Annotated in this window: 43 protein-coding genes and 1 other RNA gene; 23 read left to right on the top strand and 21 right to left on the bottom strand. The window is 61.2% G+C overall.

The window, feature by feature from the left end; genetic code table 11:
- The 5 genes from ABIT12_RS04945 to ABIT12_RS04925 form a co-directional block, all read left to right on the top strand.
- On the top strand, positions 1 to 656 hold a 656-nt coding region (locus tag ABIT12_RS04945; RefSeq protein WP_348040733.1), incomplete at its 5' end, for a sugar phosphate nucleotidyltransferase.
- Positions 656 to 2,131, top strand: a complete 1,476-nt coding sequence (glgA, locus tag ABIT12_RS04940) for a glycogen synthase GlgA (RefSeq protein WP_348040737.1) — start codon at positions 656 to 658, stop codon at positions 2,129 to 2,131. The genes ABIT12_RS04945 and glgA, both read left to right, overlap by 1 nt.
- Positions 2,097 to 3,731 (top strand): alpha-D-glucose phosphate-specific phosphoglucomutase, encoded by a 1,635-nt coding sequence (locus ABIT12_RS04935; RefSeq protein WP_348040731.1) that lies wholly within the window; start codon positions 2,097 to 2,099, stop codon positions 3,729 to 3,731. Before glgA ends, ABIT12_RS04935 begins: the two co-directional genes overlap by 35 nt.
- 13 nt (positions 3,732 to 3,744) lie before the next feature.
- Positions 3,745 to 5,787, top strand: a complete 2,043-nt coding sequence (glgX, locus tag ABIT12_RS04930; RefSeq protein ID WP_348040729.1) for a glycogen debranching protein GlgX — start codon at positions 3,745 to 3,747, stop codon at positions 5,785 to 5,787.
- Between the two features lie 263 nt (positions 5,788 to 6,050).
- Positions 6,051 to 6,467 carry a hypothetical protein gene (locus ABIT12_RS04925; protein WP_348040727.1) on the top strand — a complete coding sequence of 139 codons (417 nt, stop codon included), beginning with the start codon at positions 6,051 to 6,053 and terminating at the stop codon, positions 6,465 to 6,467.
- 131 nt (positions 6,468 to 6,598) lie between these two features.
- Here ABIT12_RS04925 and ureG read toward each other — a convergent pair whose 3' ends face one another.
- The 7 genes from ureG to ABIT12_RS04890 form a co-directional block, all read right to left on the bottom strand.
- Positions 6,599 to 7,231: an urease accessory protein UreG gene (ureG, locus tag ABIT12_RS04920; protein WP_348040725.1), complete on the bottom strand. Its 633-nt coding sequence runs from the start codon at positions 7,229 to 7,231 to the stop codon at positions 6,599 to 6,601.
- A complete protein-coding gene (locus tag ABIT12_RS04915) occupies positions 7,228 to 7,659 on the bottom strand; it encodes a DUF3995 domain-containing protein (RefSeq protein WP_348040723.1) in 432 nt (143 codons plus the stop codon). The genes ureG and ABIT12_RS04915 overlap by 4 nt, the downstream gene beginning before the upstream one ends.
- Positions 7,656 to 8,318, bottom strand: a complete 663-nt coding sequence (locus ABIT12_RS04910) for an urease accessory protein UreF (RefSeq protein ID WP_348040721.1) — start codon at positions 8,316 to 8,318, stop codon at positions 7,656 to 7,658. The genes ABIT12_RS04915 and ABIT12_RS04910 overlap by 4 nt, the downstream gene beginning before the upstream one ends.
- The gene (locus ABIT12_RS04905; protein WP_348040719.1) at positions 8,315 to 8,776 is read right to left on the bottom strand and encodes an urease accessory protein UreE; all 462 of its coding nucleotides are present in this window, start codon (positions 8,774 to 8,776) and stop codon (positions 8,315 to 8,317) included. Before ABIT12_RS04905 ends, ABIT12_RS04910 begins: the two co-directional genes overlap by 4 nt.
- 119 nt (positions 8,777 to 8,895) lie before the next feature.
- On the bottom strand, positions 8,896 to 9,282 hold the full coding sequence (locus ABIT12_RS04900) for an MliC family protein (RefSeq protein WP_348040717.1): 387 nt from the start codon (positions 9,280 to 9,282) through the stop codon (positions 8,896 to 8,898).
- A gap of 61 nt (positions 9,283 to 9,343) precedes the next feature.
- Positions 9,344 to 9,796 carry a DUF4126 family protein gene (locus ABIT12_RS04895; RefSeq protein ID WP_348040715.1) on the bottom strand — a complete coding sequence of 151 codons (453 nt, stop codon included), beginning with the start codon at positions 9,794 to 9,796 and terminating at the stop codon, positions 9,344 to 9,346.
- 85 nt (positions 9,797 to 9,881) lie between these two features.
- Entirely contained in the window at positions 9,882 to 10,730 is an 849-nt protein-coding gene (locus ABIT12_RS04890; RefSeq protein ID WP_348040713.1) for an SDR family NAD(P)-dependent oxidoreductase, read from the bottom strand.
- A 137-nt stretch (positions 10,731 to 10,867) separates the two neighbouring features.
- Between ABIT12_RS04890 and ABIT12_RS04885 the strand changes: the two genes are divergently transcribed.
- The gene (locus tag ABIT12_RS04885) at positions 10,868 to 11,293 is read left to right on the top strand and encodes a cupin domain-containing protein (RefSeq protein ID WP_348040711.1); all 426 of its coding nucleotides are present in this window, start codon (positions 10,868 to 10,870) and stop codon (positions 11,291 to 11,293) included.
- 125 nt (positions 11,294 to 11,418) lie between these two features.
- Positions 11,419 to 12,000, top strand: coding sequence for a TetR/AcrR family transcriptional regulator (locus ABIT12_RS04880; protein WP_348040709.1), 582 nt, complete (start codon positions 11,419 to 11,421; stop codon positions 11,998 to 12,000).
- Here the strand turns inward: ABIT12_RS04880 and ureC are convergent.
- From ureC to ABIT12_RS04855, 5 genes are all read right to left on the bottom strand, one after another.
- Complete coding sequence (ureC, locus tag ABIT12_RS04875) at positions 11,997 to 13,706, bottom strand: urease subunit alpha (protein ID WP_348040707.1); 1,710 nt, start codon at positions 13,704 to 13,706, stop codon at positions 11,997 to 11,999. The two genes, ABIT12_RS04880 and ureC, sit on opposite strands and share 4 nt — an antisense overlap.
- 24 nt (positions 13,707 to 13,730) lie before the next feature.
- Complete coding sequence (locus tag ABIT12_RS04870) at positions 13,731 to 14,123, bottom strand: hypothetical protein (RefSeq protein ID WP_348040705.1); 393 nt, start codon at positions 14,121 to 14,123, stop codon at positions 13,731 to 13,733.
- A gap of 61 nt (positions 14,124 to 14,184) precedes the next feature.
- Positions 14,185 to 14,490 (bottom strand): urease subunit beta, encoded by a 306-nt coding sequence (locus tag ABIT12_RS04865; RefSeq protein WP_348040703.1) that lies wholly within the window; start codon positions 14,488 to 14,490, stop codon positions 14,185 to 14,187.
- A gap of 10 nt (positions 14,491 to 14,500) precedes the next feature.
- A complete protein-coding gene (locus ABIT12_RS04860; RefSeq protein WP_348040701.1) occupies positions 14,501 to 14,803 on the bottom strand; it encodes an urease subunit gamma in 303 nt (100 codons plus the stop codon).
- Positions 14,804 to 14,812: 9 nt separating this feature from the next.
- Complete coding sequence (locus ABIT12_RS04855; RefSeq protein WP_348040699.1) at positions 14,813 to 15,610, bottom strand: urease accessory protein UreD; 798 nt, start codon at positions 15,608 to 15,610, stop codon at positions 14,813 to 14,815.
- Positions 15,611 to 15,639: 29 nt separating this feature from the next.
- On the opposite strand from ABIT12_RS04855, the gene ABIT12_RS04850 reads away from it, so the two are divergent.
- From ABIT12_RS04850 to ABIT12_RS04840, 3 genes are all read left to right on the top strand, one after another.
- On the top strand, positions 15,640 to 16,092 hold the full coding sequence (locus ABIT12_RS04850) for a hypothetical protein (RefSeq protein WP_348040697.1): 453 nt from the start codon (positions 15,640 to 15,642) through the stop codon (positions 16,090 to 16,092).
- Positions 16,093 to 16,306: 214 nt separating this feature from the next.
- A complete protein-coding gene (locus ABIT12_RS04845; RefSeq protein WP_348040695.1) occupies positions 16,307 to 16,618 on the top strand; it encodes a hypothetical protein in 312 nt (103 codons plus the stop codon).
- 273 nt (positions 16,619 to 16,891) lie between these two features.
- A complete protein-coding gene (locus ABIT12_RS04840; protein WP_348040693.1) occupies positions 16,892 to 17,251 on the top strand; it encodes a hypothetical protein in 360 nt (119 codons plus the stop codon).
- 58 nt (positions 17,252 to 17,309) lie between these two features.
- On the opposite strand, the gene urtE is transcribed toward ABIT12_RS04840, so the two are convergent.
- The 5 genes from urtE to urtA form a co-directional block, all read right to left on the bottom strand.
- A complete protein-coding gene (gene urtE / locus ABIT12_RS04835; protein WP_348040691.1) occupies positions 17,310 to 18,011 on the bottom strand; it encodes an urea ABC transporter ATP-binding subunit UrtE in 702 nt (233 codons plus the stop codon).
- Between the two features lie 154 nt (positions 18,012 to 18,165).
- Positions 18,166 to 18,915, bottom strand: coding sequence for an urea ABC transporter ATP-binding protein UrtD (urtD, locus tag ABIT12_RS04830; RefSeq protein WP_348040689.1), 750 nt, complete (start codon positions 18,913 to 18,915; stop codon positions 18,166 to 18,168).
- Positions 18,916 to 18,918: 3 nt separating this feature from the next.
- Entirely contained in the window at positions 18,919 to 20,259 is a 1,341-nt protein-coding gene (gene urtC, locus ABIT12_RS04825; protein WP_407065589.1) for an urea ABC transporter permease subunit UrtC, read from the bottom strand.
- Positions 20,256 to 21,860, bottom strand: a complete 1,605-nt coding sequence (gene urtB, locus ABIT12_RS04820; RefSeq protein WP_348040687.1) for an urea ABC transporter permease subunit UrtB — start codon at positions 21,858 to 21,860, stop codon at positions 20,256 to 20,258. The genes urtC and urtB overlap by 4 nt, the downstream gene beginning before the upstream one ends.
- Before the next feature lie 78 nt (positions 21,861 to 21,938).
- On the bottom strand, positions 21,939 to 23,246 hold the full coding sequence (urtA, locus tag ABIT12_RS04815; RefSeq protein ID WP_407065588.1) for an urea ABC transporter substrate-binding protein: 1,308 nt from the start codon (positions 23,244 to 23,246) through the stop codon (positions 21,939 to 21,941).
- Positions 23,247 to 23,890: 644 nt separating this feature from the next.
- Here urtA and ABIT12_RS04810 point away from each other — a divergent pair.
- On the top strand, positions 23,891 to 26,071 hold the full coding sequence (locus ABIT12_RS04810) for an FdhF/YdeP family oxidoreductase (protein ID WP_348040685.1): 2,181 nt from the start codon (positions 23,891 to 23,893) through the stop codon (positions 26,069 to 26,071).
- Between the two features lie 174 nt (positions 26,072 to 26,245).
- Complete coding sequence (locus ABIT12_RS04805) at positions 26,246 to 27,343, top strand: methyl-accepting chemotaxis protein (protein WP_348040683.1); 1,098 nt, start codon at positions 26,246 to 26,248, stop codon at positions 27,341 to 27,343.
- Positions 27,344 to 27,349: 6 nt separating this feature from the next.
- Here ABIT12_RS04805 and ABIT12_RS04800 read toward each other — a convergent pair whose 3' ends face one another.
- From ABIT12_RS04800 to ABIT12_RS04790, 3 genes are all read right to left on the bottom strand, one after another.
- Positions 27,350 to 28,678: a pitrilysin family protein gene (locus tag ABIT12_RS04800; protein WP_348040680.1), complete on the bottom strand. Its 1,329-nt coding sequence runs from the start codon at positions 28,676 to 28,678 to the stop codon at positions 27,350 to 27,352.
- On the bottom strand, positions 28,675 to 30,051 hold the full coding sequence (locus ABIT12_RS04795) for a pitrilysin family protein (protein WP_348040676.1): 1,377 nt from the start codon (positions 30,049 to 30,051) through the stop codon (positions 28,675 to 28,677). The genes ABIT12_RS04800 and ABIT12_RS04795 overlap by 4 nt, the downstream gene beginning before the upstream one ends.
- An 82-nt stretch (positions 30,052 to 30,133) precedes the next feature.
- Positions 30,134 to 31,033 (bottom strand): biopolymer transporter Tol, encoded by a 900-nt coding sequence (locus ABIT12_RS04790; RefSeq protein WP_348040674.1) that lies wholly within the window; start codon positions 31,031 to 31,033, stop codon positions 30,134 to 30,136.
- Between the two features lie 197 nt (positions 31,034 to 31,230).
- Between ABIT12_RS04790 and ettA the strand changes: the two genes are divergently transcribed.
- From ettA to ABIT12_RS04770, 4 genes are all read left to right on the top strand, one after another.
- Positions 31,231 to 32,886 carry an energy-dependent translational throttle protein EttA gene (ettA, locus tag ABIT12_RS04785; RefSeq protein ID WP_348040672.1) on the top strand — a complete coding sequence of 552 codons (1,656 nt, stop codon included), beginning with the start codon at positions 31,231 to 31,233 and terminating at the stop codon, positions 32,884 to 32,886.
- 151 nt (positions 32,887 to 33,037) lie between these two features.
- On the top strand, positions 33,038 to 34,057 hold the full coding sequence (locus tag ABIT12_RS04780) for an LLM class flavin-dependent oxidoreductase (protein WP_348040670.1): 1,020 nt from the start codon (positions 33,038 to 33,040) through the stop codon (positions 34,055 to 34,057).
- A gap of 51 nt (positions 34,058 to 34,108) precedes the next feature.
- Complete coding sequence (locus ABIT12_RS04775; protein ID WP_348040668.1) at positions 34,109 to 34,432, top strand: hypothetical protein; 324 nt, start codon at positions 34,109 to 34,111, stop codon at positions 34,430 to 34,432.
- Positions 34,432 to 35,271 carry an alpha/beta hydrolase gene (locus ABIT12_RS04770; protein WP_348040666.1) on the top strand — a complete coding sequence of 280 codons (840 nt, stop codon included), beginning with the start codon at positions 34,432 to 34,434 and terminating at the stop codon, positions 35,269 to 35,271. Before ABIT12_RS04775 ends, ABIT12_RS04770 begins: the two co-directional genes overlap by 1 nt.
- A gap of 141 nt (positions 35,272 to 35,412) precedes the next feature.
- On the opposite strand, the gene ABIT12_RS04765 is transcribed toward ABIT12_RS04770, so the two are convergent.
- The gene (locus ABIT12_RS04765; protein WP_348040664.1) at positions 35,413 to 35,859 is read right to left on the bottom strand and encodes a host attachment protein; all 447 of its coding nucleotides are present in this window, start codon (positions 35,857 to 35,859) and stop codon (positions 35,413 to 35,415) included.
- Positions 35,860 to 36,006: 147 nt separating this feature from the next.
- Between ABIT12_RS04765 and rarD the strand changes: the two genes are divergently transcribed.
- The 7 genes from rarD to rnpB all read left to right on the top strand — a co-directional run bounded on the left by rarD (position 36,007) and on the right by rnpB (position 42,606).
- Positions 36,007 to 36,933: an EamA family transporter RarD gene (gene rarD / locus ABIT12_RS04760; protein ID WP_348040662.1), complete on the top strand. Its 927-nt coding sequence runs from the start codon at positions 36,007 to 36,009 to the stop codon at positions 36,931 to 36,933.
- A 173-nt stretch (positions 36,934 to 37,106) separates the two neighbouring features.
- Positions 37,107 to 38,231 (top strand): DUF2336 domain-containing protein, encoded by a 1,125-nt coding sequence (locus ABIT12_RS04755; RefSeq protein ID WP_348040660.1) that lies wholly within the window; start codon positions 37,107 to 37,109, stop codon positions 38,229 to 38,231.
- A gap of 255 nt (positions 38,232 to 38,486) precedes the next feature.
- Positions 38,487 to 39,458, top strand: a complete 972-nt coding sequence (locus ABIT12_RS04750) for a metalloregulator ArsR/SmtB family transcription factor (protein ID WP_348040658.1) — start codon at positions 38,487 to 38,489, stop codon at positions 39,456 to 39,458.
- A gap of 2 nt (positions 39,459 to 39,460) precedes the next feature.
- A complete protein-coding gene (metF, locus tag ABIT12_RS04745) occupies positions 39,461 to 40,357 on the top strand; it encodes a methylenetetrahydrofolate reductase [NAD(P)H] (protein WP_348040656.1) in 897 nt (298 codons plus the stop codon).
- 135 nt (positions 40,358 to 40,492) lie between these two features.
- The gene (locus ABIT12_RS04740; RefSeq protein WP_348040654.1) at positions 40,493 to 41,314 is read left to right on the top strand and encodes a hypothetical protein; all 822 of its coding nucleotides are present in this window, start codon (positions 40,493 to 40,495) and stop codon (positions 41,312 to 41,314) included.
- 111 nt (positions 41,315 to 41,425) lie between these two features.
- Positions 41,426 to 42,175 carry a DnaJ family molecular chaperone gene (locus ABIT12_RS04735; protein ID WP_348040652.1) on the top strand — a complete coding sequence of 250 codons (750 nt, stop codon included), beginning with the start codon at positions 41,426 to 41,428 and terminating at the stop codon, positions 42,173 to 42,175.
- A 38-nt stretch (positions 42,176 to 42,213) separates the two neighbouring features.
- An RNA gene (rnpB, locus tag ABIT12_RS04730) (RNase P RNA component class A) lies at positions 42,214 to 42,606 on the top strand.
- Positions 42,607 to 42,822 lie beyond the last annotated feature (216 nt).

Here is a 42,822-nt window from a genome sequence, read left to right as displayed (position 1 = left end):
GCATGGGCATCTATGTCTTCGAGACGAAATTCCTGCTCGACCAGCTCCGGCGCGATGCCGAGGACCTCACCTCGGAGCATGACTTCGGCAAGGACCTGATCCCCTGGATCGTCCGCAACGGCAAGGCCGTGGCGCATCGCTTCGAACGCTCGGTGGTGCGCTCCTCCTCCGAGGTATCGCCCTACTGGCGGGACGTCGGCACGGTGGATGCCTATTGGGAGGCGAATATCGACCTCACCGACATCGTCCCGCCGCTCGACCTCTTCGACAAGGATTGGCCGATCTGGACCTATGCCGAGATCACCCCGCCAGCCAAGTTTGTGCATGACTTTGACGGTCGGCGCGGCTCGGCGGTGAATTCGCTGGTTTCGGGCGATTGCATCATCTCGGGCGGCTATCTGCAAAAGACGCTGCTGTCGACCGGTTCGCGTGTGCATTCCTATTCGGAACTGAACGAAGCGGTGGTGCTGCCCTATTGCGATATTGGCCGTGGCGCGCGGCTGCGGCGGGTGGTGGTGGATCGCGGTGTCAATGTGCCGGACGGACTCGTGGTTGGCGAAGACGCCGAGTTCGATGCCAAGTGGTTCCGGCGTACGGACGAGGGGATCACCCTGATCACTCAGGCGATGGTCGATAAATATCTGGCGAGCCGATGATTGAAGTTCTCTCGGTAGCGTCCGAGGTTTATCCGCTGATCAAGACTGGGGGGCTCGCGGATGTCGCGGGCGCCCTGCCTTTGGCGCTGGTGCCCTATAACGTTACCATGCGCACGCTGTTGCCGGGTTATCCGGCAGTGATGGCCAAGCTGACCGAAACCCGCGTGGTTGCCGAGTTCGATGACCTGTTTGGCGCACCGGGCAGGTTGCTCGCCGGGCGCTATGCCGGGCTGGACCTGATCGTGATCGAGGCCGCTCATCTTTATGACCGACCCGGCAACCCGTATGTGGGGCCGGAAGGCTGGGACTGGCCCGATAACTGGAAGCGGTTTTCGGCGCTATCGTGGGTTGCGGCAGAGCTTGGCCATGGTCTGGTGGATGGCTATCAGCCGCAGGTTATTCATTGCCACGACTGGCAGGCCGGCCTTACCCCAGCCTATATCAAGTATGGCCCGTCGGAGCGGGTCAAGACGGTGATGACGGTCCACAACATGGCGTTCAAGGGCTTTTTCGGGCCGGAAGTATTTGGCCAGTTGCGCCTGCCGCCGCATGCTTTCGGGGTCAATGGCGTCGAATATTATGGCGGCATTTCCTATCTGAAATCGGGCATGGAATGTGCTGATTACGTCACAACCGTCAGCCCCAATTATGCCGACGAAATCCGCACACCGGAATTTGGCATGGGACTGGAAGGGCTGCTCAATGGCCGTGCTGATACGGTAATCGGCATTCTCAATGGCATCGACACGGTCGCCTGGGACCCGGGAGCCGATGCGGCACTGCCACAAAAGTTCACCGCCACATCAGTGCATATGCGCGCCGCCAACAAGGCGGCGGTGGTCGAGAAATTCGGCCTTGATGGCACTGATGGACCGCTGTTCTGCGTGGTCAGCCGGCTGACCGATCAGAAGGGCATGGACCTGCTGTTGCAGGTGCTGGACGGTCTGGTGGCGCTGGGCGGTCGGCTTGCCGTGCTTGGTTCGGGCGATCCGGGGCTCGAAGACGGTTTCCGCAGCGCGTGGCAGCGCCATCCGGGCAAGGTTGGGCTGATCACCGGCTATAATGAAGAATTGTCGCATCTGATCCAGGGCGGCGCCGACGCCATCCTGATCCCATCGCGGTTCGAGCCGTGCGGGCTGACCCAGCTTTATGGGCTGCGCTACGGCTGCGTGCCGGTGGTGAGCCGCATCGGCGGTCTGGCGGACACGGTGATCGACGCCAATCCGGCGGCGATCGATGCCGGGGTCGCTACCGGCCTGCTGTTCAACGCCAACGACGCGCATGCGCTTTACGAGGCGATCCGCAAGGCGGTTCGGCTCTATGCTGACGACAAGACCTGGAAGAAAATTCAACGGCGGGGGATGAAGTCCGATGTCTCGTGGGAAACGAGCGCGGGCCAATATGCCGATCTCTACGCCTCACTCATCGGGCTCAAAGTAAATGACGATCAAGACCGTTCAGACGACACCCTTTAACGACCAGAAGCCGGGTACTTCGGGCCTGCGCAAGCGGGTCACGGTGTATCAGCAGCCCAACTATGTCGAAAACTACATCCAGGCGATCTTTGATAGCCTCGAAGGGTTTGCCGGCAAGACGCTGGTGATCGGCGGAGACGGGCGGTTTTACAACGATGTTGCCATCCAGACCACCATCCGCATTGCGGCGGCCAATGGCTTTGGCAAGGTACTGGTCGGGCGGGGCGGCCTGCTCTCGACGCCGGCGGCCTCCCACGTCATCCGCCATCACCAGGCGTTTGGCGGCCTGGTGCTGTCGGCGAGCCACAATCCGGGCGGCCCGGATGGCGATTTCGGCATCAAGTACAATATCGGCAATGGCGGTCCGGCGCCGGAAAAGATCACCGATGCGGTATTTGCCCGCACCAAGGTGATCGACAGCTACAAGACCAGCGACGCGGCCGATGTGGCGCTGGACAAGATCGGCACGCAGAAGTCGGGCGACATGGTGGTCGAAGTGATCGATCCGGTGGCCGATTATGCCGACCTGATGCGGACCCTGTTCGACTTTGAAGGCATTTCCAGGCTGTTCGCCTCAGGCTTCAAGATGAAGTTCGATGCCATGCATGCTGTCACCGGACCCTATGCGCACGCGATCCTCGAAGGCATTCTGGGCGCGCCCATCGGCACCGTGATCAATGGGACGCCCTCGCCAAGTTTCAACAACGGTCACCCTGATCCGAACCTGGTCTACTGCAAGGACATGTATGACGAGGCGATGAGCCCCAACGGCCCCGATTTTGCGGCGGCCTCCGATGGCGACGGTGACCGCAATCTGATCATTGGCAAGAACCGTTTCGTGACCCCGTCGGACTCGCTGGCGATTCTGGCTGCCAATGCTGCATTGGCGCCCGGCTATGCCGCCGGCATTACCGGCATTGCCCGCTCCATGCCGACCAGCGCCGCCGCCGACCGAGTGGCGGAAAAAATGGGCATCGAAATGCACGAAACGCCGACAGGCTGGAAGTTTTTCGGCAATCTGCTCGATGCCGGACGGGTCACCATTTGCGGTGAAGAAAGCGCCGGAACTGGCTCCAATCACGTGCGCGAGAAGGATGGCCTATGGGCCGTGCTGCTGTGGCTGAACGTGGTGGCGTCGCGCAAGCAAAGCGTTGACCAGATCGTGCGCGAGCATTGGGCAACCTACGGGCGCAATTACTACACCCGCCACGATTATGAAGAGGTTGATGCAACCATTGCCAACCAGCTGGTCGATGAGCTGCGCGCCAAGTTGCCCGGCCTGCCGGGGCAGAATTTTGGTGAAGATCTGCAAGTCGCGTTTGCCGACGATTTCACCTATCACGACCCCGTCGATGGCTCGACCAGCGCCAAACAGGGGATCCGCATCGGCTTCACCGACGGTTCGCGTATCGTCATCCGGTTAAGTGGAACTGGCACGGTTGGGGCAACGTTACGGCTGTATCTCGAATCCTATGAGGCAGCCGATGGACGACATGACCTTGAAACCCAGCTCGCCCTCGAGCCTCTCATCCGACTGGCCGACGAGCTCACTGGACTCAAGCAACGCACCGGGCGCGATCAGCCCACTGTCATCACCTAGCGTCAGGACGACAATGAAATCCTCGCTTATCCCCAATGGGGGAAGCATCGAAAACCTCGGCGCAACGATCACCGAGGAAGGGGTCAACTTCGCGGTCTACTCGGAAACTGCTTCGGCGCTGTTCGTCTCGATTTACGACGAGCAGGACAAGGAAGTGGAGCGCGTCGAGTTCGATGTGCATCAGGACAATATCCATGCCGTGCAGCTTGCAGGGCTGGGTGCCGGCACGCGCTACGGTTTGCGTGCAGATGGCGAATACACTCCCGATCAGGGGCTGTTCTTCGATCCGGCCAAGCTCCTGGTCGATCCCTATGCCAAGCGGCTGGACCGGGTGTTCGTGCGCTCGCCGCGCCTGCGGCTGGATCGCGCGGAGGCCGTCGACACCGCCCCGCTGATCCCCAAGGCCATCGTCACCAGCAGCAGCGGCGAGGTGGCAACACCGCGCAAGAAGGCGCCGGGGCTATTCTATGAAATGAACGTGCGCGGCTACACCATGCGCCACCCCGGCGTGCAGGGGCCGCTGCGCGGCACCATTGCAGCGCTGACCACGCAGCGGGTCATCGATCACCTCAAATATATCGGCGTCGATACGCTGCAATTGATGCCGACCGCGGCCTGGATCGATGAGGGGCATTTGCCCCAGCTCGGTTTAACCAATGCCTGGGGTTATAATCCTGTGGCCTATTCGGCCATTGATCCCCGGCTGGCACCGCGCGGTCCGCACGAATTGCGCAACATGACCGATCTGTACCGCAAGAACGGCATCTCGGTGATTTTGGACGTGGTCTATAACCACACCGGAGAAAGCGATGCCAATGGGCCGATGCTGAGCCTGATGGGGCTCGACGCCAAGACGTATTATCGCTTCATCGAAGTCGACGGCAAACAGCAGTTGATCAACGATACCGGCACCGGCAATACGCTGCGCTGCGATCATCCGGCCGCGCAGCGACTGGTGATCGATAGCCTACGCTATTGGGTGCAGGAAATGGGCGTCTCAGGCTTCCGCTTCGATCTTGCCACCATTCTCGGCCGCGAACCGGGGTTCAACCCGAACGCTGTCATGCTGGAAAAGATCAAGTCCGATTCGGTGCTCAGCAACTGCATCCTGGTTGCTGAACCTTGGGACATCGGCCCGGGCGGCTATCAGCTTGGCCAGTTCGGCAAGGAATTCAAGGAACACAACGACACCTACCGTGACGAGGTCCGCAGCTTCTGGCGCGGCGAAGACGGCAAGATTGGTGCGCTGGCTGGCAAGATCGCCGGGTCAGCGGAGATCTTCAACTTTGCCGGCCGCAAGCCCAGCGCTGGCGTCAGCATGCTAGCCGTTCACGACGGCTACACGCTGCGCGACCTGGTGAGCTTTAACGACAAGCATAACGAGGCCAATGGCGAGAACAATCGCGATGGCCACTCCAACAATTCATCGTGGAACTGCGGCTTCGAAGGTGAAACCGATGATCCCGCCGTCAATGCTGCCCGCAAGCGCGACGTACGGGCGCTGCTGGCGACGCTGTTCATGTCGCGCGGATCATTGCTGTTGCAGCAGGGCGACGAGATGTACCGCACCCAGCACGGCAACAACAATGCCTACGCCCAGGACAATGAAATCACCTGGGTCGATTGGGAAAACAATGATGGCGATCTGGTGGATTTCGTTGCGGCTATCAATGCCTTCCGCAAGGCGCATCCGGCGCTGACCCATGACCACTTCCTGACCGGTCAGACCAAGGCCGGTGTCCGTGACGTGGCTTGGCTGCATCCCGACGGGCGCGAGATGAACGAGGGCGACTGGCAATATGCCGGCGCCTCGACGCTGGGCATGCGCTTGCAGGTCAAGGGCGACGAAGTGCTGATCTGGTTCAATCGCCGTGCCGAGCCGGTGCTGGCCAAGCTGCCGGAGGGCCATTGGACAATCGGCTTGCAATCGGATGACGCTGCGATGAACATGTTGGCTGACGGTGCCGTGACCTTGCCGCCGCGTTCGGTAACGGCGCTGGTCGTGGCCGAACATGAAGGTCCTTCGGAGCCAGAAGCCGAAGTTCAGCAGGGCTGATTGATACCTGATTGCGTAAGGCCGTCCCGCTCTGCGGGGCGGCCTTTTTGCTGTGTTGCCGCCAACCTTACTGGCGTTACAAAACGTCCATCTTTGTAGGCTTTCCACAATCCACGAATTAGTCCGGATCATGCCCAAATCATACCTTTGATCCTTCGCAAATTCGCCCGGGGACAGGCGCTTATTCACGGTGTCGACGCGATGTCACGCCGATGACCGCTCGCAGAACCCTGCGGCCTAATCTTTCAATCCTGGAGCCTAAAATGAACCCGATGCGTACCGTATCGGCGGCAGTGCTGCTCGCTGCCACCCTGATCGCCCCCGCTGCCTATGCCGCAACGACTGCGGATATGGCCAAAGTCACCATGGCGGCCAAAGCCGATGTCCGGCCTGTCGCCAATGTGGTGCAGATCATTGGCAAGTGGACCAAGGCCGATCTTGCCGAGCTGAGCAAGGCTGGCGCGATCAAGACGTTTGATACCAAGATGCTCTATCCGGCTGCCGATCAGGTCAAGATCGCCACTGCGCAAACCGCCAAAAGCGCCGAGCTGGGTAAGTTCCGCGAGGCCCTGCGCGGCGATGCCGGGCTGACCAAATGGTTTTCCGCAAACAAGATCGACATCAACCGCGTGATCGCCGTCGGCGGCACGCATGCTGATCCGCACGTCTACCTGTACTAGTCGCGGCGCCTCGCGCTTCGACTAGTGTTTATCCATCATCGCCGTTCCGCATCCGGCGATGATGGTTGGCAGCCCGATTGTTCACCCACATATCGCGGCCCACAAGCAGAATAGCGCCAAGCCCCCAGGCGCTATTCTGCTGCCTGCGCGGCACTCAGTCCGCCGGCCTTTTCGATAAAGGCGATGATGTCGTCCAGCCCCTCGCGGCGCAGCAGGTCGGTGAACACATAGGGCCGGCCCTCGCGGACGCGCCGGGTGTCGCTTTCCATCACGTCGAGGCTGGCATTCACATATTGCGCCAGATCGGTGTGGGTGATGATCAGCAGGTCCGAACGGGTAATGGCTGGCCCGCCCTTGCGTGGGATTTTTTCGCCCTGCGCCACCGAGATCACGTAGAGCGAAATATCGGCCAGATCGGGCGAGAAGGTTGCGGCCAGATTGTCGCCGCCGCTTTCGATCAGGATGATATCGAGGTCCGGAAATTGCCGATTGAGATCGGCGATGGCCGCCAGATTGAGCGAGGCGTCTTCGCGGATCGCAGTATGCGGGCAGCCGCCGGTTTCGACGCCGACGATGCGATCTTCGGAAATCGCCTGCACGCGTGCCAGGATCAGCGCGTCTTCCTTGGTGTAGATATCATTGGTGACTACGGCCATCGAGTAGCGGTCGCGCATCGCCTTGAGCAGCATTTCGCAGAGCGTGGTCTTGCCGGAGCCGACCGGGCCGCCAATGCCTATGCGCAGCGGGCCGTTGAGCGATTTCATAGCAACCTCATGATCACGAGTGCGACGAACCCGGCGCCCAGCGCCAGGCACAGCGGGGAATAGATGCGACCGTCATTGTAACGGAAGATGGGGTTTGGTGTGGCAGCAGCCCAGCGCTGGGTATAGCCGATGGCGCCGCGACCGAGGAACACCAGCGCCAGTGGTACGCCCAGTGCCGTCAGCCCGAGGCCGCCGCTGTCCGGATCGGCCAGCGCCAACCCGATAATGCCGGCGGTCAATGTCAGCACCGCCACGGTGAACGACAGGTATTTTGGCGGCATTTTTTCGACACCCTGAAAACCGGTGACGGTTTCTGCCAGCAGTTTTTCGTTCCTGATCGGCCAAGTGCTGCCGAGCGACCACAGCAGGTGTGCCAGCGCGACGGCCAGCAGCGGAATGAACATCAGGGCGGCGATGACCATGCTCATGATTTGAAGATTCTTGTGGTTTGAGTTTCGTGGCGCATTTGCGCGATATCAGCGGCGTAGGCGATGGAGCCGATGTCTTCAAGCCCGGCCTGCGCTATTTCCAAGGTCCGCGACGCAATGACCGGCTCCAGCGCCGCCATGATGCGCAGGCCGTCTGTCTGGCCGATCGGCACAAGCCGGACCGCGACCGAAACCTGGCCATGTACCACCGAGGTCAGGAAGGCCGAAATTGTTGCCACCAGATCGACGCCATGCGCGCCAGCGATGGCCCCAACGGCTATTGGATACGGGCAGGGCGGGGGCAGGCGCGCATAGACCGCAGACGGCCAGGCCCGCGCCGCCAAGGCGAAGGCATCGCCGGTTGCGGTGGTCTCGGCGTGGCGCTCTCTGGCCGGGGTCAAAGCAAGAGCCAGATCGGCCAGGTCCAGCAATTGTACCGCATCGGCATGCTGACGATGGGCATGGGCCAAAAGGATCGCATCGGTGGCGATCCCGCCATGGAACAGCGCGCCTTCAACCCAATTCTGCGTGTCGGTAGAATCCCTGACCAGTCCATCTGCAATTGCCGTTTCAAGTCCGGCGGACCAGGCGAAGGCGCCGATCGGGAAAGCCGGTGACAGCCAGGTCAGCAGTTTCTGGGTGGAGCCTGTATCGCTCATCGGTTGAGCAGCGCGTGGCCAGGCTCGGCATGGGCGTGATAGGCGCCGTGTTCGGCATAGAAGGGTTCGGAGACTGCAGCGATGGTTGCGCCGAGCCCTTCGAGCATGGTGCGCAGCACATGATCGCGCTTGATCAGGATGCGGTCGGCATCGAGCTGAGCGGAGGTGTGGCGATTGCCGATATGCCAGGCCAGTCGCACCAGATGAGCGGTGTCGCGGCCACGTACCTCATAAAGCTGCTCATCGGCGGCAATGACTTCGACAAAGCGGCCATCATCGAGCTGCAGCACCGATCGATGGTCGAGCGTAATGGTCTGGAGGAAATCCACCAGCACCTCGTCGCCATGCCGCAGGCGCAGCAGCTTGCGGCGCAGGCGGCGTTCGTCGTGTTCCAGAACCACCTGGTCGAACGGCGTCTTGCCGTGACCGGCGGGCAGATAGGCAGTGGCGCGCAGCATCGTCATAACCAAAACAACCGCCCGCGCATCAGAAGGCTTCCCAACCTTGGGAACATCTTAGCTGACGGTATTGAACAGGCGCAATATGCGTCTGCCCGCAGCGAACAGCTGCCCGCCGTTCACGGCGTCTCGTTCAGCTCGGTGCAGGTGTTGAGAGGCGCGGCCTTGTCACCCTGGGTCAGGTCATAAAGCCGGGCCTCGTTACCCTTGCTCCACCAGACCCAATGGCCGGCGACATATTTGGTGCTGCCGTCGGCGGAGGCGACGGCGCTCATGATCAGTTTGTCGGCCTCGATGGGCACCAGCGCCAGAAAATTGGGCGCCGCATTGATGTATTGTACGGCGAAGGGTTCGCCAGTGGCGCAGGTGTAATTGACCACCTTGCGGTCGAAATCGCCGAGCTGATCCTCGCCCAGCTCGATGCTGAGCGTGGACTGGATGGCCGAGGCCGTGGTGACGGCGAGCAGCAGGAAACCTGTCGCGGTGAGCAGGCGTGGCAGAACCATGGCGTGACCCCTTTGTGGCTGGACGCAGGATGACTGCGCCCGGCGGCTAAAGTTTGGCTGCTCAGATGACGTAATAGACCACCGCGAAGGCGAGCACGACGGCAACAACGTCTTCCAGCAGGCCGGCCGGCAGATCGCGACCGAAGGCCTTGGCCAGGCGAGCGCGCACATCAGCGCCACCCAGCGTGCCAATCACAGCGCCGATGGCGCCCAGAACAAGACCGACAACCACGCCGCCCGGCAGCAGCGCACCAGCAATGGCGCCCATCACCACCCGGGCACCGAACTGTGGCGGCACCTTGCGGCTCGGCGTCTTCGGCAATTGATCGCCGACCAATTCGGCGATGGCCACCAGGCTCAGGATAATCACCGCCGGGAGCGTGCCGAGGAAGCTGTACCAGGTGCCGCTGAAATCGAGCCAGCCGAGATAGGCCGCCCAGCTAATGACCGCGATTGGCGTAAAGGCTCGCAGGCCGGCAACGATGCCGATCAAAACAATAAAAACGTAAACCATTTCCCGCCCCCGAAATGCCACGGCGCAATTGCCGGACAACCCCATCAAATCATCTTGCTGCGCTTCCCGGAAGCCCGGCTGCGGTTCAAAGTGGATCGGGCTGTGGCCGTTTGCCGTCGATATCGGCGATGTCGTATTCCAGCCCGAGCGCGGCGGCGATCTGCACTCTGCCGGATTTTTCCATCAGCAGCGGGTCGCGCGCCAGGCCGGCGACGGCCCGGCCGATGAACTGCGGCGACATCGAATTGGAGAGATCGAAGTGCTGCGCATTGAGCAGTACCGATTCGGTGCGCACCAGGCCGGGATAGAGCGAGACGGCGGCCACGCCATGCTCGCGCAGGTTGTGGGCGAAGTCATGCGTCATCTTGTCGGCGCCGGCCTTGGCGATGCCATAGATGACATTGCCGTCAAAGCGCTGTGCCGCCCAGAACGAGATGTTGACGATCAGCCCTGACCGGCGCGCTACCATGGCGGGGGCTGCGGCGCGCGAAACGACGAAGGCCCCGCGCAGGCCGGTGTCGATCATGGCGGTCCAGCGCCACATCGGTTGCTCCCAGAAGGGATTGACCCAGGTGAACTTGTTGCCCGGCGCGTCGGGCTCTTCCATGCGCTCGTAGCCGGGCCATGCGTTGTTCACTAGAATATCGATATGGCCATGCCGGGCTACGATATTGGCAACCACCGCTTTGCTCTGGGCGTCGTCGGCGTGATCGCAGACATGGGTGAACAGGGTACCGGGCAACCCGGCCGCATCCCGCGCCAGCGTTTCGAGCGAGCCCACTTGTTGCGGATCGATCTGCGATACAGCGCCCGTGCCAGTCCGCGCAGTGGCGTGGACAGTCATGCCTTCGCCCAACAGGGCCAGCACGATGCCTTTGCCGATCCCCCGGCTGGCACCGGTGACCAGAGCAACTTTACCGTCGAGCGTGTCCATGGTGCTTCTCCTGACCTGAGCATATCAGGAACAAGACCGAGTCAAAACAAAGCGAACAGAACTACTTGCATTCTACCTTCCGTCAGGTATTTGTAATCTGCCTGATGACAGGTAGAATTCTAGGATGGAAAATCGAGATGGACGCAAAGAACAGTTTTTTCGCAATTGGCTTATGCTTTGCCATGCTGCAGGGGTCGGGGGCTCTTGCAGCGGACACGCTGACCAGCACGCCGGCTGACAAGGTGCAATGGGCCGATACGCCCTTTGGCGTTCAGGCCTCGCCGGTGCATGGCGACTTTTTGACCGGGGCGCACGTCACGTTCATCAAGTTTGCAGCAGGCATGCAGACGCCTCCGCATGTGCACTCGCATGACTATGTCGGCATCGTCGTAAAGGGGCAGGGTGTCCATTATATCCCCGGTGAAACGCCGACGCCACTGCCGCCCGGATCCACGTGGTCGGTGCCGGCGAACCTGGTCCACATCAGTGGATGCCTTGCCGGTGAAGACTGCATCTTTGCGCTCTATCAGGCCGACGCATTCGATTTCATTCCACAGGAATAGCGATGGAGTTCCTGGACAGCATTGAGGCGCAGTTTGTCATGCGGTAATGCTCAGACAGGCTCATGACGGTGGCCCGGGACCCTATCGTGGTTCCGGGTTGTGCATCGGGCGGTGGAATGGATAGTATGGATACCCAAAGCCGGATCATCGAAGCCGCTGAGAGCCTCATTCAGGAACGCGGCTTCAACGGCTTCAGCTTTCAGGATATCGCCGACCGCATCGGTATCAAGAAGGGCAGCCTCTATTACCACTTCCCCGCCAAGGCGGATCTGGGCCGGGCGGTCGTGGAACGCTATCGACAGCGGATGCGGGCAGCGAGCGATCTCATCGCTGCTGGCGAAGTTCCGGACTACTGGGACGCGTTGGAACTCTACCTCAAACCCATGCTGGCCTTTGGACGCACGCCCGACGACGCCTGTGTCTGCATCGTGCTGGCAGGGGAAGTTCTTGGTCTCCCCGAGGAAATGCATGCCGAGATCGCCGCGTTTTTCGACGAACATCAGGTCTGGTTGACCAGCCTGTTGGAAGGCGGTCGTCAGGCCGGGGCGTTCCGGTTTGCTGCCGCCGCAGACCAGATGGCTACCCTGATCTTCAGCGCCATGGAAGGCGGATTGCTGATCAAGCGCATCAAGGGCGACACGGCCTATTTTGACCGGGTCGTCGCAGGCCTGCTGGCCTTGCTCGGCTTAGGCGCCTCGGGCCGTTAGAACAGGAAATACCGCTGGGCCATGGGCAGGACCGTTGCCGGTTCACAGGTCAGCAATTCACCGTCGGCGCGTACTTCGTAGGTTTCGGGGTCTACGGTGATGTTGGGGGTGGCGGAATTGTGGATCATCGAGTGTTTGCCGATGCCGCCACGGGTATTGCCGATGGGCACCAGCTGCTTGTCGACGCCCAGCTTGCCGCGCAGGCCATCGTCATGGGCGGCCTGCGAGATGAAGGTCACCGAGGAATTGGTCCGCAGCTTGCCAAAGGCGGCAAACATCGGGCGGTAATGCATCGGCTGCGGGGTGGGGATCGAAGCGTTGGGATCGCCCATGGGCGCAGCGGCGATGGAGCCGCCGAGCAGCACCATTTCCGGCTTCACGCCAAAGAATGCGGGCGACCACAGCACCAGGTCGGCGCGCTTGCCCACTTCGATGGAGCCGATGTGCTGGCTCATGCCGTGGGCAATGGCGGGGTTGATGGTGTATTTGGCGATGTAGCGCTTGACGCGGAAATTGTCGTTGTCGCCGGTTTCGCCCGCCAGCTTGCCACGCTGCTTTTTCATCTTGTCGGCGGTCTGCCAGCAGCGGATCAGTACTTCGCCGACGCGGCCCATGGCCTGGCTGTCGGACGAGATGATCGAAAGCGCGCCCATGTCGTGCAGGATATCTTCGGCGGCGATGGTTTCCTTGCGGATGCGCGATTCAGCGAAGGCGACGTCTTCGGGGATCGACGAGGACAGGTGATGGCAGACCATCAGCATGTCGAGATGTTCGGCGATGGTGTTGACGGTGTAGGACCGGGTCGGATTGGTCGAGGAGGGGATAACGTTGGGCAGGCTAGCGACGCGCAGGATGTCCGGGGCGTGGCCGCCGCCGGCGCCTTCGGTGTGGAAGGCGTGGATGGTGCGGTTCTTGAAGGCGCCGATGGTGTCTTCGACAAAGCCCGATTCATTGAGCGTATCTGTGTGGATCATCACCTGCACGTCGTAATCGTCGGCAACGCTGAGGCAATTGTCGATGGCAGCCGGGGTGGTGCCCCAGTCTTCGTGCAGCTTGAGGCAACTCGCGCCGGCCAGGATCATTTCGACCAGCGGGGCGGGCACCGAGGCATTGCCCTTGCCGGCGAGCGCCAGGTTCATCGGGAACGCGTCGAAGCTCTCGATCATGCGCTGGATATGCCAGGCGCCGGTGCAGGTGGTGGCCAGTGTACCATGAGCCGGGCCGGAACCACCGCCGAGCATGGTGGTGACGCCGCTCATCAGCGCTTCTTCGATCTGCTGCGGGCAGATGAAATGGATATGGGCGTCAAAGCCGCCAGCCGTCAGGATCTTGCCCTCGCCGGCAATGGCTTCGGTGGAGGGGCCGATGATGATGTTGACGCCCGATTGCGTATCGGGATTGCCGGCCTTGCCGATGGCATGGATACGGCCATCGCGCAGGCCGACGTCGGCTTTGTAGATGCCGGTGACGTCAACGATCAGCGCGTTGGTGATGACAGTATCGACGGCGCCTTCAGCCCGGGTCTTTTGCGATTGCCCCATGCCGTCGCGGATCACCTTGCCGCCGCCGAATTTCACCTCTTCGCCATAGGTGGTGAAGTCCTTCTCCACCTCGATGAACAGCTCGGTATCGGCCAGGCGCACCTTGTCGCCGGTGGTCGGGCCATACATGTCGGCATAAGTGGCGCGGGAGATACGAGCGGGCATCGGGGGCTCCAGGAAAGGGCAGCGTCAGTTGAGCTTGGCAGGCTTTTGCAGGCGAACCGCCATGGCGGCATTGATCAGTGCATCGAGCAGGCCTTCGCCAGCACGCAATTCGGGGTCGGTGGGCTGGCGGCTGGCAATCAGCGAAACGGTCAGCGCCTGCAAGGCATAGGCGTGTTTTTCGCGCCCAGCCTTGAGGTGTTCGACGCCTTCGGTCTCGAACGCCTGCAGCATGCCGCGATATTGGGCTTCACCCATGTTGGCCTTGGTCTGCGACCAGGCCTGGTTGCCCAGGCTATTGGATACATTGGTCGCCATTGCCCCGAGCAGTTGCATCGCTTCGGGATCGTTCGCGCCGTTGCGTTGCAGATCGCCGAGGATGGCGACGAAGCGCTGCTTGAAGTCTGGTTGCTGGGTCATCCTGGGTCTCCGGTTTGAACGGCGGCACCATAAAGACTTTCATCTGTATGGATAGCCACGCTCAAAGCTTGCCCATCACCATCTGGCGGAAACCGAACACTTCGCGGGTGCCCCCTAGCGGCACCAGCGTTACCTCGCGGGCCTGGCCGGGTTCGAAGCGCACGGCTGTGCCGGCAGCGATATCGAGCCGCATGCCGCGCGCCTGTTCGCGGTCAAAGCGCAGCCCGGCATTGGTTTCATAGAAATGGTAGTGCGAGCCGACCTGGATCGGGCGGTCGCCGGTATTGGCGACTTCGATGGTGATGGTGGGCGCACCGGCATTGAGCTCGATGCTGCCCGATTTTGGAATGATTTCGCCGGGGATCATTGCGGTCTCCTCACCGGATCGGTTCGTGGACGGTCACCAGCTTGGTGCCATCGGGGAAAGTAGCTTCCACCTGGATGTCGTGGATCATTTCGGGGATGCCCTCCATCACCTGGGCGCGCGTCACCACATGGGCGCCGGCTTCCATCAATTCGGCCACCGGGCGGCCATCGCGGGCGCCTTCGACCACGAAATCGGTGATCAAGGCGATAGCTTCGGGATGGTTGAGTTTGACGCCGCGTTGCAGGCGATTGCGGGCGACAATGGCAGCCATCGAGATCAGCAGCTTGTCTTTTTCGCGGGGTGTAAGGTTCATCTGGTTTTCCTAGGTGTGCCAGAGTCGGGGCAGGCTGCCGCCGCCGGACAGTTCAGCAATAATTGGAACGATCATGCGGCGCAGCGCAAGCCCGCTTGGCGCCATGGCGCGCACAATTAACCGCTCACCGATGGCGCTGGCCGCAATGCGACCGATGGCGGGCAGCAGATCGCGGATTTGGGCCAGCCGCGCCTCGGCGTTGGGCGCAATGCGTACGATAGTGGCGAAGGCGCGCATGCCGTCGAGCAAGGACAGGCCATCGCGTTCGCGGTCGGCGTCGCCGGTGAGCCGTGTGGCCTCGGCGTGGATCAGGCGGCCATCGCGGCGAATGCGCCACTGGTCGCTGAACTGGGCGTTGCGGGCCTGCTCGCCCATGGCATCGCGACCCAGCAGCACGGCCTCGACGGCGGTGAGCGTCGCGCCATCGGCCAGATCGATGTCGATGGTGCGGGCAAATTTGCTGGCGTCAAACAGGATGGTTTCCTGGGGCAGCCAGTCGATATGGGCGCCGGCCTGCGCCACCAGCCGGGTTTGCACATGGGCGGTGGCGCCGGTGGATTTGTAGATGCGCTCGCAGGCCTGGGTGGTCAGCACCAGCTTGCCATTGGCCACGGCTTCGGCGTGCCACTGCATATGATCGCCGCCCGTCAGGCCGCCTGCTGTGTTGATCAGCACGGCTTCCAGCGCGCTGTTATGGGTGTGCGGCAGGCGGATTTTGGCGCAGCCATCCTGGTACAGAGACTGCAAATGCGTGCCGCCATCGCGGAACTGGGTGGCTATCCTACCGTCCCCCCGCGCACGTTGCATAATGATGTCCGCAACATTAAAAACAGGCAATGTTTCGCAACTTTTTTGTGAATGAAACCAATGATTTAGAGGCAACTTTTGGCATGTTTGGACGTTTTATCCACGAGCCGATGCACTGGTGCAGCAGCTCTCATATGGAGAATAAAATGACTTTCAAGACCCTCGTTTCCGGCTTCGTGCTGGCAGTTGCAATGGCTTCGGCTGCTCCTGCTTTTGCGGCCACAACTATCGCTGGCAATACCGTTTCCGGCAGTGACCTTTCGTCGGTGCAGGCGCGCTGCAATCAGCTTAACACTGCGGCAAGTGTTCCTGTCTCGCTCGGCGATCAGAACTCCCATGACTCCGACAGCTTCAACGAACTGAACGTTGCCAGCAATGCCAACAGCAAGGTCGAAGAAATGGACAAGGCAACCACGCGCATCAATCTGCACAGCATCTCGCTGGGTGATTGCGTCAGTGCCGGCCTGGTCAAGGCCAGCTAAGCGGACGCGGTTCCAAACCAGACTTATCGTAGCGTCCAAGCGCCCGGCCTCGGCCGGGCGCCTTTCCTTTCGTGGTCGACGAGTTCCGTCAAAATCGGCCGTATCGGACCAAATTTTTGTGATCGCAAAATTTGCGGGTCTAGCAACGATCGCCATTTTGTCGCGTTCCCTCCCTCGAATACCAATTCAACGCCCCAGCAAAAGGAACGATGAAATGACCATCAAACCCCTTATTTCCGCTCTCGCTCTGTCGGTAACCATGGCGCTGGCCGGCCCGGCCTTGGCAGCCACGGTTGTCGGCGGCGTGAGCGTTTCCGACACCGATCTGCCCGCCGTTCAGGAACGGTGTGCGGCGCTCTCGGCTGATGCGACCACGACCACGTCGCTCGGTGACGCCAATGCCAACGACAAGGACATCAAGAAGGATTCGCTCGAGAAGGTTACGCCCGGCGTGACCTCGGAAGCCAGCATCGATTTAACGACGGTGACTGCCGAGCAGTGCAAAGAAGCTGGTCTGACCAAATAAGTCGCCCGATAGTTTTCGAACGAGATGCCCGGTTCCAGCCGGGCATTTTTTTATGTGCGCTGCCTGGCCCATCAATCCAGCACTGTGAAGCACCGGGCCGGCAGAGGCTCGCGCCAGGGCCTCCACAGCGGCAAAAGTTCCATCAACTCTTGCCCGCCCGCGCAAATTTTTTGTGATCCCAGAGACTACAATTATCGCAACGAAAGTCACAACACCACGTTTCCAATGGGAGCAAGCGCTCTATCAAACGCGTCAACAAAAGGAATAATAAAAATGAACATCAAGACCCTTGTATCTGGCCTCGCTCTTACCGCTGCTATGGCCTTTGCTGGTCCGGCGTTCGCTGACACTATGGTTGCTGGTCAGGCTGTTGTAGATGCCGACCTTCCTGCAGTTCAGGCGCGTTGCAACGATTTGCAGACCGCCGCTGCCCCTGCATCGCTGGCTGACGCCAACTCGACTGACAAGGTCGCCAACGACACCAAGAACCAGGCCAACTCGGACAACGGCACCACCACCACTGGCGATACGACGCCAAAGGTCGACACCCTTGCTTCGGCAACTGTGACCGCGATGCTGGAAAAGCTGACCGTTGAAGATTGTACCACTGCCGGTCTGCTGACCGCCAAGTAAGCCCCGGCTTACCGATAGAATTGAACGCCCGGCCCCGGCCGGGCGTTTTGCGTTGGCGCTAGACAAGAAGGTGCCGGCGCACTTCGGGCAGGTCCAGATCGCTGGCCGGTCCCGAATGCTGGATTTCGCCGCGGTCCATCACGTAGATATCGTCGGCAATCTCGCGGCAGAAATCCAGAAACTGCTCGACCAGCAGGATGGTCATGCCCTTTTCGTCGCGCAGGAACTGCAGCGCGCGGCCGATATCCTTGATGATCGAGGGCTGGATGCCTTCGGTCGGCTCATCCAGCACCAGCACTTTGGGTCGGGTGACCAGAGCACGCCCGATGGCGAGCTGCTGCTGCTGTCCACCCGAGAGGTCGCCGCCCCGCCGCCCAAGCATCGACTTGAGCACAGGGAACAGCTCGAAAATATAGGTCGGGATATTGCGGTCGGCGCGTTTGAGCCCGGCATAGCCGGTTTCCAGGTTTTCCTTGACGGTGAGCAGAGGGAAAATCTCGCGGCCCTGCGGCACATAGCCAATGCCCATGCGGGCCCGCTTGTAAGGTGGATACTTCTTGAGGGTTTCCTCGCCGAAGCTGATTTCGCCGGCTGAAATATTGTGGACACCGGTGATGGCGCGCAGTGTCGAGGATTTGCCGACACCATTGCGGCCGAGTACGGCGGTGATCTTGTTGGGCTTGCACTCCAGCGAGATGGATTTGAGCGCCTGGGCTGCGCCGTAATGCAGGTCGATGGCGGAAACGGTGAGTGCGGTCATTGCTGACCCTTTCTTGCTGCCTTCTCCCCTTGAGGGAGAAGGTGGGTCGGCGAAGCCGGGACGGATGAGGGGTCTGCTATCGTTGCGGCAAACCCCTCATCCGCCCTTTGGGAACCTTCTCCCTCAGGGGGAGAAGAAAGAGCAGGGATAGAACTCATCGTCCCAGATACCTTTCGATCACCACCGGATTGGCGCTGACCTGGTCGAGGGAGCCTTCGGCCAGCACCGAGCCTTCGGCCAGGCAGGTCACCCGCGAGCCCAGATCGCGGACGAAGCTCATATCGTGTTCCACCACCACCACCGAGCGGGTCCTGGCGATTTCCTTGAGCAGCTTGGCAGTTTCCACGGTTTCGGCGTCGGTCATGCCGGCGACCGGCTCATCGACCAACAGCAATTTGGGGTCCTGGGCGAGCAGCATGCCGATTTCGAGCCACTGCTTCTGGCCGTGGCTGAGACCGGCTGCCAGTTCATCCTTGCGATGCAGCAGGCGCACTGTGGTCAGAATTTCGGTTATGCGGTCCCGATCAGCCTCGTTCGATTGATAAAACAGTGCCGAGAACACCCCGCGCGGTTTGCGCAGCGCCATTTCCAGATTGTCCCAGACGGTGTGGCTTTCAAACACCGTCGGCTTCTGGAATTTGCGGCCGATGCCCAGATTGGCGATGGCGGCTTCATCGAGCTTGGTCAGATCGGTGCGACCATCGAACAGCACTTCGCCATCGTCGGGGCGGGTCTTGCCGGTGATGATGTCCATCATGGTGGTCTTGCCAGCGCCATTGGGGCCGATAATGGCCAGCATTTCGGCGGGATAGACAATGATCGAGAGCTTGTTGATCGCCTTGAAGCCATCAAAGGCCACCGAGACGCCGTCGAGATAGAGCATGGTTCCGGATTTATCGGCCATGGTTTACTCCGCCGGCTTGGGTTCAGGGTCGACGCCGGCTTCGACGTCGGTGGGCGAGGGGGCATTGCGATCGTGCTGTTCGCGCTTGGTGGTCAGCGTTCGATATTGTCCAACGAGCCCGACCACGCCCTTGGGCAGGAACAGCGTGGTGAAGATGAACAGCCCGCCCAGTGCATAGAGCCAGACATCGGACAAAGCCGGGAGCGAGAAGCTGCCGAAGCGGGCTAGTTGCAGCAGGCCATAGGCCACCGGCACGGCGATGGAAGCGCCGATGACGATCAGGCCTTTTTGCCAGCCGCTGGCAACACCCACGATGGCAGAGAAGATCACGATGACCATCACCGCCTGGATGTAGGAGGAACCGGAGGTGAAGATCGATTTGGTCAGATTGACCAGCAGTGCGCCGATGATTGGCCCGACAATGGTGCCGCGCCCGCCCACCGCGGTCCAGATCACCACTTCGATCGAATTGCCCGGCTCGAATTCGCTGGGGTTGATGATGCCGACCTGCGGCGCATAAAGCGCACCGGCAATACCGGCCAATACCGCCGAGACGGTGAAGGCGAAGAGTTTGACGTTATCGACCCGGTAGCCGATGAAGCGGGTCCGGCTTTCGGCGTCGCGTACCGCCACCATCACCTTGCCGAGCTTGGAATTGACGATGGCCGAGCAGACGATAACAGCCAGCGCCAGCGCAAACGCCGAGGCGGCAAACAGCGCAGCGCGCGTGCTGGCGGCCTGCACATTGGCGCCCAGGATGTCCTTGAAATCAGTCAGCCCGTTATTGCCGCCGACGCCCAGATCATTGCGGAAAAAGGCCAGCAGCAGCGCATAGGTCATCGCCTGGGTAATGATCGACAGATAAACGCCAGTGACGCGGCTGCGGAAGGCGAGGAAGCCGAAGACGAAGGCCAGAATGCCCGGCACCAGCAGCACCATCAGGAAGGCGTACCACCACATGTCGAAGAAATTCCAGAACCACGGCAGTTCCTTGTAGTTGAGGAACACCATGAAATCGGGCAGCAGCGGATTGGCATAGACGCCGCGCGCGCCGATCTGGCGCATCAGATACATGCCCATGGCGTAGGCGCCGAGCGCGAAGAACGCCGAATGGCCGAGCGAAAGAATGCCGCAATAGCCCCACACCAGATCCAGAGCCAAGGCGAGCATGGCGTAGTTGATGTATTTGCCGAACAGCGGGACGGCGTAGTTGGGGATATGGAACGGATTGCCGTCGGGAACGACCAGATTGAGCACCGGTACCAGAATGGCGACGGCGACGAGGACAACGACCAGCCAGATGGCCTTCTTGTCGAGCGCGCGGAGGATGAATTGGGTGATCATTGTTCGATGGACCGGCCCTTGAGCGCGAAGAGCCCACGGGGGCGCCGCTGGATGAACAGGATGATGATGACCAGTATGATGATCTTGCCGAGCACTGCGCCGGCATAGGGTTCGAGGAACTTGTTGCCGACGCCCAGCACCAGCGCGCCCACCAGCGTGCCCCACAGATTGCCGACGCCGCCGAACACCACGACCATGAAGCTATCGATGATGTAGCCCTGACCCAGATTGGGCGAGACGTTATCGATCTGGCTAAGCGCCACGCCGGCCATGCCAGCAATGCCGGAGCCGAGGCCAAAGGTCATGGCGTCAACGAAGGGGGTGCGGATACCCATAGAGGAGGCCATGCGGCGGTTCTGGGTGACCGCGCGCATTTGCAAGCCAAGCGCGGTGCGATTGAGTACCACCTGCAGGATCAGGAACACCGCGATGGCGAACAGCACGATCCACATGCGGTTATAGGTGATGGCCAGGCCGCCGAGCTGGAACGCGCCGGTCATCCAGCCGGGAGGCGCCACGAGCTGGTTGGTCGGCCCGAAAATGGTGCGCACAGCCTGCTGCAACACCAGCGACAGTCCCCAGGTGGCGAGCAGGGTTTCGAGCGGGCGGCCATAGAGCCAGCGGATAACGCCGCGTTCGATGCCGATACCGACAAGGCCGGTGAACAGGAAGGCAGCGGGGACCGCGAAGGCCAGCGAATATTCCGACAGGCCGGGCGCGTAAGTGAAAATCACCTGCTGCACCACAAAGGTGGTGTAGGCGCCCAGCATGACCATTTCGCCATGCGCCATGTTGATCACGCCCATCACGCCAAAGGTGATGGCAAGGCCGATGGCGGCCAGCAGCAGCACTGACGAGAGCGAGATGCCGTAGAGCAGGTTCTGCCCGACATCCCACACCGCCAGCGTGCGGCCGATGGAGTCGATGCCGGACTGGATCACCGGTTTGAGTTCATCGGGCGCGGCGGCGAGCTGGTTGACCAGCACGGTCTGGGCGTCGCGGTCGCCATGCGCAGCTACGGTATCGACGGCGGCGCGCTTGTCTTCGAGTGGCGCATCGGATTTCAGAGTGATGATGGCCTTGGCCAGATCCATTGTCGATTTGATGTCAGGATCGGTTTCGGCAGCCAGCGCCTTGTCCAGCATTTCAAGGGTCGAGGGATCGGCGTTTTTCAGCAAGCTTTGAGCGGCGGACAGGCGCGTAGCGCGGTCGGGGCTGAACAAAGTCATGGTGCCGATAGCGGTGCGGATTTTGCCGCGCAGCCCGTTGTTGACCTTGATTTTTTCGACATCCGCTGCAGCGGCAGCGCCCATGTCGGCGCCATCGATCGGGCTGGTCAGGGCAAAGCCGTTGGGCGATTTGGTGGCCACAACCACTTTCTGGTCGGCCTTGCGCACAAACAGGTTGCCGTCGCTGAGGGCTTGCAGAATAGCGGGCGCTTTTTCATCGCCGGTCGCCACCAAAGCAGCGATGGCTTTTTCGCGATCCGGGAAGCCGCCCTGTCCGAGGGCGTCTACCGTGACCGTGAGGTCGGTGGTCTGGGCAAATGTCGGGATCGGCGAAAGCGCCAGGGCGACGAGGACGGCAATCAGTCTGAGCATACGAATGGCCATAATACTCGCTCGGTCGCAGGGGAGAGAGGGTGGGAGAGGCGGCGGACCGCCCCTCCCGAAGTCAGATCAGGGAGCTGGGGCCGCGCCGCAGGTCTTGGTGGCGGTGTCGAAGTGGCCGCAACCGGTCAGCGGATCGGTCCAGTCAGCTTCAATGCCCTTGTCTTCCGGCAGAACGTCAGACCAGGCATCGCCCGGTACTGGTTCGGTCTGCTTGACGATGTCAAACTGGCCGTCAGCCTGGATTTCGCCGATCAGAACCGGCTTGGTCAGGTGGTGGTTCGGCAGAACGGTGGCGGTGCCGCCGGTCAGGTTCGGAACGGACAGGCCAACGATGGCAGCGAGAACCTTGTCGGTATCGGTGCTGCCAGCCTTTTCCACGGCTTTCACCCAGAGGTTGAAGCCAAGGTACGCGGCTTCCATCGGGTCGTTGGTGGTGCGCTTGTCGTTCTTGATGTACTCGTGCCACGACTTGATGAAAGCGGCATTTTCCGGGGTCTGGACGGATTCGAAGTAGTTCCAGGCGGCAAGGTGACCAACGAGGTTGGACGTGTCCATGCCGGCCAGTTCTTCTTCACCGACCGAGAAGGCCACGACTGGAATGTCTTCAGCCTTGATGCCCTGGTTGGCGAGTTCCTTATAGAACGGCACGTTGGCGTCGCCGTTGATGGTGGAAACCACGGCAGTCTTCATGCCGGCCGAGCCGAATTCCTTGATCGCGGCAACTTCGGTCTGCCAATCGGAGAAGCCGAACGGAGTGTAGTTGATCTTGATGTCAGCAGCGGCAACACCCTTGTCCAAGAGGTACTGCTCCAGGATCTTGTTGGTCGTGCGTGGATAGACATAGTCGGTCGCTTCAAGCACCCAGCGCTTCACCGAACCGCCTTCTTCGCTCATCAGGTAATCGACAGCCGGGATAGCCTGCTGGTTGGGAGCGGCGCCGGTGTAGATCACGTTCTTTTCGGACTCTTCGCCTTCGTACTGCACTGGGTAGAACAGGATCGAGTTCAGTTCCTTGAACACTGGCAGAACCGATTTACGCGAGGACGACGTCCAGCAGCCGAACACGGCTGCGACCTTGTCGACGGCGATCAGTTCGCGCGCCTTTTCGGCAAACAGCGGCCAGTCGGAGGCGGGATCGACCACGACGGCTTCAAGTTGCTTGCCGAGCAAGCCGCCCTTTTTGTTCTGCTCATCGATCAGGAAGAGCATCGTGTCCTTGAGGGTGGTTTCCGAAATCGCCATCGTACCCGAGAGCGAATGCAGGACGCCTACCTTGATCGTATCTTCCGCAAAAGCCGCCACGGGAGCGAACGCCCCCATGGACATCGCGACGCCTAGCCCAAGACCCGCGATTGTGCGGTTTAGATCTGTCATATTAACCTCCGACAGCTGTGTGTTTGCACCGTCAGAACAATTGCAAAGGCCGTGCCACGGCTTACCCGCATGCACTAAGACATTGATTCAATTGATGGGAGTGCAAAACTGCCGTCACAAAGGCGCAAAAGCCCATCCTGACCGTCAAGGTCAGTGCCGGTTCTCTGGGCAGATGCGTTTACTGTTGCTTAATCTTTAGGCATGTTTGGCTTGATTGCATACTGCGCTGTTAACTAACGTTATCAGGGGTGTTTTGGTTGCTGCATAAGTGCGGCTGGGCGGGTGACCCACGGCGATCTTTGCGATAGATATTGTCCACCGAAGGTTTCGCCTTCGGCAGAGGTTGTTTGCACCGACTGCCTCGGCCCCATGCCTGAAACACGGCGTGGGGCTTTTGCATTTGTCGCCAGTGGCTTGATCACAATGGACAATGTGGGGGAACCGACCTGCTGCTGAGCCGTTCATTCAGCAGCAATCCAATTCAGTGGAATTTGACGGTTTGCGATAACCGTCATCCGAGCGGTGGAAGCTGCAAAGGCTGACGCTCCTTTGTGGCCTCTCCGGTGGGGCGCGAGTCTATGGCTCGCGCCCTTTTCTCTTGCGAAACGCTTTCCAGTCACAACAATAGTGCGTTGGAGGAAAGCATGGCCCATATGGATAAGCAGATCGTCGGCGGCGGGCCGAAGAAGGTATTGTACACCTTGCAGACGGTGACCCGCATGGGTCTGGGCAAGGCGGCCAAGGCGCTGACCTCCAAGAACGCCTGCAAGGCCTGTGCCTATGGCATGGGCGGCCAGCGCGGCGGCATGACCAATGAACTCAACGAATTCCCATCCGTCTGCAACAAATCCGTGCAGGCACAGTCGACCGATGTGCAGGCGGCGATTCCACATGAAGTGTTCGAGCACGAGCTTGCCGATCTGCGCGAGTTGACCGGCAAGGAGATGGAGCATCTCGGCCGGCTCGGGACGCCGATTTTCAAGGCTGCAGGCAGCCAGCGCTATCGCGTTGTCGATTGGGAGTGGGCGATCGCCCATGCGGCCGAAAAGCTCAAGGCCACCGATCCGGCGCGCAGCTTCTTTTATTCGTCGGGCCGGTCATCGAACGAGGCGGGGTTTATCTTTCAGCTCCTGGCCCGCGCCTACGGCACCAACAACGTCAACAACTGCTCCTATTATTGCCACCAGGCCACCAGCGAGGGGCTGGCGACCACCATCGGCAAGGGCACTGCCAGCGTGGAGCTGGAGGATTTGACCGGGGCCGATCTGATTTTCGTGATCGGCGCCAATCCGTCGTCCAATCATCCGCGCTTCATTCACATGCTCAAGAACTGCCGTGAGCGGGGCGGGCAGGTGATCGTGATCAATCCGGCCAAGGAGCCGGGCCTGGTCAAGTTCGCGGTGCCGAAATCGCCGTCCTCGATGCTCAAGGGCGGCAGCGAGATCGCCTCGGACTACCTGCAGCCGCGCATCGGCTCGGATATCGCGCTGATGAAGGGCATCGCCAAGGCTGTAGTCGCGCTGGGCCTGGCCGATGACAGCTTCATTGCCGCTTACTCCAATGGCTTTGCAGGCTACAAAGCCGATCTCGATGCGTTGGGGTGGGACGACGTCACCGCGGCCTGTGGCATTTCCCGCGATGAGATCGAACATATCGCGCGCCAATATGGCAGGGCCAAAAACGCGGTGTTTGCCTGGGGCATGGGCATGACCCATCATCTGCACGGCGTCGCCAATGTCGAGGCGATTGCCAATCTGGCGTTGCTGCGCGGCATGATCGGCAAGCGCTTTTCCGGGTTGTTGCCGCTGCGCGGGCATTCCAATGTGCAGGGCATCGGCACCATTGGCGTCAAGCCGGTGTTGGCCAAGGACGTGCTGGCCAAGATGGAAACCGCCTTCGGCATGAGGTTCCCGGAGGAGAAGGGCATGGACACCATGGCCTGTCTCAAATCTGCCGAGCGGGGCGAGATCGACAGTGCGGTGATCATGGGCGGCAATCTGTGGGGTGCTACGCCCGATACCGCCTTTGCCAGCCGCGCCGTGGAGGCCATCGGCTTCAAGCTGTTTTTGACCACAACGCTGAATATGGGCCACGTCAATGGTCTGGGCGAGGGCGAAGTGCTGGTTCTGCCGGTGACGGCGCGCGACGAGGAATGGCAGCCGACGACGCAGGAGTCGATGTTCAATTATGTGCGCCTCAGCGATGGCGGCATTCGCCGCCTGTCCAATGTGCGCCCGGAGAGCCATATTCTGTGCGATATCGGCAAGCGGGTTTTGCCCGATTGCCCGATCGATTTCACCGCTTTTGCGCAGCACAGCAAGGTGCGCGAAGCGATTGCAGCGATTGTGCCGGGGCTCGAGCAATTGGCCGATATCGATGTGGCCAAGCAGGAATTTCACATCAAGAGCCGGGTAATGCATACGCCTGTATTCGGCACACCGGATGGTCGAGCGCACTTCGTGGTGACGCCGCTACCGGCCGCCCCGATCGGGCAACTCAGCATGGCCACGGTGCGTAGCGAAGGTCAGTTCAACACAATTATCTATGAAGAAACAGATAGTTACCGCGGTGGCGCCGGGCGCGATGCGGTGTTCCTCAATCGTGACGACATGGCGGCATTCGGCGTAATCGAAGGCGCGCGCATCACGGTGGCGTCGGATACGGGCCGGATGACTTGCGTTGTCAAAGGCTTTGATCTGCCGCGTGGCAGCGCTATGGCATACTATCCCGAGGCCAATATTCTGGTGGGAACTGCTGTTGATCCGCGCAGCAAGACGCCGGCCTTCAAGTCGATATCCATTCGATTAGAGAACGCCCTGCCATAATTGCCTGGAACCAAATCTCCCGTCGCAACAATTTATTTACCATATCGTCACATCTGCCACGCTAGATTTGCTCAATGCTGTCTGCCCTGAAGGATCGGGAGGTCTGTGCAAAGGAACTTTGCGCAGTCGACCGCGCCTCCCTTGGGGCACCAATGGTGCAGTTGGGATGAGCGCATGAGTGTAACTGAAAAAGCGGCGGTGGCAGCCTCGCCACGCGCCATGCGGGTGGTGATGGACGGCATTAGTGGCGAGCTGCAAAGCTATTCCACATCCAATCAGCAGATCGTCAAACAGACCAAAATGGTGGCCATCAACGCCATTATCGAGGCCGCACGTGCCGGTGATTCAGGCAAGGGCTTTGCCGTGGTTGCCGATGAAGTGCAGCGCCTTGCCGATCGCGCCGCCGATATCGCCGTACGCTTCCAGGAAATCCTGCTTGGCCGCATCGCTCTCAGCCGGTCGATGTCGGAATCGCTGGTTGAGGAAATGGAAGGCGCAAGGCTGATTGATCTGGCGCAGACGCTGGTGCAGTTGATCGTGCGTAATCTTTATGAACGCACCGCCGACGTGCGCTGGTGGGCCACCGATACCGCCTTCTGGGTGGCGCTGGAAGCAGGCGACCCTGACAAGATGAAATTTGCCGCGGACCGGCTGGCAACGATCAACCGGTTCTACAGTGTCTATGGCGATCTGGTGCTGACTGACCTGCAAGGCCGCGTCGTCGCCAGCGCCAACCCGAAATATGCCCGTGAGATTGTCGGCGCCGATATGTCCCGCGAACCCTGGTTTCGTGCCGCTCGCGCCACCGCCTCAGGCGATGATTATGTGGTTGGCGAGGTCGAGGTCAGCCGGCTGCATGGCGGGCGCGAAGTGCTGGTTTATGGCACCGCCGTGCGCAGCGGCGGCCAGACCAATGGTAAAGTCATCGGTACGCTGGGCGTGTATTTCGATTGGCAGGACCAGGGTCACGCCATTGTCGAGAAGGAGGCGGCTTTGCCGCCACAGGTCAAGGCGCGTACGCTGGTAATGCTACTCGACCAGGCCGGGCGCGTGATCGCCACCTCCGATCCGGAGCTGCTGTTCAAGCCGTTCGACCTGCGCCATCAGGATCTGGCGCGCGGCAGCTATTACGACGGTTCGGGCAATATCGTCGCCTTTGCCAAGACCCTCGGCTATCAGGAATATGACGGCTTGGGCTGGTGGGGCGTAGTGATCCAGAAGACCGAGCAGGACGACCAGATCCGGCAGTATCTGGGGTTCAAGGCGCCGTAAGGGCGATCAAGGCTTGGGCGGTGCTGCCGGACCTACGGTCAAAATCGTCGGTTTGACGCCCAGCAGTTGTTTAGCCACTGCCTTCACGTCGTCGATGGTCACCGCATCGATCAGGGCGGGCCGGCGCTGGAGGTAGTCGATGCCAAGGTGTTTTTGCTGCAGGCTGACCAGCACCGAGGCAATCGCGCCTGAATTGCCCAGATTGTTGATGGCATAGCTACCGATGGCATAGGTCTTGGTGGCGGCCAGTTCCTGGGGCATAGGACCGTCCTTGGCGAGGCCCGCAATAACATCCTGCATGACCTGCAGAGTTTCGGTTGCGCGGTCGGCCCGGGTCGAGGTGCCCACGATCAGCATGTCGGCATGATCGAGGTTGGCGATCGAGGAGGTGGCGCCATAGGCCAGCCCGCGCTTGTCGCGGACTTCGGTGAAGAGGCGCGAGCCGACATCCGAGCCGCCCAGGATTTCATTCATCAGGTATGCGGCAAAGAACTGCGGATCGTCGCGCTTGAGCGCGGGGTAGGCCATGTAGATCGAGGTTTGGGGCAGGGCATATTCCACATGCAGGTCGCGGCCATAAGCCACGTTCAGGTCGGGCGTGGACGAGATTGACGCCTTGTCCGGAAGGCCGGAAAAGATCTGGTCCAGCACCGTCTTGAGCGTTGCCGCATCGATGGCGCCGACCACGCCGATCGTCAGGTTGTCGCGGGCGAAATTGGCCTTGTAGAACGCACGCAGGTCAGCCGCAGTAACGCCAGCAAGGGTTTGGGCGGTGCCTTCGAATTTGCGGCCATAGGGATGGGTCCCATAAATCGCCTTGCTCCAAGCCTCTTGCGCCTTGGTCTGGGGATCACGCTCGCCGGCCTGGATGCCTGCCACGATCTGGGCGCGCATGCGATCGATCGGGTTCTGATCAAAGCGCGGCGACTGGATCGCCATGGTCAGCAGCGAGACGGCCTCATCGCGCTGATCGGCCAGCATGCGCATGCCGCCACTGATGCCATCGACACTGGCGGAAAAGCCCATTTCGGCGCCGGCAGCATCGAGACGGATCTGGAACGCATCGCTGTCGAGATCGCCGGCGCCTTCATCGAACAAAGCCGTGATCAGGTTGGCGAGGCCTTCCTTGCCGGCCGGGTCCTGCGTACTGCCGCCATTGAAGGCGAAGCGGATGGTGATGAGCGGCACGGAATAGTCTTCGACCAGCCAGGCATGGATGCCCTTGGGCGAGGTCACATCCTGGAAGGTGACGTCGGCAGCGGCCGGCAGCACTGCGATGGCGCTGATCGCGGCAATCCACAGCGGCAGCAGGGGACGGATGAGGCGCGCGATCATTTGCTTGCTCCTACGGCGTCGGCTGGCGGCAGCAGATAGCTGGTGACGCCGATGGCAGGGTCCAGATATCGCTTGGCGACGTCCTGCACCTGTTGGGCGGTGACGGCCTCGATGCGATCAGGCCATTCGGCGATATCCTTTATGGTCAGGCCGACCGCCAGTTCACGGCCATAAATATTGGCCATGTCGGACTGGTCGTCGCGCGCAAAGATGATGGAGCGCACAAAGCGGGCCTTGGCCGCTGCCAGTTCATCGGCGGTGACGCCGTCGTTGAGGATTTCGGCGACCTCCGCCGCGACCGCTGCCTCTACTTCGGCCAGCGTGTGTTTGCCTTGTGGCACGCCATAGAGTGCGAACGTGCCGGGGTCATAGCCCGATCCGTCATAGCCGGCCCCGGCATCGACGGCGACGCCGGATTTGACCACCACGTCCTGATAGATGCGGCTGCGCGTGCCGCCGCCGAGAATTTCTGCGAGCAGGTTCAGCGCCTCGGCTTCACCCGGCTGGGCAATGCGATAGGATGGTACTACCCACGATACCGAATAGCTGGGCAGGCTGACCCTTGCATCACGCATGGTCACGGTGCGGCTGGTATTGTGTTCTGGCTCCGCAGGACGATTGCGTGGCGCCAGATCGGGGCCGCGCGGCACCTTGCCGTAGGTCTGCTCCGCCATTGTGCGAATGGCCGCCGGGTCGACGTCGCCGGCAACCACTAGGATGGCATTGTTGGGCGCGTAGTAGAGCGTGTAAAAATCCACCGCATCGGCGCGGTTGAGCTGTTCCATTTCCTGCTCCCAGCCAATGACCGGGATGCGGTAGGGGTGGTTCTGATAAAGCGTTGCCTGGGTTTCTTCCTGCAACAGCGCCTGCGGGCTGCCGTCGATGCGCTGGCGGCGCTCTTCAAGCACGACATCGCGTTCGGAATTGATGACCTCGTCGGTCAGCACCAGTCCGCGCATGCGGTCAGCCTCGAAATCCATCATGGTGCCCAAGGCGCTGGGCGGCACGGTCTGGTAGAACGCGGTGTAGTCATACGACGTGAAGGCATTTTCATTGCCACCAACAGCAGCGACGGCGGCGCTGAATGCACCGGCGGCGTGCTTGCTGGTGCCCTTGAACATCAGGTGTTCGAAGAAATGGGCGATCCCCGATTTGCCTGGCGGCTCGTCAGCGCTGCCGATCTTGTACCAGACCATCTGGGTGACGATCGGTGCGCGATGATCCGGAATAACCACTACTTGCAGCCCATTGGCGAGGGTGAAGTCAACGACTGCTTGTTCGACGGGCCGGTCCTGGGCCAGCGCAGCGGAGGCGGCGAGCACGATCAGGCTCGTTCCGAGGATGATGGTTCGGCTCAGTCCGTTCAATATCATTGCAGCACTCCTCGGACCGCTGTCTGGCATGGTTCGGCCCGGCGGTCACCATGCCCAAGCAAATGTGACGGGAGCGCGGGGGTTAGCCCTTGGGATAGGCGACGTAAGCCAGCAGCCGGCTGTCCGGCGCCCATGAATTGACGTTGATGGTGCCCTGGCCGCCGAAAAAGCTGGTCAGGGTTTTTTGGCCGCTGCCGTCTGGCGCCATCAGCCGCAATTGCACGTCCTTGTCGGCCGGATGGCCCAGCGTGCCGTGCGGAAAACTCAGGAAAGCGACGGTCTTGCCGTTCGGCGACAGATGCGGGAACCAGTTGACCTGCCGGTCGAAGGTCAGTTGCTCCAGCTCGGTGCCGTCCTGCCCATTCATGCGGAAAATCTGGGCGTGGCCGGGGCGGCTGGCGGCGCGTTCGGTGTTGAAATAAATCCAGCGCCCGTCCGGCGAATATTCTGGCCCGTCATTGGGCATGTCCATGTCGGTCAGCCGCGTATCGGGTCCGCCGGCAGCGGGAATGGTGAAGACATTGATCCGCCGTTCGGCGCCTTTGCCCTCGATTGCCACATAGCTCAATGTCGTCCCGTCGGGCGAAATGCCATGCAGGTAATAATGGAACGGGGTGCGATGGGTGTTGGAAACCCGCCGCGGCGTGCCGCCTTCGAATGGCACGGCATAAAGATGCCCATCGTCGGAGCTGACATAAATCGTCGTTCCGTCGGGGGCCAGCACGTGGTCGTTATTGAGATCGGCCAAGGGCGCGGTGTTGATTTCCGCCGGCGTGCCGCTACCATCGGCCGCCATCCGGAACAGTTTGCCGCCGGCATTGAACACCAGAAACCGCCCATCCGGGGTCCAGTTTGGCGCTTCGATCACCTCGTCGGCGGTCAGCACAATCTTGGTGCCGGCCGTCACGGTGTCGATAATCGTCAGTTCGGCGCGCTGTCCGTGGGCCAGCGTGCGGCCACGGCGAGGGAAGCTGAAGGTCATGGTGTGTCCGGGGGAGGGGGACGATGGGGTCAGCCTAGCCGAGCTATTGATGCTTTGCCATCGGGGCGCTGGCAAAATTGTCACGCGGCGGGGCAGGGGTGGCTTATTGCCGCCCGGATCGCGGAGGTCCATTGCCCGAAGCGGGGCGATGTCCTAAATACGGGCCAAATTCAAATCGGTTACGGGGTTCGCAGCCTATGGCTCGCCAGTTCATCTATCACATGCACGGAATGTCCAAGGCCTATTCGGGCGGCAAGAAGGTGCTGGATAATATCCATCTCTCCTTCTACCCCGATGCCAAGATCGGCGTGCTCGGCCCCAACGGCTCGGGTAAATCGACCCTGCTCAAGATCATGGCTGGCATCGATACCGAATTTGGCGGCGAAGCCTGGCTCGCGCAGGGCGCCAAGCTCGGCTACCTGTCGCAGGAGCCAGATCTTGATCCCGCGCTGAATGTACTTGGCAACGTCATGACCGGGGTCAAGGAAAAGAAGGCTGTTATCGACCGTTACAACGCGTTGATGATGGACTATTCCGACGAGACCGCCGACGAAGCCTCCAAGCTGCAGGACCAGATCGACGCGGAAAACCTGTGGGACCTGGAATCGCAGGTTGAAGTGGCCATGGAAGCCCTTGGCTGCCCTCCCGGCGATGCCGATGTCACCAAGCTCTCGGGCGGTGAACGCCGCCGTGTGGCGCTGTGCGCGCTGCTGCTCTCCAAGCCCGACCTGCTGCTGCTCGACGAACCCACCAACCATCTGGATGCCGAAACCACCGCCTGGCTGGAACGCCATTTGCGCGAGTTTGAGGGCGCCGTGTTGATCATCACCCATGATCGCTATTTCCTCGACAATGTCACCGGCTGGATCCTTGAACTCGATCGGGGTCGTGGCGTGCCGTACGAGGGCAATTATTCCGCCTATCTGGAAGCCAAGGCCAAGCGCTTTGCGCAGGAAAAGTCCGAGGATTCGGCACGCCAGAAGGTTTTGGAGCGCGAACGCGAATGGATGGGCCAGTCTCCCCAGGCGCGCCAGTCCAAGTCCAAGGCCCGCCTTAAATCCTATGAGGAACTGGTCAAGCTCAACGATGCGCGTACCCAGTCGACCAGCGCCCAGATCATCATCCCGCCCGGCGAACGCCTGGGGCAGAACGTCATCGACATCGAAGGCCTCAGCAAATCCTATGGTGATCGCCTGTTGATCGATAATCTGACCTTCAAGGTGCCGCCCGGCGGTATCGTCGGCATTATCGGCCCGAACGGGGCGGGCAAGACCACTTTGTTCCGCATGCTGACCGGGCAGGAAACCCCTGACGCCGGTTCGGTGACCGTCGCCGAAAGCGTGCATATGGGCTATGTCGACCAGAGTCGCGACAGCCTCAATCCCAACAAGACTGTCTGGGAGGAAATCTCCGAAGGCGACGAAGTGCTGATGCTGGGCAAGCGCGAGATGAACTCGCGCGCCTATGTCTCCACCTTCAACTTCAAGGGCGGCGACCAGCAGCAAAAAGTCGGCAATCTCTCCGGCGGCCAGCGCAACCGCGTGCATCTGGCCAAGATGCTCAAGAGCGGCGCCAACGTGCTGCTGCTCGACGAACCCACTAACGACCTCGACACCGAAACCCTCGCCGCGCTCGAAGAAGCGCTCGAGGAATTCGCCGGCTGCGCCGTGATCATCAGCCATGATCGTATGTTCCTCGACCGCCTGGCGACTCACATGCTGGCCTTTGAAGGCGACAGCCATGTGGAGTGGTTCGAGGGGAACTTTGCGGACTACGAGGCGGACAAGGTGCGCCGGCTGGGCGCCGATGCGGTGAACCCGAAGCGGGCGACGTATAAGCCGCTGACGCGGTAGGCTATTGGTCGCGGCGAAAGCTGCGCCTTTTCAGTGAACAGTGTGTCCGTGTCGGTACGGGGCACGGTTACACTCTTGATCCTTGAAGCGACGGTTGGGCGCGGCTACCTCGTTGAGCACGCGCTAACCTCCATCATCTGGAAGCTCCACCATGAAAAATATCGGTTTCCTTTCCTTCGGTCATTGGTCGCCGTCGCCGCAGTCGGGCACGCGCTCTGCGGCCGATGCATTGCTCCAATCGATTGATCTCGCGGTGGCCGCGGAGGAACTTGGTGCGGATGGGGCTTATTTCCGGGTGCATCATTTTGCGCGGCAGTTGGCGTCGCCGTTTCCGCTGCTGGCGGCCATTGGTGCGCGGACCAAGAAGATCGAGATCGGCACGGCCGTGATCGATATGCGGTATGAAAACCCGCTGTATATGGCCGAAGATGCGGGGTCTGCCGATCTGATTGCCGGGCAGCGGTTGCAGCTGGGGATCAGCCGTGGCTCGCCTGAGCAGGTGATCGATGGCTACAAGTATTTTGGTTATGCGCCGGAAGAGGGCAAGACCGATGCCGATATGGCGCGGGCACAGACGCAGGTTTTGCTCGAGGTGCTCAAGGGCAACGGCTTTGCCGAGCCCAATCCGCGCCCGATGTTTCCCAATCCGCCCGGTGCGCTGCGGCTGGAGCCGCATTCGCCCGGCCTGCGCGACCGGATCTGGTGGGGCGCTGCGACGACGCCGACGGCGCAATGGGCCGGCACGATGGGGATGAACCTGCAAAGCTCGACGCTGGTGTTCGATGAAAGCGGCAAGCCCTTCCATGTGCAGCAGGCCGACCAGATCCGTGCCTTTCGCGAGGCCTGGACTGCGGCGGGGCACACCCGCACGCCGCGCGTTTCGGTCAGCCGCTCGATCTTTGCCCTGGTCAACGACAAGGACCGCATGTATTTCGGCAATAACAATGCCGAGGATCAGTTCGGCTATATCGAGCCGGAAAAGCGCGCCGTGTTTGGCCGCTCCTATGCCGCCGAGCCGGACAAGCTGATCGAAGAGCTCAAGCAGGATACCGCGATTGCCGAAGCCGATACGCTGTTGCTGACGGTGCCCAACCAGCTTGGCGTCGAGTATAATGCCCATGTGATCGAGATGATCCTCAAGCATGTGGCGCCGGGGCTGGGGTGGCGGTAGGCGGCTGACGCGCGCCGTTTGCTGCGCTAAGGTCGGAAGCAGGAGACCACCATGAAAACTCTGCTCGGCGCCCTGGCGCTTGCCCTGTTGGCCACTGCTGCGGCGCTGGCCAAGGACGCGACCTGTTACACCACGGTCGATGGCGAATATCCGTGCGTGTTCAAGGCCACTGCGAACGACGGGAGTTTCATGATTTCCGGGCGGGGCAAGCCAACGTTTTATCTGAACATGGATACGCCCGGCGTGGCGTTCGGCGCTGCCGATTTCGGCGGCGAAGGACATACGACCAATTTACCTGGAACCTATACAAGGTCCGAAGACGACCCGGCCTGTTGGGAAAACAGCGATACCGATACGGAAATTTGTGCGTGGTAATGAGTGCATTCAAGCATCAGGTCAGCGGCACGACGCTGGCCTGCTTCGAAACCGGCGAAGGCCTGCCGGTGATTTTTCTCCACGCCGGCGTCTGCGACAGCCGGATGTGGGAGAGCCAGATGGCCGAGGTGGCGGCGGAAGGTTTTCGCGCCCTGGCCTATGACCGGCGCGGCTATGGCGAGACGGTTTCCGAGGACGTTGCATTCAGCCATCTGGGCGATCTGGAAGCGCTGCTGGCGGCGCAGGATATTCATGCGGCGATCCTGGTCGGCTGCTCCATGGGTGGCGGCCTCGCCATGGATTTTGCGCTCAAGCATCCGGGCCGGGTGATTGGTCTGGTGCTGCTGGGCACTTCGGTGACCGGTGCGCCATGGGAATCCAAGGGTGTCGAACAGGCCATCGAGATGGCGGAGGAAGACGCCTATGAGCGTGGCGATCTAGATATGTTGAACCGGGTGCAGGCGCATGAATGGCTCGACGGGCCGCGCGCCAATAGTGGCCGCATTGGTGGCGACGTGCGCGCGCTGTTCCTCGATATGAACGCCAAGGCGCTGAACCAGCCGGCGCTGAACCATGAAATTGCCCGGCCGGAGGCCTATAGCCGCGCCAGCCAGATCAATGCGCCAACGCTGCTGGTGGTGGGGGACGAGGACTTTTCGGCGCTGATCGAACGGCACGAATACCTGTCCGAAGAAATGCCCAATGCCTTTGCCGTGGTGCTGGAAAACGTCGCGCATATTCCCAGCATCGAGCGCCCCGATCTGTTCAATCCGCTGCTGCTGGAATTTCTCGATACCATCATGGGCGGCGACGCCGATGATGAGGACGACGAAGCGTAGAAACCAGTGTGGGTGAGGATCGGCCTTCGCGCATTGATTCAACACCTTAGTAAACTGATTCAACTGCTTGCCGGAATACATCAACGCCCTGCCGGGTTGAATCCGGGCAGGGCGTTAAGTGCTTGATTTCAAATATGTCTACTAGACGGCCAGAATACCCTCAAAATGCTTCTGAAGTTGCGCCGTCGGCAGGTTGGTCAAATCCTTGTCCAGCTCCGCCAAAACGGTGTCGCGCACCGCCGGGCTGATCGCCTTGCGGATGACGCCGAGCGCAATCGGCGAGGCGGCAATCACCAGGCGGTCATAAGCGCCGTCGTGCAGTTGCCGGCCGAGCATGTCGGCCAGGGATTTGACGAACTCGGCTTCGCGATATTGCACCGGGTCGGTCTTGGGCTCGATGGCGCTGCGCTGGCCTGACGATGAGGCGCCGCGGCCGGGTCGGTCGGCCATGATTTCCTGCGCCTGCAAAGCCGGCATCGAGAAATCCAGTCCATCCACTTGGCGCAGCCCGGTTCCGGGGCCGGTGTTTTTGAGAACGCGGGCCTGTGCGCCATCGGCGAGAAGAATCCAGGTTACCGTCTTTTTCATTTTGCTTGCTCCGGTTTTGGCTGCTGCTGCCCTCTCAAATGCAACGTCCGGATGGGCAAAAGGTTGGCGGCGGTCATCACAAAATTGCGGGTAGGCGATCACAAACCTTGATTGGCCGCGGCGGCGCGCGGCTGGTACGAGACCGCCATGACCACATCCGAAGCCGTTGCCGAATCCGCCGCACCTGCCGCCGTCGATGTGCGGGGCGGGGTGATTGCCGCCCTCAGCGCCTACTTCCTGTGGGGGTTCCTGCCGCTGCTGTTTCACGCCATGGAAGGCGTCGGCCCGGTCATGATCGTTGCCGAACGCACCATCTGGTCGCTGGTCCTGGTCGGCGTGATCCTTTTGGTCACCGGCAAGATGGGCGAAGTGCGCGCCGTGCTGGCCGACGGCCGCAAGGTGCGGGTCATGTTGCTGTCCGCCGTGCTGCTGTCCGGCAATTGGCTGCTCTATGTCTGGGCCGTGGAAAGCGGGCAGGTGCTGCAGGCCAGCTTTGGCTATTTCATCAACCCGCTGGTCAATATCGGCATCGGCATGGTGCTGCTCGGCGAGCGGCAGAACTTCTGGCAGACAATGTCGATTGCCGTCGCCGCCGTGGCGATCCTGCTGCAATCGGTCGGCCTAGGCGGCATCCCGTTCATTGCGCTGGGGCTGGCATTCTCGTTTGGATTTTACGGCTATTTCCGCAAAACTGCGTCGGTCGGCTCCACCACCGGCTTGTTTGCCGAAACGCTGATGATTGCGCCGGTGGCGCTGATCTATGTGATCTTCCAGATCGCGACAGTGGGCACGGCGCAATTCACCGATCCGCTGCAGTTGACGCTGTCGCTACTTACCGGCCCGGCCACTGCGGTGCCGCTGTTGCTGTTTGCCTATGGGGTGCAGCGGCTGCGGATGACCACGATTGGCATGTTCCAGTACATCGCGCCGTCGATCCAGTTCGTGCTGGCCATCACGGTGTTCGGCGAACAGCTCAATGCGACCCGGCTGATCAGTTTTGCCCTGATCTGGGTATCGCTGGCCATGTTCAGCTGGAACAGCTTTCAGCAGCGTGGCAGGACGGCGCGGGCATAGCGGGTCGCTCTGAGTGCTCCGCAATAATGGGCGTTCAACGTCCGCGCGCGCTTTTGCGTGGGTAGAAATGCCGACAATTTGAATTAAATCGCCCCGCGAGTTTTCAGCGGACCTGATCATTCGCCTGTCAATCTGACACTCAACAGCAAGGCTTGATCGGGGAGAGGGCGAACATGAGCGAACTTGACGAGGGCCAGAAGGCGTTTGCCAGCTTTCGCGTATTGACCGGGGAGGCCAATTTGTCGGAACGGGACCAGTTGTTCCGCAATACCGCGCAATTGTTTGCCTACGTGTCGGATCGCTGCGACGACGAACAGGTCGCCCAATATGATGACGTGCTGTGCCATCTGGCCGAACTGGTCGAAGTTGAAGCGCGCACTCACGTTGCCAAGCTGCTGGCGCCGCTGGAGCGCGCTCCGGGCACTGTGGTGGTCAAGCTGGCCAATGACATGATCGATGTGGCCCGCCCGCTGCTGGAATTTTCCAATGTGCTGTCCGATGACGATCTGATCGATATCATCGGCAATCGCACCGAGGCCCATCGGGTTGCCATTGCTGGCCGTTTCAAGTTGCCGGACCGCGTCGGCGAAGCCATTGTCGATAATGGTGGCACTGCTTCGATCAAGCGCCTCGTGCGCAATACCAATGCCGAATTCGGCCACTCCACGCTGGAAAAGCTGGTGGCTCGGGCCACCGCCGATGTCGAAATTGCCGCCGATTTGCGCGGTCGGACCGATATCGACTGGCGCTCGCTGCGCGGCCAGATCGACACCGTCGCCGGCAAGGTCATGCAAACCCTGGGCGTGGTGGACAAACGCGGCGAACCATCGGCCGAAAGCACTGTCAACGCACTGGTCTATAATCGCCTGCGCAACCGCGCCGGCTTTTCGGCGACCGAATGGAAGGTGGCCTATAATCAGGTCAAGGCGCTCAGTGATCGCCGCCATCTCGACAGCAAAGCGCTGGCCCGGTTTGCCCGCTTTGGCTATGGTCACCACGCGGCGGCGGCCCTCACCGTGATGCTCAAGGTCAGCCCGGAAGTGCTGATCAAGTGGCTGGCGGCGCAGGATTATGTGGCGATCACCGTGGCCCTCAAGGCCGCCGGCCTGAGCCCGGACCTGTTCGAGGCCGTAGTGGCGACCCTGCCGTGGCGCGACCTGCCCACCGAGCAGGACAAGCGCAATATCGCCGTGCGCTTTGAAACCATCAGCCACGATGAAGCCAGCGGCATCTTCGATCTCTGGCGCGCTCACGCCTTCCGCCGTCGCCAGAACCAGGATGAGCGCGCCAGCGCCTAAGCGCCGGGAAAGCTGCTGTTTGAGGTGCCGCGCTCTCACGACCACCGGCCCGACACCTCCCCCTTGATGGGGGAGGCCGGGAGGGGGTGTGCGGAGTCGCCGTGTTCGGGCTTGCCCGCCCCCTCCCTTGATCCCTCCCCACAAGGGTGAGGGTGCCGACTGAAATAACAGTGCCTCTGAAGTCTCTGTCGCCCAAATCCTCTAGACCTTCCCTCGCAACACATATAAAGATATCTTTATATGATGTGAGGGGCGATGGTTGAGCTGAATACATTGGTCGGGGTGCTGAAGGCGGCAGGGGAAGATACCCGGCTGCGGCTGTTGGCGTTGCTGGCCGAGGGCGATCACACCGTCAAGGATCTTACCGAAATTCTGCGGCAGAGCCAACCGCGCGTCTCCCGCCATCTCAAACTGCTGGCCGATGCGGGGCTGGTGCGGCGTAATGCCGAAGGCGCCTGGGCCTATTATGGGCTGACGCAGGAGGGTGACGCGGCGGCGCTGGCGCAATGGCTGGTGGCGCGCATCGACAATGACGCCACTCGCAAGCGCGATCGCGAGCGGCAGAACGCCTCCCGCGCCGCCCAGCAGGCCCAGGCTGCCGACTATTTTGCCAAGGTCGCTGGCAGTTGGGACGAGTTGCGCGCGCTGCACGTGCCGGAATCGGCGGTGGAAGCCGCCGTGCTTGAAGCGCTGGGCGGCCGCGCCGTCGATCTGCTGATTGATCTGGGCACCGGTACCGGGCGCATGCTCGAAGTGCTGACCGGGCTCTACAAGCGCGGCATCGGCATCGATTCCAGCCGCGAAATGCTGGCGGTGGCTCGGGCTAAACTGATTGCCGCCTCGATCGGCCATGCGCAGGTGCGCCTGGGTGATATCGCCGAGCTTGACCCAGCCATCGGCCCCGCCGATGTCGTGGTGCTGCATCAAGTGCTGCATTATTTCGACGATCCGGGCCGAATGCTGGCGCAGGCCAAACGCCTGCTCAAGCCCGACGGGTCGATCCTGATCGTGGATTTTGCGCCGCATGACCACGAATTTCTGCGCGCTGAGCAGGCCCATCGCCGCCTCGGCCTGTCCTCTGCCCAGATGGATGGATGGGCCGCGGCGCTCGGGCTGCGCGTAGCGCTGGAACGCGAGTTTCCCAGCGGCAGCGGCGCCGATGGCCTTACCGTTTGCCTGTGGCGACTGACCGCCACTGGTTCTTCAAATACTCAACTGGATAGATGACGATGTCACACGACCATGACCGGGCCAGCCGGCGTTCTGCCAAGGACCGGCCCGAGCTGCAAATCTCGTTCGAATTCTTCCCGCCCAAGACCGATGTCATGGAGGAAAAATTCTGGGACTCGATCCACAAGCTGGCGCCACTGAAGCCGCGCTTCGTGTCGGTGACCTATGGGGCAGGCGGCTCGACCCGCGAACGCACCCTGCGCATGGTCTCCAAGGTCAAGACCGATACCGGTGTCGATGCTGCAGCGCACCTGACGTGCGTCGGCGCGACCCGCGACGAGGTCGATGAGGTCGTGCGTGGGTATCAGGCTGCGGGCATTTCCCGCATCGTCGCGCTGCGTGGCGACTCCCCGGCAGGGGTCGGCATGCCGTTCGTGCAACATCCGGGGGGCTATGAGAACGCGGCCGACCTAGTGGCGGGCATCCGTCGTATCGGCGATTTCGATATTTCGGTTGCCGCCTATCCAGAAAAGCATCCACAGAGCGCCAATTGGGATGAGGAAATCGACAACCTGAAGCGCAAGCTGGATGCGGGCGCCACGCGGGCCATCACCCAGATGTTCTTCGACAATGACGATTACTTCCGCCTGCTCGACCGGGCGGCGGCGGCGGGGATTACTGCATCGATCGTGCCGGGTATTCAGCCGATCCACTCGTTCAAGCTGATTTCGAGCTTTGCCGCCAAATGCGGCGCGTCGATCCCGCCCTGGCTCGCCAGCCGGTTCGAGGGGCTCGACGATGATCCGGAAACCCATGCGCTGGTGGCGTCGGCAGTCGCTGCCGAACAGGTGCTTGAACTGGTCGATGCCGGCATCACCGAGTTTCATTTCCTGACGCTTAACCGGTCCAATCTGGTGCTGGCTTTGGCCCGGCTGCTGGGTCGACGACCGGACTAGCGATCACGGAATGAATTTCGTTCAGATACCGTTCAGATCGATGGCCGTATCGTGTGATTCGAGCATGGTTCACACAATGGCCACTAACTTGCGTTCCGGTGTGCGCGGAGCGAATCTCGGTACGGGGCGCGTAAAATGCAGATGAACGGGAAGATCACCAACGGGCTTGCCTGGGCCGGCGTCATCGTCGTCGTCGGGGTGCTTTCGGCTGACTTTGTCACCTCGCGCTTTGCCCCAAGTGCCAGTGTGGTCGCTGAAGCGCGCGTGCCGGACGTGTTCCCACTGCCGGCGAGCGCACGGCCAAAACCCGTTGCGGTCGCCGAGGCGAGCAAGCCGGCGGTCGTGGCCAGGCCCGCGCAAGCTATTGAAAAACCAATTCAAGTCGCAAATAGCGCGGTGGTCAATGACTTCCTCGCCACGGGCAAGAAGCTGCCGTCGTACATTACTGATGCCACTCAGGCCGTGGCGACGCCGGCCCAGCCGGTGGTAACCAAGCCAGCCATTGCGCAGCCCGCGCCGGTGCAGACCGCGGCCATCCAGTCGCAGGCAGCAGCGATCGATCCGATCCAGGTCAGCTCGATTGCGCCGCACAAAATCGCTCCGGTGCCAATGCCACTGTCGATGCGCCCGACTCAGGCCGAAGCGCCGCTGATCATTGACCAGACCACCACGGCCTCGATCCAGAAGCCGCGCATCAACTCGCCCGTGCCGCAGATCGATATGCCCAAGCCGCCGACCGATATTGTCAGCGCCGATGATCTGCAGGATTGGGAAACCGGCCCGCTGTCCGAATTTCTGGTGCGGCAGCGCGGTGGCGGACAGGCCAGTTCGCAATATGATGCCGATGGCTTCTTTCTTGGCGACGGCCCCAATGACCGAAATCCGCGCCCGCATACGCGTGACCGCAATCTCGGCCCGGTCCGCAGCAGCGCCCAGTACAATTTCTTCAGCGACTGAGGCAGGCCTGCCGTGACGATGTAGCGGTGGACCGTTTGGTCCGCAGACGTTATCCTGCGGCAAATCACGATTGGCAATGATGCCTTTCACCGGTTCGGTCAGGAGGCTGCCATGACGTTCTGTTGCGTGCGCAAGCCCGAAGACAACCCCGATATCTGGCACAAGCTGGCCGATTTTCTCGGTTCATTCTCCCGTCGCACCGGCCTTGCCGGCTCGGTTGCCAATATTCTTGATCCCGACACCTGGCTGCCCGGCGGGCGCGATGCGGCCTTCACCTTGGCGCTGATTGCTCTGGCCGCCAAGATGGCGATGGCCGATGGCGCGGTGACCGCATCCGAAGTGCGCGCTTTCAACGCCACTGTGGAAGTGGCTGCCGCCCAGCAATTGCAGGTCGAAAAACTGTTCAACCTGGCCAAGCAGGACGTGGCTGGCTACGAACACTATGCTCGCAAGATCGGCCGCTTCTTTGCCGATAGCCCGGAAACGCTGGAGCATGTGCTCGACAGCCTGTTCTTCATCGCCACTGCTGATGGCATGGTGCATGAGGCCGAGCTGGAATACCTGAAATCGGTCAGCGATATCTTCGGCTTCGACGAGGCGCGGTTCGAGCAGATGGCAGCCCAGCATGTGATGCTGGAAGCTGGGGTCGATCCCTATATGGTGCTGGGGCTATCGCCCGATGCCAAGCCCGAGGAAGTGCGCCGGGTGTATCGCTCGCTCGTGGCGGAACATCATCCGGACCGGCTGATCGCCCGCGGCGTTCCGGGCGAATTGATCGATATCGCCACCGCCCGCATGGCCTCGATCAACCAGGCCTACAACGCCATCACCAAGCCGCCGCAGCCTAAACTGATCTCTTGAGCTTGCCGTTGCGGCAATCCCTGTCTAAAGCTGCGCTGCCAGTTGACCGGGTGGCCGCTGTCCAGTGGGTAACTGCTGGATGGAGGAAAGTCCGGGCTCCATCGAAACACGGTGCCGGATAACGCCCGGCGAGGGCGACCTCAGGGAAAGTGCCACAGAAAGTAAACCGCTCCAGCATGCTGGAGTAAGGGTGAAAGGGTGCGGTAAGAGCGCACCGCGGACCTGGCAACAGGGACGGCACGGTAAACCCCACCGGGAGCAAGACCAAATAGGGATGACGCGGGGCTTCGGCCCCAGCCGGTTTTGAGGCCAGATCATCCGGGTTGGTTGCACAAGGCGTCCTGGCAACAGGCGTCGCAGATGAATGGTCACCACGTCCGCAGCTTCGGATGCGGGCCCTACAGAACCCGGCTTACAGGTCAACTGGCGTTGATCCTTTGTCAAAAAAGCACCCCCCCCTCCCTTCCCACAAGGGGGGGTGGGCGTTGTGCATTGGCTCGATTGTGCAAAGCACTCGATGTCACCCTCCCCCTTGTGGGGGACTGTTCACTTTGGACTCAGTTTGAGATTTCGGTTGAAGAACAGGGCAAGTGTCACGTCGAGCATCTGAAGTGTTTTGGAGGCGCGTTTGGATCGGCGGGTGAACC

It is taken from the genome of Devosia sp., from assembly GCF_039927955.1.
Lineage (GTDB): Bacteria > Pseudomonadota > Alphaproteobacteria > Rhizobiales > Devosiaceae > Devosia.
Note: the sequence above shows the minus strand (reverse complement) of the source record. Positions and strands in the feature narration are given on the sequence as shown.

What these genes read in the sequence shown, in the direction of transcription:
- ABIT12_RS04935 (WP_348040731.1), top strand. Translation starts at nt 2,097, where the DNA reads ATGACGATCAAGACCGTTCAGACGACACCCTTTAACGACCAGAAGCCG.
- glgX (WP_348040729.1), top strand. Translation starts at nt 3,745, where the DNA reads ATGAAATCCTCGCTTATCCCCAATGGGGGAAGCATCGAAAACCTCGGC.
- ABIT12_RS04925 (WP_348040727.1), top strand. Translation starts at nt 6,051, where the DNA reads ATGAACCCGATGCGTACCGTATCGGCGGCAGTGCTGCTCGCTGCCACC.
- ureG (WP_348040725.1), bottom strand. Translation starts at nt 7,231, where the DNA reads ATGAAATCGCTCAACGGCCCGCTGCGCATAGGCATTGGCGGCCCGGTC.
- ABIT12_RS04915 (WP_348040723.1), bottom strand. Translation starts at nt 7,659, where the DNA reads ATGAGCATGGTCATCGCCGCCCTGATGTTCATTCCGCTGCTGGCCGTC.
- ABIT12_RS04910 (WP_348040721.1), bottom strand. Translation starts at nt 8,318, where the DNA reads ATGAGCGATACAGGCTCCACCCAGAAACTGCTGACCTGGCTGTCACCG.
- ABIT12_RS04905 (WP_348040719.1), bottom strand. Translation starts at nt 8,776, where the DNA reads ATGCTGCGCGCCACTGCCTATCTGCCCGCCGGTCACGGCAAGACGCCG.
- ABIT12_RS04900 (WP_348040717.1), bottom strand. Translation starts at nt 9,282, where the DNA reads ATGGTTCTGCCACGCCTGCTCACCGCGACAGGTTTCCTGCTGCTCGCC.
- ABIT12_RS04895 (WP_348040715.1), bottom strand. Translation starts at nt 9,796, where the DNA reads ATGGTTTACGTTTTTATTGTTTTGATCGGCATCGTTGCCGGCCTGCGA.
- ABIT12_RS04890 (WP_348040713.1), bottom strand. Translation starts at nt 10,730, where the DNA reads ATGGACACGCTCGACGGTAAAGTTGCTCTGGTCACCGGTGCCAGCCGG.
- ABIT12_RS04885 (WP_348040711.1), top strand. Translation starts at nt 10,868, where the DNA reads ATGGACGCAAAGAACAGTTTTTTCGCAATTGGCTTATGCTTTGCCATG.
- ABIT12_RS04880 (WP_348040709.1), top strand. Translation starts at nt 11,419, where the DNA reads ATGGATACCCAAAGCCGGATCATCGAAGCCGCTGAGAGCCTCATTCAG.
- ureC (WP_348040707.1), bottom strand. Translation starts at nt 13,706, where the DNA reads ATGCCCGCTCGTATCTCCCGCGCCACTTATGCCGACATGTATGGCCCG.
- ABIT12_RS04870 (WP_348040705.1), bottom strand. Translation starts at nt 14,123, where the DNA reads ATGACCCAGCAACCAGACTTCAAGCAGCGCTTCGTCGCCATCCTCGGC.
- ABIT12_RS04865 (WP_348040703.1), bottom strand. Translation starts at nt 14,490, where the DNA reads ATGATCCCCGGCGAAATCATTCCAAAATCGGGCAGCATCGAGCTCAAT.
- ABIT12_RS04860 (WP_348040701.1), bottom strand. Translation starts at nt 14,803, where the DNA reads ATGAACCTTACACCCCGCGAAAAAGACAAGCTGCTGATCTCGATGGCT.
- ABIT12_RS04855 (WP_348040699.1), bottom strand. Translation starts at nt 15,610, where the DNA reads ATGCAACGTGCGCGGGGGGACGGTAGGATAGCCACCCAGTTCCGCGAT.
- ABIT12_RS04850 (WP_348040697.1), top strand. Translation starts at nt 15,640, where the DNA reads ATGTTTCGCAACTTTTTTGTGAATGAAACCAATGATTTAGAGGCAACT.
- ABIT12_RS04845 (WP_348040695.1), top strand. Translation starts at nt 16,307, where the DNA reads ATGACCATCAAACCCCTTATTTCCGCTCTCGCTCTGTCGGTAACCATG.
- ABIT12_RS04840 (WP_348040693.1), top strand. Translation starts at nt 16,892, where the DNA reads ATGAACATCAAGACCCTTGTATCTGGCCTCGCTCTTACCGCTGCTATG.
- urtE (WP_348040691.1), bottom strand. Translation starts at nt 18,011, where the DNA reads ATGACCGCACTCACCGTTTCCGCCATCGACCTGCATTACGGCGCAGCC.
- urtD (WP_348040689.1), bottom strand. Translation starts at nt 18,915, where the DNA reads ATGGCCGATAAATCCGGAACCATGCTCTATCTCGACGGCGTCTCGGTG.
- urtC (WP_407065589.1), bottom strand. Translation starts at nt 20,259, where the DNA reads ATGATCACCCAATTCATCCTCCGCGCGCTCGACAAGAAGGCCATCTGG.
- urtB (WP_348040687.1), bottom strand. Translation starts at nt 21,860, where the DNA reads ATGCTCAGACTGATTGCCGTCCTCGTCGCCCTGGCGCTTTCGCCGATC.
- urtA (WP_407065588.1), bottom strand. Translation starts at nt 23,246, where the DNA reads ATGACAGATCTAAACCGCACAATCGCGGGTCTTGGGCTAGGCGTCGCG.
- ABIT12_RS04810 (WP_348040685.1), top strand. Translation starts at nt 23,891, where the DNA reads ATGGCCCATATGGATAAGCAGATCGTCGGCGGCGGGCCGAAGAAGGTA.
- ABIT12_RS04805 (WP_348040683.1), top strand. Translation starts at nt 26,246, where the DNA reads ATGAGTGTAACTGAAAAAGCGGCGGTGGCAGCCTCGCCACGCGCCATG.
- ABIT12_RS04800 (WP_348040680.1), bottom strand. Translation starts at nt 28,678, where the DNA reads ATGATCGCGCGCCTCATCCGTCCCCTGCTGCCGCTGTGGATTGCCGCG.
- ABIT12_RS04795 (WP_348040676.1), bottom strand. Translation starts at nt 30,051, where the DNA reads ATGATATTGAACGGACTGAGCCGAACCATCATCCTCGGAACGAGCCTG.
- ABIT12_RS04790 (WP_348040674.1), bottom strand. Translation starts at nt 31,033, where the DNA reads ATGACCTTCAGCTTCCCTCGCCGTGGCCGCACGCTGGCCCACGGACAG.
- ettA (WP_348040672.1), top strand. Translation starts at nt 31,231, where the DNA reads ATGGCTCGCCAGTTCATCTATCACATGCACGGAATGTCCAAGGCCTAT.
- ABIT12_RS04780 (WP_348040670.1), top strand. Translation starts at nt 33,038, where the DNA reads ATGAAAAATATCGGTTTCCTTTCCTTCGGTCATTGGTCGCCGTCGCCG.
- ABIT12_RS04775 (WP_348040668.1), top strand. Translation starts at nt 34,109, where the DNA reads ATGAAAACTCTGCTCGGCGCCCTGGCGCTTGCCCTGTTGGCCACTGCT.
- ABIT12_RS04770 (WP_348040666.1), top strand. Translation starts at nt 34,432, where the DNA reads ATGAGTGCATTCAAGCATCAGGTCAGCGGCACGACGCTGGCCTGCTTC.
- ABIT12_RS04765 (WP_348040664.1), bottom strand. Translation starts at nt 35,859, where the DNA reads ATGAAAAAGACGGTAACCTGGATTCTTCTCGCCGATGGCGCACAGGCC.
- rarD (WP_348040662.1), top strand. Translation starts at nt 36,007, where the DNA reads ATGACCACATCCGAAGCCGTTGCCGAATCCGCCGCACCTGCCGCCGTC.
- ABIT12_RS04755 (WP_348040660.1), top strand. Translation starts at nt 37,107, where the DNA reads ATGAGCGAACTTGACGAGGGCCAGAAGGCGTTTGCCAGCTTTCGCGTA.
- ABIT12_RS04750 (WP_348040658.1), top strand. Translation starts at nt 38,487, where the DNA reads ATGGTTGAGCTGAATACATTGGTCGGGGTGCTGAAGGCGGCAGGGGAA.
- metF (WP_348040656.1), top strand. Translation starts at nt 39,461, where the DNA reads ATGTCACACGACCATGACCGGGCCAGCCGGCGTTCTGCCAAGGACCGG.
- ABIT12_RS04740 (WP_348040654.1), top strand. Translation starts at nt 40,493, where the DNA reads ATGCAGATGAACGGGAAGATCACCAACGGGCTTGCCTGGGCCGGCGTC.
- ABIT12_RS04735 (WP_348040652.1), top strand. Translation starts at nt 41,426, where the DNA reads ATGACGTTCTGTTGCGTGCGCAAGCCCGAAGACAACCCCGATATCTGG.